52 protein-coding genes (1 of these 52 cut by a window edge) are annotated in these 57,193 nt (G+C 73.2%); 21 read left to right on the top strand and 31 right to left on the bottom strand.

All coding sequences use genetic code 11. From position 1 onward, the window contains the following. Positions 1–280 carry the beginning of a CynX/NimT family MFS transporter gene (locus ACWDBB_RS26105; RefSeq protein WP_449791907.1) on the bottom strand. 1,007 nt of this gene lie to the left of the window's left edge, so the window shows 280 of its 1,287 coding nt (coding positions 1–280); it begins with the start codon at positions 278–280; its stop codon lies beyond the left edge, outside the window. A 123-nt stretch (positions 281–403) separates the two neighbouring features. On the opposite strand from ACWDBB_RS26105, the gene ACWDBB_RS26100 reads away from it, so the two are divergent. After that, on the top strand, positions 404–1,081 hold the full coding sequence (locus tag ACWDBB_RS26100) for a FadR/GntR family transcriptional regulator (RefSeq protein WP_449791906.1): 678 nt from the start codon (positions 404–406) through the stop codon (positions 1,079–1,081). A gap of 181 nt (positions 1,082–1,262) precedes the next feature. Here the strand turns inward: ACWDBB_RS26100 and fabI are convergent, their stop codons facing one another. Together fabI and fabG are read right to left on the bottom strand one after the other, a co-directional pair. Further along, positions 1,263–2,030 carry an enoyl-ACP reductase FabI gene (gene fabI, locus ACWDBB_RS26095; RefSeq protein WP_449791905.1) on the bottom strand — a complete coding sequence of 256 codons (768 nt, stop codon included), beginning with the start codon at positions 2,028–2,030 and terminating at the stop codon, positions 1,263–1,265. A 2-nt stretch (positions 2,031–2,032) separates the two neighbouring features. After that, positions 2,033–2,752 (bottom strand): 3-oxoacyl-[acyl-carrier-protein] reductase, encoded by a 720-nt coding sequence (gene fabG, locus ACWDBB_RS26090; protein ID WP_449791904.1) that lies wholly within the window; start codon positions 2,750–2,752, stop codon positions 2,033–2,035. A gap of 312 nt (positions 2,753–3,064) precedes the next feature. On the opposite strand from fabG, the gene ACWDBB_RS26085 reads away from it, so the two are divergent. The 6 genes from ACWDBB_RS26085 (at position 3,065) to ACWDBB_RS26060 (ending at position 9,136) form a co-directional block, all read left to right on the top strand. Then, positions 3,065–4,210, top strand: a complete 1,146-nt coding sequence (locus ACWDBB_RS26085) for an MBL fold metallo-hydrolase (RefSeq protein WP_449791903.1) — start codon at positions 3,065–3,067, stop codon at positions 4,208–4,210. A gap of 263 nt (positions 4,211–4,473) precedes the next feature. Continuing rightward, positions 4,474–6,027, top strand: coding sequence for a TldD/PmbA family protein (locus ACWDBB_RS26080; RefSeq protein ID WP_449791922.1), 1,554 nt, complete (start codon positions 4,474–4,476; stop codon positions 6,025–6,027). Next, positions 6,027–7,424, top strand: coding sequence for a metallopeptidase TldD-related protein (locus ACWDBB_RS26075; protein ID WP_449791902.1), 1,398 nt, complete (start codon positions 6,027–6,029; stop codon positions 7,422–7,424). Before ACWDBB_RS26080 ends, ACWDBB_RS26075 begins: the two co-directional genes overlap by 1 nt. A gap of 31 nt (positions 7,425–7,455) precedes the next feature. Next, positions 7,456–8,004: an RNA 2'-phosphotransferase gene (locus ACWDBB_RS26070; protein WP_449791921.1), complete on the top strand. Its 549-nt coding sequence runs from the start codon at positions 7,456–7,458 to the stop codon at positions 8,002–8,004. Between the two features lie 186 nt (positions 8,005–8,190). Next, entirely contained in the window at positions 8,191–8,592 is a 402-nt protein-coding gene (locus ACWDBB_RS26065; RefSeq protein WP_449791901.1) for a DUF3099 domain-containing protein, read from the top strand. 268 nt (positions 8,593–8,860) lie between these two features. Continuing rightward, positions 8,861–9,136 (top strand): hypothetical protein, encoded by a 276-nt coding sequence (locus tag ACWDBB_RS26060; RefSeq protein ID WP_449791900.1) that lies wholly within the window; start codon positions 8,861–8,863, stop codon positions 9,134–9,136. On the opposite strand, the gene moaA is transcribed toward ACWDBB_RS26060, so the two are convergent. The 4 genes from moaA to ACWDBB_RS26040 form a co-directional block, all read right to left on the bottom strand. Then, positions 9,133–10,122: a GTP 3',8-cyclase MoaA gene (gene moaA, locus ACWDBB_RS26055; RefSeq protein ID WP_449791920.1), complete on the bottom strand. Its 990-nt coding sequence runs from the start codon at positions 10,120–10,122 to the stop codon at positions 9,133–9,135. The two genes, ACWDBB_RS26060 and moaA, sit on opposite strands and share 4 nt — an antisense overlap. A gap of 76 nt (positions 10,123–10,198) precedes the next feature. Next, positions 10,199–11,806, bottom strand: coding sequence for a solute symporter family protein (locus ACWDBB_RS26050; RefSeq protein ID WP_449791899.1), 1,608 nt, complete (start codon positions 11,804–11,806; stop codon positions 10,199–10,201). After that, positions 11,803–12,165 carry a DUF485 domain-containing protein gene (locus tag ACWDBB_RS26045; protein WP_449791898.1) on the bottom strand — a complete coding sequence of 121 codons (363 nt, stop codon included), beginning with the start codon at positions 12,163–12,165 and terminating at the stop codon, positions 11,803–11,805. Before ACWDBB_RS26045 ends, ACWDBB_RS26050 begins: the two co-directional genes overlap by 4 nt. Before the next feature lie 283 nt (positions 12,166–12,448). Beyond that, positions 12,449–13,492, bottom strand: a complete 1,044-nt coding sequence (locus ACWDBB_RS26040; protein WP_449791897.1) for a zinc-dependent alcohol dehydrogenase family protein — start codon at positions 13,490–13,492, stop codon at positions 12,449–12,451. A gap of 125 nt (positions 13,493–13,617) precedes the next feature. On the opposite strand from ACWDBB_RS26040, the gene ACWDBB_RS26035 reads away from it, so the two are divergent. Both ACWDBB_RS26035 and ACWDBB_RS26030 read left to right on the top strand, forming a co-directional pair. Then, positions 13,618–14,613: a DEDDh family exonuclease gene (locus ACWDBB_RS26035; protein ID WP_449791896.1), complete on the top strand. Its 996-nt coding sequence runs from the start codon at positions 13,618–13,620 to the stop codon at positions 14,611–14,613. Between the two features lie 31 nt (positions 14,614–14,644). After that, positions 14,645–15,442, top strand: a complete 798-nt coding sequence (locus tag ACWDBB_RS26030) for an SURF1 family cytochrome oxidase biogenesis protein (protein WP_449791895.1) — start codon at positions 14,645–14,647, stop codon at positions 15,440–15,442. Between the two features lie 17 nt (positions 15,443–15,459). Here ACWDBB_RS26030 and trxA read toward each other — a convergent pair whose 3' ends face one another. Then, entirely contained in the window at positions 15,460–15,792 is a 333-nt protein-coding gene (trxA, locus tag ACWDBB_RS26025) for a thioredoxin (protein ID WP_449791894.1), read from the bottom strand. Positions 15,793–15,795: 3 nt separating this feature from the next. Next, on the bottom strand, positions 15,796–16,203 hold the full coding sequence (locus ACWDBB_RS26020; protein WP_449791919.1) for a MerR family transcriptional regulator: 408 nt from the start codon (positions 16,201–16,203) through the stop codon (positions 15,796–15,798). 200 nt (positions 16,204–16,403) lie between these two features. Between ACWDBB_RS26020 and ACWDBB_RS26015 the strand changes: the two genes are divergently transcribed. Next, complete coding sequence (locus ACWDBB_RS26015) at positions 16,404–17,165, top strand: SDR family oxidoreductase (protein ID WP_449791893.1); 762 nt, start codon at positions 16,404–16,406, stop codon at positions 17,163–17,165. Between the two features lie 74 nt (positions 17,166–17,239). On the opposite strand, the gene ACWDBB_RS26010 is transcribed toward ACWDBB_RS26015, so the two are convergent. The 9 genes from ACWDBB_RS26010 to ACWDBB_RS25970 form a co-directional block, all read right to left on the bottom strand. Continuing rightward, positions 17,240–17,905: an alkaline shock response membrane anchor protein AmaP gene (locus tag ACWDBB_RS26010; protein WP_449791892.1), complete on the bottom strand. Its 666-nt coding sequence runs from the start codon at positions 17,903–17,905 to the stop codon at positions 17,240–17,242. Then, a complete protein-coding gene (locus ACWDBB_RS26005) occupies positions 17,902–18,498 on the bottom strand; it encodes a DUF6286 domain-containing protein (protein WP_449791891.1) in 597 nt (198 codons plus the stop codon). Before ACWDBB_RS26005 ends, ACWDBB_RS26010 begins: the two co-directional genes overlap by 4 nt. A 62-nt stretch (positions 18,499–18,560) precedes the next feature. Continuing rightward, positions 18,561–18,893: a hypothetical protein gene (locus ACWDBB_RS26000; RefSeq protein WP_449791890.1), complete on the bottom strand. Its 333-nt coding sequence runs from the start codon at positions 18,891–18,893 to the stop codon at positions 18,561–18,563. Positions 18,894–18,988: 95 nt separating this feature from the next. Next, positions 18,989–19,180 (bottom strand): hypothetical protein, encoded by a 192-nt coding sequence (locus ACWDBB_RS25995; protein ID WP_449791889.1) that lies wholly within the window; start codon positions 19,178–19,180, stop codon positions 18,989–18,991. A gap of 125 nt (positions 19,181–19,305) precedes the next feature. Next, complete coding sequence (locus ACWDBB_RS25990) at positions 19,306–19,824, bottom strand: Asp23/Gls24 family envelope stress response protein (protein ID WP_449791888.1); 519 nt, start codon at positions 19,822–19,824, stop codon at positions 19,306–19,308. 187 nt (positions 19,825–20,011) lie between these two features. Further along, entirely contained in the window at positions 20,012–20,818 is an 807-nt protein-coding gene (locus tag ACWDBB_RS25985) for an enoyl-CoA hydratase/isomerase family protein (protein WP_449791887.1), read from the bottom strand. A gap of 308 nt (positions 20,819–21,126) precedes the next feature. Further along, entirely contained in the window at positions 21,127–21,360 is a 234-nt protein-coding gene (locus tag ACWDBB_RS25980) for a helix-turn-helix domain-containing protein (RefSeq protein WP_030059940.1), read from the bottom strand. A 327-nt stretch (positions 21,361–21,687) separates the two neighbouring features. After that, positions 21,688–23,286: an ABC-F family ATP-binding cassette domain-containing protein gene (locus tag ACWDBB_RS25975; RefSeq protein ID WP_355262816.1), complete on the bottom strand. Its 1,599-nt coding sequence runs from the start codon at positions 23,284–23,286 to the stop codon at positions 21,688–21,690. A gap of 363 nt (positions 23,287–23,649) precedes the next feature. Beyond that, positions 23,650–24,675 carry a hypothetical protein gene (locus ACWDBB_RS25970; protein ID WP_449791886.1) on the bottom strand — a complete coding sequence of 342 codons (1,026 nt, stop codon included), beginning with the start codon at positions 24,673–24,675 and terminating at the stop codon, positions 23,650–23,652. A gap of 369 nt (positions 24,676–25,044) precedes the next feature. Between ACWDBB_RS25970 and ACWDBB_RS25965 the strand changes: the two genes are divergently transcribed. Next, on the top strand, positions 25,045–26,268 hold the full coding sequence (locus ACWDBB_RS25965; RefSeq protein WP_449791885.1) for a glycoside hydrolase family 26 protein: 1,224 nt from the start codon (positions 25,045–25,047) through the stop codon (positions 26,266–26,268). 4 nt (positions 26,269–26,272) lie between these two features. Here ACWDBB_RS25965 and ACWDBB_RS25960 read toward each other — a convergent pair whose 3' ends face one another. From ACWDBB_RS25960 to ACWDBB_RS25920, 9 genes are all read right to left on the bottom strand, one after another. Then, positions 26,273–27,433 carry a GNAT family N-acetyltransferase gene (locus tag ACWDBB_RS25960; protein WP_449791884.1) on the bottom strand — a complete coding sequence of 387 codons (1,161 nt, stop codon included), beginning with the start codon at positions 27,431–27,433 and terminating at the stop codon, positions 26,273–26,275. Continuing rightward, the gene (locus ACWDBB_RS25955) at positions 27,430–28,491 is read right to left on the bottom strand and encodes a Wzz/FepE/Etk N-terminal domain-containing protein (protein ID WP_449791883.1); all 1,062 of its coding nucleotides are present in this window, start codon (positions 28,489–28,491) and stop codon (positions 27,430–27,432) included. Before ACWDBB_RS25955 ends, ACWDBB_RS25960 begins: the two co-directional genes overlap by 4 nt. A 49-nt stretch (positions 28,492–28,540) precedes the next feature. After that, positions 28,541–29,656, bottom strand: a complete 1,116-nt coding sequence (locus tag ACWDBB_RS25950; protein ID WP_449791882.1) for a glycosyltransferase — start codon at positions 29,654–29,656, stop codon at positions 28,541–28,543. Next, a complete protein-coding gene (locus ACWDBB_RS25945) occupies positions 29,653–30,504 on the bottom strand; it encodes a polysaccharide deacetylase family protein (protein WP_449791881.1) in 852 nt (283 codons plus the stop codon). Before ACWDBB_RS25945 ends, ACWDBB_RS25950 begins: the two co-directional genes overlap by 4 nt. After that, positions 30,494–32,239: a murein biosynthesis integral membrane protein MurJ gene (gene murJ / locus ACWDBB_RS25940; RefSeq protein ID WP_449791880.1), complete on the bottom strand. Its 1,746-nt coding sequence runs from the start codon at positions 32,237–32,239 to the stop codon at positions 30,494–30,496. Before murJ ends, ACWDBB_RS25945 begins: the two co-directional genes overlap by 11 nt. Continuing rightward, positions 32,236–33,642: an O-antigen ligase family protein gene (locus tag ACWDBB_RS25935; protein WP_449791879.1), complete on the bottom strand. Its 1,407-nt coding sequence runs from the start codon at positions 33,640–33,642 to the stop codon at positions 32,236–32,238. Before ACWDBB_RS25935 ends, murJ begins: the two co-directional genes overlap by 4 nt. A 6-nt stretch (positions 33,643–33,648) precedes the next feature. After that, positions 33,649–35,163, bottom strand: coding sequence for an exopolysaccharide biosynthesis polyprenyl glycosylphosphotransferase (locus ACWDBB_RS25930; RefSeq protein WP_449791878.1), 1,515 nt, complete (start codon positions 35,161–35,163; stop codon positions 33,649–33,651). Positions 35,164–35,559: 396 nt separating this feature from the next. Beyond that, the gene (locus ACWDBB_RS25925; RefSeq protein ID WP_449791877.1) at positions 35,560–36,714 is read right to left on the bottom strand and encodes a glycosyltransferase; all 1,155 of its coding nucleotides are present in this window, start codon (positions 36,712–36,714) and stop codon (positions 35,560–35,562) included. 204 nt (positions 36,715–36,918) lie between these two features. Next, positions 36,919–37,359, bottom strand: a complete 441-nt coding sequence (locus tag ACWDBB_RS25920) for an SRPBCC family protein (protein ID WP_449791876.1) — start codon at positions 37,357–37,359, stop codon at positions 36,919–36,921. 91 nt (positions 37,360–37,450) lie between these two features. Between ACWDBB_RS25920 and ACWDBB_RS25915 the strand changes: the two genes are divergently transcribed. Beyond that, the gene (locus tag ACWDBB_RS25915; RefSeq protein WP_449791875.1) at positions 37,451–38,350 is read left to right on the top strand and encodes a HipA family kinase; all 900 of its coding nucleotides are present in this window, start codon (positions 37,451–37,453) and stop codon (positions 38,348–38,350) included. A gap of 107 nt (positions 38,351–38,457) precedes the next feature. Here the strand turns inward: ACWDBB_RS25915 and ACWDBB_RS25910 are convergent, their stop codons facing one another. The 3 genes from ACWDBB_RS25910 to ACWDBB_RS25900 all read right to left on the bottom strand — a co-directional run bounded on the left by ACWDBB_RS25910 (position 38,458) and on the right by ACWDBB_RS25900 (position 42,781). Next, positions 38,458–39,942, bottom strand: coding sequence for a S8 family peptidase (locus ACWDBB_RS25910; protein ID WP_449791874.1), 1,485 nt, complete (start codon positions 39,940–39,942; stop codon positions 38,458–38,460). A 253-nt stretch (positions 39,943–40,195) separates the two neighbouring features. After that, entirely contained in the window at positions 40,196–41,314 is a 1,119-nt protein-coding gene (locus tag ACWDBB_RS25905) for an amidohydrolase family protein (RefSeq protein ID WP_449791873.1), read from the bottom strand. A gap of 3 nt (positions 41,315–41,317) precedes the next feature. Beyond that, positions 41,318–42,781, bottom strand: coding sequence for a glutamine synthetase (locus ACWDBB_RS25900; RefSeq protein ID WP_449791872.1), 1,464 nt, complete (start codon positions 42,779–42,781; stop codon positions 41,318–41,320). 542 nt (positions 42,782–43,323) lie between these two features. Here ACWDBB_RS25900 and ACWDBB_RS25895 point away from each other — a divergent pair. The 9 genes from ACWDBB_RS25895 to ACWDBB_RS25855 all read left to right on the top strand — a co-directional run bounded on the left by ACWDBB_RS25895 (position 43,324) and on the right by ACWDBB_RS25855 (position 55,023). Beyond that, complete coding sequence (locus ACWDBB_RS25895) at positions 43,324–45,099, top strand: 3-hydroxyacyl-CoA dehydrogenase family protein (protein ID WP_449791871.1); 1,776 nt, start codon at positions 43,324–43,326, stop codon at positions 45,097–45,099. Positions 45,100–45,356: 257 nt separating this feature from the next. Then, a complete protein-coding gene (locus ACWDBB_RS25890; protein WP_449791870.1) occupies positions 45,357–46,280 on the top strand; it encodes a TetR family transcriptional regulator in 924 nt (307 codons plus the stop codon). A 368-nt stretch (positions 46,281–46,648) separates the two neighbouring features. Further along, positions 46,649–47,986: a crotonyl-CoA carboxylase/reductase gene (gene ccrA / locus ACWDBB_RS25885; protein ID WP_449791869.1), complete on the top strand. Its 1,338-nt coding sequence runs from the start codon at positions 46,649–46,651 to the stop codon at positions 47,984–47,986. Continuing rightward, complete coding sequence (locus tag ACWDBB_RS25880; protein WP_449791868.1) at positions 47,986–50,016, top strand: protein meaA; 2,031 nt, start codon at positions 47,986–47,988, stop codon at positions 50,014–50,016. The genes ccrA and ACWDBB_RS25880 overlap by 1 nt, the downstream gene beginning before the upstream one ends. 42 nt (positions 50,017–50,058) lie before the next feature. Continuing rightward, complete coding sequence (locus tag ACWDBB_RS25875; RefSeq protein ID WP_392878332.1) at positions 50,059–51,021, top strand: HpcH/HpaI aldolase/citrate lyase family protein; 963 nt, start codon at positions 50,059–50,061, stop codon at positions 51,019–51,021. An 11-nt stretch (positions 51,022–51,032) separates the two neighbouring features. Then, positions 51,033–51,536, top strand: coding sequence for a MaoC family dehydratase (locus ACWDBB_RS25870; protein ID WP_449791867.1), 504 nt, complete (start codon positions 51,033–51,035; stop codon positions 51,534–51,536). Between the two features lie 238 nt (positions 51,537–51,774). Then, complete coding sequence (locus tag ACWDBB_RS25865; protein WP_392913972.1) at positions 51,775–52,977, top strand: acyl-CoA dehydrogenase family protein; 1,203 nt, start codon at positions 51,775–51,777, stop codon at positions 52,975–52,977. 488 nt (positions 52,978–53,465) lie between these two features. Beyond that, positions 53,466–54,158 (top strand): phosphatidylserine decarboxylase, encoded by a 693-nt coding sequence (locus ACWDBB_RS25860; protein WP_402405705.1) that lies wholly within the window; start codon positions 53,466–53,468, stop codon positions 54,156–54,158. After that, positions 54,145–55,023, top strand: a complete 879-nt coding sequence (locus ACWDBB_RS25855) for a CDP-alcohol phosphatidyltransferase family protein (protein WP_392913973.1) — start codon at positions 54,145–54,147, stop codon at positions 55,021–55,023. Before ACWDBB_RS25860 ends, ACWDBB_RS25855 begins: the two co-directional genes overlap by 14 nt. 210 nt (positions 55,024–55,233) lie before the next feature. Here ACWDBB_RS25855 and ACWDBB_RS25850 read toward each other — a convergent pair whose 3' ends face one another. After that, complete coding sequence (locus ACWDBB_RS25850; RefSeq protein WP_392878342.1) at positions 55,234–56,559, bottom strand: hypothetical protein; 1,326 nt, start codon at positions 56,557–56,559, stop codon at positions 55,234–55,236. Positions 56,560–57,193: the final 634 nt, after the last annotated feature.

Here is a 57,193-nt window from a genome sequence, read left to right as displayed (position 1 = left end):
GGGCCGCGGCCGGTGCGGCGAACCCGAACAGGGCGAAGCACAGCGACGGGACGGCGGTGAGCAGTCCGGCCAGCGTCGGGTTCATCCCGAGATCGTCGCGGACCTGGTCGAGCAGCGGCCCGAGGCTGGTGACCACGGGGCGCAGGTTGAAGGCGGCGGCGGCGATCGCGACGGCGAACAGCCAGCCCAGGTACTTGGCGGAGCCGGAGGTGGCGGGCCGCTCGGCGGCCGGCGTCCGGCTCTCGGTCCGGGCGGAAGCGGTGGTGTCTGCTGCGGGCATGGAGAGCATCATAGAATGATGGGATGAATTGATGCACCCCGTTATTGGCATGATGTGCCGACCGTTCATCCGCCGGCCATCTCCCACCCAGGCCCCACCGAGCCGTAGTCGCAAGGAGTCCCCGTGGCGCTGTCCTCGCCGAGGCGCACCCCGCTGTCCGACCAGGTGATCGCACAGCTGCGTGCCCAGATCACTTCCGGGGAGTGGCCGGTCGGCTCCCGCATCCCCACCGAGGCCGCCCTGGTCGAACAGCTCGGTGTCGCCCGCAACACCGTCCGCGAGGCCGTCCGTGCCCTCGCCCACAACGGGCTGCTCGACATCAGACAGGGCTCCGGAACGTACGTCCTCGCCACCAGCGAGCTGGCCGGCGTGATGCACCGCCGCTTCGCCGACGCCGACCAGGCCCAGGTCGCGGAGCTGCGGGCGGCGCTGGAGACTTCGGCCGCGGCCCTCGCCGCCCGCCGCCGCACCGCGCGCGACCTGGAGCTGCTGGACGGCGCGATGGCCCGCCGGGAGGCCGCCTGGCTCTCCGGCGACGCCGAGGACTTTGTCCAGGCCGACGCCGCCTTCCACCAGGCCGTGGTGGAGGCCGCCCACAACGACGTCCTGCTTGCCGTCTACGCCGACCTCGGCGAAGCCACCCGCGAACTCCTGCGGCACGACATCGGCCCCGAGCTGGTCCCCGAGCGCTACATCGGCCACCAGGCCATCCTGGAGGCCATCAGGGACGGCGACGCCCAGCGCGCGTCCGTCGAGGCCGGCCGCGCCGCCCCCGGCCCCTGCGCCACCATCGAGGCCTGACCGCCCGCACGCCGGCCTCCGACGCCACCCCGGCCCCCGATCCCGGCTGCCCCACCCCTCCACCCTCGGCCAGAACCACCCCGGGGCCCCACCGAACGAGAGCAAAAACGAGATCGAGAACAGGACGCCGCTGCCCGGCGCCCCCACGAGGGGCGCCGGGCAGCGGCGTACGGGCGGAGCGTCAGGCGCCGATGGCGTGCAGACCGCCGTCGACGTGGATGATCTCGCCGGTGGTCTTCGGGAACCAGTCCGACAGCAGCGCGACGATGCCACGTCCGGCCGGCTCCGGGTCGCTCAGGTCCCACTTCAGCGGGGAGCGGTGGTTCCAGGTGTCGGCCAGGTCGCCGAAGCCCGGGATGGACTTGGCGGCCATCGAGCCGATCGGGCCGGCCGAGATCAGGTTGCAGCGGATGTCCCGCTCGCCCAGGTAGCGCGCCAGGTAGCGGTTGGTCGACTCCAGGGCGGCCTTGGCCGGGCCCATCCAGTCGTACTGCGGCCAGGCGAACTGCGCGTCGAAGGTCAGACCGACCACCGAGCCGCCGTCCTGCATCAGCGGCAGCAGCGCCGTGGTCAGCGACTTCAGCGAGTACGCCGAGACGTGCATCGCGGTGGCCACGGACTCCCACGGGGTGTCCAGGAAGTTGCCGCCCAGCGCGTCCTGCGGGGCGAAGCCGATCGAGTGGACGATGCCGTCCAGGGTCGGCAGGTGCTCGCGGACCTGGTCGGCGATGCCGGCCAGCTGCTCCGGGTTCGAGACGTCCAGCTCCAGCACCTTGACCGGGTTCGGCAGCTTCTTGGCGATCCGCTCGGTCAGGCTCGGGCGGGGGAAGGCGGTGAGGATGATCTCCGCGCCCTGCTCCTGCGCGAGCTTGGCGGTGTGGAAGGCGATGGAGGACTCCATCAGCACACCGGTGATCAGGATCCGCTTGCCCTCGAGGATTCCACTCATGTTCAGTGACCCATGCCCAATCCGCCGTCGACGGGAATGACGGCTCCAGTGATGTACGCGGCCTCGTCCGACGCGAGGAACCGCACGGTGGAGGCGACCTCGGCGGGCGCCGCGTAGCGGCCCAGCGGCACGCCCGAGACGATCTCCGCGCGGCGCTCGTCACTGAGCACGGCGGTCATGTCGGTGTCGACGAAGCCGGGGGCGACCACGTTGACGGTGATGTTGCGCGGGCCGAGCTCGCGCGCCAGCGACCGGGCGAAACCGACCAGGCCGGCCTTGGAAGCGGCGTAGTTGGCCTGGCCCGGGGAGCCGGACAGGCCCACCACGGACGAGATGAGCACGACACGGCCCTTCTTGGCACGCATCATCAGCTTGGACGCGCGCTTGACCACCCGGAAGGTGCCGGTCAGGTTGGTGTCCACGACGGAGGTGAAGTCCTCCTCCGACATGCGCAGCAGCAGGGTGTCGTTGGTGATGCCCGCGTTGGCGACCAGCACCTCGACCGCGCCGTGCTTCTGCTCGATCTCGGTGAAGGCGGCGTCGACCTGCGCGGCGTCCGTGATGTCGCAGCGGACCGCGAGGACGTCGTACTTGGCCAGCGCCTCGGGCACCTCGCCCGAGCGGCTGGTGATGGCCACCTTGTCGCCCGCCTCGGCGAAGGCCTGGGCGATCGCGAGGCCGATGCCCCGGTTTCCTCCGGTGACGAGAACCGAGCGGCTCAACGATCCACCTCTCTCCGTGTGTGAGCGCGTACGTCGGAATGCGCACGCAATGTGACGCTATCGGGCGGTCGGCGGCGGCGGCGCATCGGTCTCCCACAGCGCGACCCCGGCGGATCTGTCGCAATCCGACAATCCGCACCCGCCCGCGCCGCCCCGGCGACGGACATCGCCCAGGCCCGGGCGCTGCCCGGATCGGGGCGACTGTACGGGAACCACACGGGCGGGCGCACCCGTTGCCCCCGTGGTGCGGGCCGGCCCGGGACCTGCCGTACCGATCCCCGAGCATCCCGGCGAGCGACGAAGGCAGAGCGGATGACCAAGGCACGGCCCGGGAGCACCCACCGACGCGGACGACTGCTGGCCCTCACCGCCCTGGCGGCCGGCCTGGGGGCGGCCGCCTGGTCTCTGCGCGACCTCCCGGCGGCGTTCGGGCGGCGGCCGGACGGCGAGCGCGAGGAGCGGGTGCGCAACTCCCCGCAGTACCGCGACGGTGTCTTCCACAACGCGCCCTCCGCGCTCGCCCGCACCGCCGGCGCCCCCGGCTTCGACGGCGCCACCGCCCGCCGGATGCTGTTCGAGCGGGCCGGCCGTGTCCCCTCGCGTCCGGTTCCGACGGTCCGCCCCGCCGTCCCGGCCGGGCCGGCCGCCGAGGGCGTGGAGGTCACCTGGTACGGGCACGCCTCCGCGCTGGTGGAGATCGAGGGCTTCCGGGTGCTGTTCGACCCGATCTGGAGCGACCGCTGCTCCCCCGCCGCGCACGTCGGCCCCAAGCGGCTGCACCCGGTGCCGGTCGAGCTGGAGGAGCTGCCGCAGGTCGACGCGGTGCTGATCTCGCACGACCACTACGACCACCTGGACATGGCGACGGTCAAGCGCCTGGTGCGCAGCCAGTCCGCGCCGTTCGCGGTGCCGCTCGGCATCGGCGCCCACCTGCGCCGCTGGGGCGTCCCCGAGCACCGGATCATCGAACTGGACTGGGACGAGACCTGCACCCTGGGCGACCTGGTGCTCACCCTCACCGCGGCGCACCACTTCTCCGGCCGCGGGCTGACCCGCAACACCACCCTGTGGGGTTCCTGGGTGGTCGCCGGCCCGAACCGCAAGGTCTTCTACACCGGCGACTCCGGCTACTTCGAGGGCTACGCCCGGATCGGCGCGCAGCACGGCCCGTTCGACGCCGCGCTGGTCCAGATCGGCGCCTACGACGCGGCCTGGGCGGACATCCACATGACCCCGGAGGACGCCGTCCTCGCGCACCGGGACCTGGCCGCAGGACTGCTGGTGCCCGTCCACTGGTGCACCTTCAACCTGGGCCTGCACCCGTGGTCCGAGCCGGTCGAGCGGCTGGTGAAGGCCGCCAAGGAGCAGGCCGTCCCGCTGGCCGTGCCGCGGCCCGGCGAGCGGGTCGACGTCGACAACCCGCCGGAGCTGGACGGCTGGTGGGAGAGCGTCGACTGACGGCCCGCACCCACAGGCCGGGGGCACCGGCCCCACCGGCCGTCCGGGAACCACCGGCCGGACAGGCCCACCGGCCGGGCGGCCCGCTGGTCAGACGGCACCACCGGTCGGACGGTGCCTGTTTCGGACGGCGCGTCCGAAACCGCGGCGCAGCGGTCGTAATGCGCTGGCCGGAAACCGGGTGGACGGGAAATGATGCGGTGCGGGCGCCCCTGTGGCGCCGCACCGCCACCCTCCGCGACCTGGGAGCCCGATTGCCTCCGATCCCTCCGGCCGATCGCTCCGGCGCCCCGCACGGGCGCGCCGTCGACCCGCTGTTCCTCGCCCTGCCGTTGCGGCCCCTCGCCGACGCCGCCCTCACCCGGGCCCGAGAACTGGGCGTGAGCCACGCCGACTTCCGGCTGGAGCGGATCCGCAGCGCCTCCTGGCGGCTGCGTGACGCGCGTCCCGCCGGCACCTCCGACAGCGTGCAGCTCGGTTACGCCGTCCGGGTGCTGCTGGACGGCGCCTGGGGCTTCGCCGCCGGTGTCGACCTGACCCCCGACGCGGCGGCCCGGGTCGCCGAGCAGGCCGTCGCGGTGGCCCGCCTGTCCGGCGGGATCAGCCGGGCGGCCGGCACCGCCGAGCGGGTCGAGCTGGCCGACGAGCCGGTGTACCGCGACGTCACCTGGGTCTCCGCGTACGAGGTCAACCCCTTCGAGGTGCCGGACGCCGAGAAGACGGCGCTGCTCGCCGAGCGCAGTTCCCGGCTGCTGGCGGCCGAGGGCGTCTCGCACGTCCAAGCGGCCCTGCGCACCGTCCAGGAGAACAAGTTCTACGCGGACACCGCCGGAACGGTGACGACCCAGCAGCGGATCCGGGTGCACTCCGACCTGGAGGCCACCTCGGTCGACGAGCGCACCGGCGCCTTCGACTCGATGCAGACGCTCGCCCCGCCGGTCGGCCGCGGCTACGAGTACGTCACGGGCACCGGCTGGGACTGGGACGCCGAGCTCGCGGAACTACCCGTCCTGCTGGGCGAGAAGATGCGGGCCCCGAGCGTCGAGGCGGGCCGCTACGACCTGGTCATCGACCCGACCAACCTCTGGCTGACCATCCACGAGTCGATCGGCCACGCCACCGAGCTGGACCGCGCGCTCGGGTACGAGGCCGCCTACGCCGGCACCTCCTTCGCCACCTTCGACCAGCTCGGCTCGCTGAAGTACGGGTCCGAGCTGATGCACGTCACCGGCGACCGCACCGCCGAGCACGGCCTGTCCACCATCGGCTACGACGACGAGGGCGTGGCCACCCAGTCCTGGGACCTGGTCAAGGACGGCGTCCTGGTCGGCTACCAGCTGGACCGCGGCATCGCCAGGCTGAAGGGCTTCGAGCGCTCCAACGGCTGCGCGTTCGCCGACTCCCCTTCGCACGTTCCGGTGCAGCGGATGGCCAACGTCTCGCTGCAGCCCGCCGCCGACGGCCCGGACACCGAGGGCCTGTTCGCCCAGGTCGAGAACGGCCTCTACATCGTCGGCGACCGTTCGTGGTCGATCGACCAGCAGAGGTACAACTTCCAGTTCACCGGGCAGCGCGCCTACGCGATCAAGGACGGCGAGCTCGCCGGCCAGGTCAAGGACTTCGCCTACCAGGCCACCACCACCGACTTCTGGGGCTCGATGGCGGCGGTCGGCGGCCCGCAGACCTACCTCCTCGGCGGTGCCTTCAACTGCGGAAAGGCGCAGCCCGGTCAGATCGCGGCGGTCAGCCACGGCTGCCCGTCGGCGCTGTTCCGCAACGTCAACGTGCTCAACACCCAGCAGGAGGCGGGTCACTGATGACCGCGAAGCAGCCCCACGAACTCGTCGAGCTGGCGCTCGGCCTCTCCCGCGCCGACGGCTGCGTGGTGATCGCCGACGAGGAGTCCACCGCCAACCTGCGCTGGGCCGGCAACGCGCTGACCACCAACGGCGTCACCCGCGGCCGCCGCCTCACCGTGATCGCCACCGTGGCGGGCGCCGAGGGCACCGCCTCCGGCGTGGTCTCCCGCGAGGCCGTCACCGCGGAGGAGGTGGAGGGCCTGGTGCGGGCCGCCGAGGACGCCGCCCGCGCGGCCGGACCGGCCGAGGACGCCCAGCCGCTGATCGCCGACCAGCCCTCCTCGCCGGACTTCACGGAGCCGCCGGCGCTCACCTCCATCGAGGTGTTCGACGCCTTCGGCCCGGCCCTCGGCGAGGCCTTCGCCCGCGCCGCCGCCCAGGGCGAACTGCTGTACGGCTTCGCCCGGCACGAGATGACCTCCAGCTACCTGGGCAGCTCCACCGGCCTGCGGCTGCGCCACGACCAGCCCACCGGCATGGTCGAGATCAACGCCAAGACCGCCGACCTCTCCGGCTCGGCCTGGGTGGGCGCCGCCACCCGGGACTTCGCCGACGTCGACCTCACCGCCCTGCACACCGAGCTGACCAGGCGGCTCGGCTGGGGCGCCCGCAAGGTGGACCTGCCGGCCGGCCGGTACGAGACGCTGCTGCCGCCCTCGGCCGTCGCCGACCTGCTGGTCGTCCTCAACTGGAACGCCGGCGGCCGGGACGCCCAGGAGGGCCGGACGGTCTTCTCCAAGCCCGGCGGCGGCACCCGGCTCGGCGACAAGCTCAGCTCCCTGCCGCTGACGCTGCGCTCGGACCCGCGAGAGCCCGGCCTGGAGGCCGCGCCGTTCGTGCTGACCCACTCCACCGGCGGGGACTTCTCGGTCTTCGACAACGGCCAGCCGATCGCCGCCACCGAGTGGATCCGCAACGGTGTGCTGAACGACCTGATCACCAGTCGCCACGCGGCCGCCCTCACCGGCCTGCCGCTGCGCCCGGCGATCGACAACCTGGTGCTGGAGACGGCCGACCAGGAGTCGGCGCCGACGCTGGACGAGATGATCGCCCGCACCGAGCGCGGCCTGCTGCTCACCTGCCTCTGGTACATCCGCGAGGTGGACCCGGCGACGCTGCTGCTCACCGGCCTCACCCGGGACGGCGTCTACCTGGTGGAGAACGGCGAGGTCGTCGGCGAGGTCAACAACTTCCGGTTCAACGAGTCCCCCGTGGACCTGCTGGACCGGATCACCGAGGTGGGCCGCACCGAACGCTGCCTGCCCCGCGAGTGGAGCGACGTCGTCACCCGCACCGCGATGCCACCCGTGCGTGTCACGGACTTCAACATGAGTTCGGTCAGCCAGGCCTCTTAGCCACTGACCTACGGGGGATACGAGAGACATGATGGACGAGAAGCGCCTGGTCAGGTCGAGCAAGATGCTGTCGCGCATCCTGCGGCACGAGCCCGGGTTGGTGGGGATCACGCTGGACGGGGCCGGCTGGGTCCGGGTCGACGAGCTGCTCACCGCGCTCGCGGCCCGGGGCAGGCCGCTCACCCGGGCCGAGCTGGACCACGTCGTGGCGACCAACAACAAGCGCCGCTTCGGCTACTCCTCGGACGGTCTCTCGATCCGCGCCAACCAGGGCCACACGGTGGCGGTCGACCTCGGTCTGGCCGCCACGGTTCCGCCGTCCGTGCTCTACCACGGCACCGCCGACCGGCACCTGGCGGCGATCTTCCACGAGGGGCTGCGCCCGATGGCCCGCCAGGACGTCCACCTCTCGGCGGACACCGAGACGGCGACCAGGGTCGGCGCCCGGCACGGCCGTCCGGTGGTGCTGACCGTGAACGCGGCGGCGATGACGGCGGCCGGCCACGAGTTCCGGCTCAGCGAGAACGGCGTCTGGCTCACCGACGCCGTGCCCCCGCAGTACCTCTCCCGGCGCTCGTAGCCGATCGGGCCGCGCCGCCTCGCCGACGCCCCGACCGACGGGCCTGTCCGCTCCGCCGGACAGGCCCTTCGCGTACCCGACCGGGTGGGTCCGGCCCACCCGGTCTCGTCGCCGCCCGTGGCCGGGCGTACCGTGAGGAGGCCGCGCGGCCAGGCGCGCGGGTGCGTGACGAAGGCGGTAGGACACATGGGCAAGAGCGCCGACGGCGGGCAGGTCTTCCGGATCACCGGGGCGCGCAGCAGCCTCACCGAGGACGTCCGGGGACGCCAGCGCCGTTACGTCATCTCGATGCTGGTCCGTACGGCCTGCGTGCTGCTCGCCGTGGTGCTGTGGGACGTCCAGCGGATCCTGGCGTTCGCCGCGCTGGCGGGCGCCGTGCTGCTGCCGTACTTCGCGGTGCTGATCGCCAACGCGGGCCGGGAGCGGGCCCCGGGGCTGCCGAGCACCTTCGACATCCCGCTCGACACCCCGCTGATGCTCGGCCCCGGCGGGAGGGGTGGAGCGGGCGGGACGGGTGGAGCGGCCGCGAAGGCCGGTACAGGAGAGGCAAAGGCCGCTCCCACCGATCCTTCACAGGACGTGGACTGACCGTCCGTTTCATGCCGCTTCACCCCCGTCCGGCCCGGAGAAAGCTCAGAAGAAGCTCAGATTAATCATGCAAGACCTCCCCAACCCCGGGTCTTCGCGTGACATACTGCGTACGCGCTCCGCATCCCCCGTCGGAGCGACGGACCGACGCCGGGCGGCTCCCCCCGTGGCTGCCCGGCGTCGTCATGCCCGGACGGATCCGCTCGACCCGGGCGGTCGTGACAGACTGGCGGCGCAGACGTACCCGCCAATCGTTGAGGACGGCCCGATGGAAACCCCGCAGACGCCGATCTGCTCCGCCAAGGGCTGCCGGGCGGACGCCGGCTGGGTGCTGGTGTGGAACAACCCCAAGCTGCACACCCCGGACCGCCGCAAGACCTGGCTCGCCTGTGACGAGCACCGCGAGCACCTGTCCCAGTTCCTCGGGGTGCGCGGCTTCCTCAAGGAGGTCGTCGCCTTCGCCGAGTGGACCCCCGAGGCCTCCGAGAGCACCGAGACGTCCGGGAGCACCGCGAGCACCGAGGGTTCCGGGAAGCCGGCCTAGCCGCCGATCGCTGACATCGGCCGCTCGGGCTGGAGGAACTCCGGGTCGTCGATCCCGGCCCCGGCCTTCTTGCCCCACATCGCCGCCCGCCACAGCGCGGCCAGTTCGGCGTCGTCCGCGCCCGAGCGCAGCGCGGTGCGCAGGTCGGTCTCGCCGGTCGCGAACAGGCAGTTGCGCACCTGGCCGTCGGCGGTCAGCCGGGTGCGGTCGCAGGCCCGGCAGAACGGCCGGGTGACCGAGGCGATCACACCCACCCGGCCCGGGCCGCCGTCCACCAGCCAGCGCTCGGCGGGCGCCGCGCCCCGGCGGGCGGACGGCTCGGGGGTGAGCGTGAAGCGGGCCCGCAGCAGGTTCAGGATCTCCGTCGCGGTGACCATCGACGCGCGGTCCCAGCCGTGCTGGGCGTCCAGCGGCATCTGCTCGATGAAGCGCAGCTCGTAGCCCCGCTCCAGGCACCAGGCCAGCAGGTCGGCCGCCTCGTGGTCGTTGACCCCGCGCATCAGCACCGCGTTGAGCTTCACCGGCGCCAGCCCGGCGGCCTCGGCGGCGGCCAGCCCGTCCAGCACGTCCTGGTGGCGGTGGCGGCGGGTGAGGGTGTGGAACACCTCGGGGTCGAGGGTGTCCAGCGAGACGTTGACCCGGTCGAGGCCGGCCTGGCGCAGCGCCGTCGCGGTGCGGGCCAGCCCGATGCCGTTGGTGGTCAGCGAGAGTTCCGGGCGCGGCTCCAGCTCCGAGCAGGCGGCGACGACGGCGACCAGCCCGGGGCGCAGCAGCGGCTCGCCACCGGTGAAGCGGACCTCGCGCACGCCCAGGTCGCGCACGGCGACGGTGACCAGCCGGACGATCTCCTCGTCGGTCAGCAGGTCCGGCTTGGCCAGCCACTGCAGGCCCTCCTCCGGCATGCAGTAGGTGCAGCGGAGGTTGCACCGGTCCGTGAGGGAGACCCGCAGGTCGACGGCCTGGCGTCCGAAGGTGTCGAGCAGCACGTGCGTCCTTCCCCGAGATGCGGCCGGCCCGGCCACCGTCACGGCGGGCCGGGCCAGCATAGTCATCGCGGGACGATCAGTGGGCGCCCAGCCCGGTCAGTGAGCGGACCTCCAGTTCAGCGTACTTCGCCGGATCGGGGCGCTCCGTGGACAGCAGCGTGCCGAGCCAGCCGGCCAGGAATCCGACCGGGATGGAGACCAGGCCGGGGTTCTCCAGCGCGAACCAGTGGAAGTCGGAGTGCGGGAAGAGCGAGGTCTTCGCGCCGGAGACCACCGGGGAGAAGACCACCAGCACCACCGAGGTGACCAGGCCGGCGTAGACCGAGCTGACGGCGCCGACGGTGGTGAACCGCTTCCAGAACAGCGAGTAGAGCAGGGTGGGCAGGTTCGCCGAGGCGGCGACCGCGAAGGCCAGGGCGACGAGGGCGGCGGTGTTGAGCTTGTCCGCGAAGAGGCTGAGCACGATCGCCACCGCGCCGATCGCGACCGCGGCCCACTTCGCCGACAGCACCTCCTCCCGCTCGCTCGCCTTCCCGCGCCGGATCACGTTGGCGTAGAGGTCGTGGGCGAAGGAGGCCGAGGAGGCGAGCGTGAGCCCGGCGACGACGGCCAGGATGGTGGCGAAGGCGACGGCCGAGATCACCGCGAGGAGGATCGCGCCGCCGGTGGTCCCGACGCCTCCGCCGAGCGCCTCGGCCAGTTGTGGGGCCGCGGTGTTGCCCGCGGCGTTGGCCGCCTTGATCGCCTTGGAGCCGACCAGCGCGGCCGCGCCGAAGCCGAGCGCCAGGGTCATCAGGTAGAAGACGCCGATGATGCCGATCGCCCAGAGCACCGACTTCCGGGCCGCCTTGGCGGTGGGCACGGTGTAGAAGCGGACCAGGATGTGCGGCAGGCCGGCGGTGCCGAGCACCAGCGCGATGCCCAGGCTGATGAAGTCGAGCTTGGCGGTGCCGGTGCCGTACTTCTGTCCCGGTTGGAGGAAGGCCTCGCCCTTGCCGCTCGCGCTCGCCGCCGCGCCGAGCAGTTCGGAGGGGTTGAAGTGGTACTTGGCCAGCACCAGGACGGTCATCAGCGCGGCGCCGGCGATCAGCAGCACCGCCTTGACGATCTGCACCCAGGTGGTGCCCTTCATCCCTCCTATCACCACATAGACGATCATCAGCGCGCCGACCCCGACGATGGTCCAGCGCTTGGCGGCACTCCCCTCGGCCCCCAGCAGCAGGGCCACCAGGGTGCCGGCGCCGACCATCTGGGCGAGCAGGTAGAAGATCGACACCACGATGGTGGAGACGCCCGCCGCGGTGCGCACCGGTCGCTGGCGCATCCGGAACGCGAGCACGTCCGCCATCGTGAAGCGGCCGGAGTTGCGCAGCGGTTCGGCGATCAGCAGCAGGGCGACCAGCCAGGCGACCAGGAAGCCGATCGAGTAGAGGAAGCCGTCGTAGCCGCTGAGCGCGATGGTCCCGGCGATGCCGAGGAAGGAGGCGGCGGACATGTAGTCGCCGGAGATGGCCAAGCCGTTCTGGAAGCCGGTGAAGCCGCGGCCGCCCGCGTAGAAGTCGGAGGCGCTCCTGGTCTGCCGCCCGGCCCAGACGGTGATGCCGAGGGTGGCCAGGACGAACACGCCGAACAGGGCCATCGTCAGGCCGCGGTGCTCGGTGGCGGAGCTGGCGAGCAGAGTCATTCGGCGGACTCCCGGGGGGCGTGGACGACGGCGCCGTGCGCCTCGCGGATCGCCGCGGCGGCGGGGTCGATCCGCCGGTCCGCGTAGCGGGCGTACCAGGCGGCGATGGCGAAGGTGGTCGCGAACTGCAGCAGCCCGAGCACCAGGGCCACGTTGACGTGCCCGAGGACCTTGGTGCGCATCAGTCCCGGGGCGTAGCAGGAGAGCAGGACGTAGAGCAGGTACCAGAGCACGAAGCCGATGGTGACCGGGAAGGCGAAGCTCCGGAACGAGCGCCGCAGGGTGCGGAACTCCTCGCTTTCGTCGATGACTTGGGCTTCCGTGGCGGCGGCGGTGGTGGTGAGCGGCGGCGAATCCACGCTGTCTCCTCACTCCTTCGGCGTATGTGTCACACGGGGGAACGGTCGAGCGTGAGGGGCATCACAGGTCTGGTGCGCGCCGCGCAATGCTAGGAGCGTCCTGCCCACCCCGGAAGGGGTTGACCGCGATCAGTCGACCGTTCACCCCCTCGCACCATCCGATTGGCCGAAAAACAGCCCATCCCAGTGATGCCATGCCCCTCCAGTCCCGCCCGGAACACGGCATCGGCCCGTGCCGCACCCCGTACGGGGCGGCACGGGCCGATGCCGGGAGGCCGAGGACTCAGAACGCGATCCGCACCTTCAGGGCCGAGCGGTCGTCCATCGCGCGGTAGCCGTCCGGAACGTCGTCCAGGCCGACGATGCGGTCGAAGACCAGCCCCGGCTCGATGGCGCCCGAGAGCACGTCCGGCAGCAGTTCGGGGATGTACGCACGGGCCGGGGCGACTCCGCCGTTCAGCGAAACGTTTCGGCCGAACATCTGACCGATGTCGACGCCCGCGCTGCCGCCGTGCGGCACCCCGACGTAGCCCACCGCGCCGCCGTCCCGGGCGATCGAGACGGCCGTCCGCATCGACTCCTCGGTACCGACCGCCTCCAGGACGGCGTGCGCGCCCTGACCGCCGGTCAGCTCCTTCACCGCCTCGACCGCGGCCTCGCCGCGCTCCGCCACCACGTCCGTCGCGCCGAAGCGACGGGCCAGCTCGGTACGGGCCGTGTGCCGGCCCAGCGCGATGATCCGGCCCGCGCCCAGCCTGTGCGCCGCCAGGACGCCGCACAGGCCCACCGCACCGTCGCCGACCACCGCGACCGTCGCGCCGGGCCGCACCCGCGCCGAGACCGCCGCGTGGTGTCCGGTCGACATCACGTCGGACAGCGCCAGCAGCCCGGGCAGCAGCTTCTCGTCGCCCGCCGCCTCCTTCGGCAGCTTCACCAGCGTCCCGTCCGCGAACGGCACCCGCACCGCCTCGCCCTGGCCGCCGTCCGAACCGACCTGCCCCCAGAACCCGCCGTGCGGGCAGGAGGTCTGGAGGCCTTCGAGACAGAAGTCACACGTCCCGTCCGACCAGACGAACGGTGCCACCACCAGGTCGCCCTTGACGAAGCCGCGCACCTCGGCGCCGGCCTCCTCGACCACCCCGAGGAACTCGTGCCCGATCCGCTGCCCGGCCACCCGGTGCGCCACCCCGCGGTAGGCCCACAGATCGCTGCCGCAGATACAGGCGTTCACCACCCGGAGCACCACGTCCGTCGGGTGCTGGATCACCGGGTCCGGGACTTCCTCGATCCGGATGTCCTTGGGGCCGTGAATCACGGTGGCACGCATGCGCTGTTCCTTAGCTGAACGGTTTCGACCAGGTGTACGACACCCCCCGCGACCACTCTATTCCGGCCGGTCCATCGGATCATTCCGGCCGGAACCCCCCGCCCGGCCCCTTATCCTGTTGGACCATGCAACCGATCCAGCCCGAGACGTACGGAGTGCCGCGGACCGCGCCGGTCCCCGCGCAGCGCTCCGCCGACCCCTCCCGGGGCTTCGCGGTCGTCGACGTCGAGACCACCGGGCTCGGCCGCTCCGACCGCGTCATCTCGGCGGGCGTCTACCAGCTGGACCCGGACGGCGACGTCGTCGACCACTGGTACACCCTGGTCAACCCCGGACGGGACCCGGGCCCGGTCTGGATCCACGGTCTCACCGCCGAACTGCTCGCCACCGCCCCGACGTTCCGGCAGATCGCCGACGAGTTCGCCGCGCGTCTGCGCGACCGCGTCCTGGTCGCGCACAACGCGCTGTTCGACTGGAACATGATCTCCCGCGAGTTCTCCCGGGCCGGCCTGCGCGCCCCGGTCGAGCAGCGGCTGTGCACCATGGTCCTCTCCCGCGACCTGCGGCTGCCGCTGCCCAACGGCAAGCTGTCCTCGCTCGCCGCCCACTTCGGCGTCCAGCAGCGCCATGCCCACAACGCCCTGGACGACGCCCGGGTGCTCGCCGAGGCCTTCCGCCCCAGCCTGCACCTCGCCCGTGACGGCGGCGTGCCGCTGCCGCTGCAGAACTGCGTCGCGGTCACCGACCTCGGCGAGGAGGAGCCCGCCGGCCCGAGCCGCGCCGGCTGGACCGGCGCCACGTACCGCCAGGCCAAGAAGCGCCCGCCCTGCCCGTACCCCAACCCGGGGCGTTGGGAGGACGGCAAGCCTCTGGTCCAGGGCATGCGGGTGGCCATCACCGGCGACACCGCCACCGACCGCGAGGTCCTGGAGGACCGCGCGGTCGAGGCCGGGCTGCACATCGCCACCTCCGTGAGCCGCCTCACCAGCCTGCTGGTCACCAACGAACCGGACAGCTGGAGCGGCAAGGCCCGCAAGGCCCGCGAGGTCGGCACCCCCGTCGTCGGCGAGGACGCCTTCCTCCAGCTGCTGCGCGAGGTCGCCCCGCACCCCGGTGCGTGAGCCGGTTGTGAGGTCGGCGTACCGTTCCCATGTGTACCGTTTTCTGCTGACCCGACAGTGGTTGATCACCATGCTGGTCGCACTGCTGCTGATCCCCGCGACGATCAAGCTGGGCTTCTGGCAGCTGCACCGCCACGAGGCACGGGTGGCCAGGAACGAGCTGATCGGCCAGGCCCTCACGGCCGCGCCGGTCCCCTTCGACACCCTGTCGCCGACCCCCGGCTTCGCGGTCCCCAAGGACCTCACCTGGCGCGCGGCGACCGCCACCGGTCAGTACGACCCGGCACACGAGTTCGTGGTCCGCAAGCGGACCGACTCCAGCGGGACCATCGGCTACTTCGTCGTGACCCCGTTCCAGCTCGCCGACGGCAAGGGCACCGTCCTGGTCAACCGCGGCTGGGTCGCCTCCGGCGACGGGGCCACCGAGTACCCGCCCGTCCCGGCCGCCCCCGCCGGCGAGGTCTCCCTCACCGGCCGCCTGCGCGCCGAGGAGACGTACGGCGCCAGCGGCATCAAGGACCGCACCGGCTTGCCGGACCGCCAGTTCAACCTGATCAACACCGACGAGCAGGCCAAGCGGACCGGCGTCCCCCTCCTCGGCGGCTACCTCGAACTCACCGGCACCACCCCGGCCCCGGCCGACCAGCCCCAGCTGATCCCCGAGCCCAACCACTCCGACATCGGCCCGCACATGGCCTACGCGATCCAGTGGTGGCTGTTCACCGCGATGATCCCGGTCGGCGTCTGGGTCCTCGCCCGCCGCGAGGCCAAGGACCGCGCCAAGCAGGCCGCCGAAGCCGAGGTCCCGCTCGAGGCCGTCCCCGCCTAGCTCGGGGCCGTCCCCGCCTAGAGCACGTCGTCCAGCTCCCGCAGCAACCGCGCCTTCGCCCGCGCCCCCACCACCGACCGCACCGGCTGCCCGCCCCGGAACACCATCAGCGTCGGCATCGACAACACCCCGTACGCCGCCTGCGTCCGTGGGTTGCGGTCCACGTCCACGCTCACCACCCGCAACCGGTGCGCTTCCTCCCGCGCGATGTCCGCCAGCACCGGCGCCATCATCCGGCACGGCGGGCACCAGTCCGCCGTGAAGTCCACCAGCACCGGGCCCTCGGCCGCCAGCACCTCCGCGGCGAACGTGTCGTCCGTCACCGCCTGCACACCCGTGATCTCCACCACCGTCTACTCCTTCACCAGTTCACAGCGGGGCGGCTCCCGGACGGCGGCCAACTCGTCCCGTGCCCGCACGGCCCGATCGAACTGCCCCGCCACCTGCGCCCGCACCTCCTGGAGCCGGGCGATGCACTCGTCCAGCTCCCCCAACTTCCGCCGGTACACCTCCAGGGAGGCCGGGCACGAGTCCCCCTCCGGGTGCCCCGCCCGCAGACACTCCACGAACGGCCTGGTCTCCTCCAGCCCGAACCCGAAGTCCTGCAACATCCGGATCTCCCGCAGCAACCGCAGATCCCCCTCGTCGTACGCCCGGTACCCGTTGCCCGCCCGCCGGGCCGGCAACAATCCCAACTGCTCGTAGTACCGCAACGCCCGCGTGGTCGTCCCCGCCCGCTCCGCCAACTCCCCGATCCGCACGCCGAACCACTCCTCCCGCACTTCCGGCAACGACCGTAAACCTTCCCCCCGACGTCAACGCCAGCCCTGCCCCGGCTCCCGATCACCCCTCGCCCGACCCCATCGGACGGCGGCCTCCCCACCCCCCGGAGCCGCCCCCGGCCCAACCATGCCGAGAGCCCACCCCCCGAGCACCAACCCCCACCGGGCACTATGTCCCCATGGATCTCGGACTGAAAGACAAGGCCTACATCGTCACCGGCGCCACCCGAGGCCTCGGCCTCGCCGGCGCCCGCGAACTCGCCGCCGACGGCGCCCGCGTGCTCATCAGCGGCCGGACCCAGCAGGCCGTCGACACCGCTGTCGCCGAACTCGGGACCCTCGGCACCGCCCGGGGCCTCGTCGCCGACAACGCCGACCCCGACACCCCCGAGCGCCTCATCTCCGAGGCTCGGCACCACTTCGGCCGTCTCGACGGCATCCTGATCAGCGTCGGCGGCCCCCAGGCGGGCCCCGTCGAGACCACCCCCGAGGACGCCTGGCGCGACGCCTTCGAGTCCGTCTTCCTCGGTGCCCTCCGGCTCGCCCGCGCCACCGCCGCCGCGCTCCCCGAGGGCGGTGTGATCGCCTTCGTGCTCTCCAGCTCGGTCCGCCAGCCGATCCCGGGCCTCGGCATCTCCAACGGCCTGCGCCCGGGCCTCGCCATGGCCGCCAAGTCCCTCGCCGACGAGCTCGGCCCCCGCGGCATCCGTGTGCTCGGCCTGCTCCCGGGCCGGATCGACACCGACCGGGTCCGCGAGCTCGACGGCCTCACCCCCGACCCCGAGGCCGCTCGCGCCAAGGCCGCCGCCACCATCCCGCTGGGCCGGTACGGCGCCCCCGAGGAGTTCGGCAAGGTCGCCGCCTTCCTGCTCTCCCCCGCCGCCTCCTACCTGACCGGCCTCATGGTCCCCGTCGACGGCGGCGCCCTCCGCACCCTCTGACGCCCTCGCAACTCTCAATCACTCATTCCTGACCAATCGATCCCGATCAGTCAGTCCCGACGACTCCGTCCCGGCTACTCCACCCTCGACTGCCGACGCCCCCAACGCCCCCGCCGACCCCGCCGCCCCCACCCGTGCCGCGGCTCGGCGGGGGCCGCCTGCAGGACCCGGATGCGCAGATCGGCCGGCAGCTCCGCCAGCCGCAGGCTCCCGCACGCATCCGCCCGGGGCCCGTCCTCGAAGTGCTCCACCAGCGCGGCCGGATCCCCGCCCGGCCGCAACCGCACCGCGCCTCGCAACCGCGGATGCCTCGGTGCCCGCACCAGCCGCACCCCGGCCCGCTCGACCTCCGGCAGCACCGCCGTCCCGTTCTCCAGCGCCTCTTCCAGCGCCCGCGCACCGATCCGCAGTCGCAGCCCGCTCACGCCCGGCGTCGGCACCGCGATGCTCGGCAGCCCGCTGCGCCGCAGCTGCGCGACCAGCCACCACGCCATCCCGGCCACCAGCACGGCCAACCCGCCGATCACCGTCGGCCACCACCACGTCGACGCCACCCACTGCCTCCGCGAACGCGCGCTCACCACCGGCTGGTCGGGCGAGGTGAGCGGCCACCAGTCCGGCGGATGTACGCCCAGCCGCCGGTACAGGTCGAGCCCGCCCGCCAACACCAGCACCCCGACGCCCAAGAGCACCGCGCCCACCAGCGCCAGCAGCGCCCGGTTGACGACCGTCCTCCTCACCCCGCCACCCCCTCACCGCGACCCGCGCCGCCGCCCGTCCCCGCGCCGGTCCCCGAGCCGAAGTCCTCCCCCACCGCGCCGGCGGCCCCTCGTGCCATCCGCACGTCCAGCCGCAACGGCCGCCCCAGCCCCACCCGCTCCAGCTCGTCCCGCAGCTGCCGCTGCACCAACGCCGGATCCGCCACCCCCGCCAGCGAGATCCGGACCCGCCGCCGACCGACCTGGATCCGCAGGTGGTCGATCCCGTCCAGGCCCGCCGCCCGGTCCGCCAACAGGTGCCCGACCCCGGCCCGGTCGATGGCCGCCGACGTCCCTCCGTACGGACGCAGCACGAGCCACCGCCGCAGCCCTGGCGCGACGGCCAGCCACAGCAACCACCCACCGAGCACGGTCGCCACTCCGGCCCCCACCAGCACTCCAAGGTCGTCGAGGTGGCGTGTCGCCAGCTCGTCCGCGATCTGTGCCCGCCACCGCCGCGCCGGCTGCCCCACCCGCACCGCGATCACGTCGTACAGCAGCGCCCCCGCCACCACCAGCACCCCGGTCGCCACCAGCGCCGCCGCGGCCGTACGCGGAGCCCGCAGCCGTCTCACCCTCCGCGGCCGGGCTTCCGGCGCCGCCCCTTCCACGCCGGCCGTCGCGGAATCCTCCGCGTTCACGCCCACGAGGCGCCCCCCGTCACCAACTTCTCGACCACGACGACCACTTCCGACACCCTCGTCCCGGTCAACCCCACCACCCGCTCGGCGATCCGCTGCCGCGCCGCCCCGGCCAGCGCCGCGATGTCCGAGGGGAACGGCAGCTCGAGCTCCACCCGGACCATCACCGTGCTGCCCGGTACGGTCACCGAGACATGCGGCGGCGCCCCCTTCGCCCGCCCGGCGGGCCAGGCCTCGGCGAGCACCTCCCGGGCGGCCCGGGCCGCGATCCGGGCGTACACCCGGTCGGCGACCCGGAGCCGCCCCCGACGGCCCGGCACGGATCCCACGGCGGAACCCGACCCGGGGACCGCCGAGGAATCCGGACCGGAGCCCGAACGGGAAGGGACCGCAACCCGCCCCGGACCGGACGCAACGCCCGCCATCAGTGACGCCGGTCGCGGCCGCGGAGCAGGTCCCCGAGGTCGCCCAGCTCGATGTCTCCCTCCAGCAGGCGCCCGACCACGAAGCCGACCAGCCCGAGCGCGCCCACCAGCAGGAAGGCCGCGAATCCGCCGAAGTACCCGGCGAAGCCGAGGGCCATACCCGCCGCCAGGCCGATGATGGCCAGGTTCATCCGCTACTCCCTCGTCTCCAGCTACCTCGTCCGGCCCTGATCCGACCGCCGCCAACCCGCCACCGACCCACCGCCGAGCCACCGACAACCCGCCCCCGCCCCGCCCGGCCCCGCCGCCGAACGCGCTACTTGAGCTTCGGCCGCTGCCCGGGCGCCGTCTCCGGCACCTCTTCCTCCTCGAACTCCGGTTCGTCCGGGAGGTGGACGTCGTTGACCGCGATGTTGACCTCGACGACCTCCAGGCCGGTCATCCGTTCGACCGCGTTGATGATGTTCTCCCGCACCTGGCGGGCGAGTTCGGGAATGACCACGCCGTACTCGACCACCAGGGCGATGTCGATCGCGGTCTGTTTCTCGCCGACCTCGGCCTTGATGCCCCGCCCGACGCTGGGCTTGCCGCCGGGCACCCGGTCCCGCATCGCGCCGAAGGTACGGGCGAGCCCGGAGCCGAGCGCGTGGATCCCGGCGACCTCACGGGCGGCCATCCCGGCGATCTTCTCCACCACGCCGACGGCCAGCGCGGTGCGGCCGCGCTCGCCGGCCGGCTTGGCACCGCCGCCGGCCCCCGGCGGCGGGCCACCGGTCGCGGCGCTGCCGCCGCCGGTGTGCTTGTGCATGGTCGCGGGCGTCGGAGTGTCAGACATGGCGCTTCTCCCGTCGTGCGGCTCCAGCTATATCGCAAGCCTCCACAACTCTGGCATTTCGCCACGAACCCCGCCCGCCGAGCGCCGACGGCCGGATCCCCGCACGGAAGCTCCCGCCCCGCACAAGGGACAGGGCCCGGCCCCGGGAGATCCTCCCGGGGCCGGGCCCTGCGCCGTCACCGCGCGGTCAGTCGCCGATCCCGGCGAGTTCCCGCAGTCGGCGGGCCTGCGCCGCCCGTTCGGCCGAACGCTGCTCGTCGAAGGAGCGCCCGGCGGCCCCCTGCAGCAGGGCCTTGGTCTCGATCACGGCCCCGCGCGGAGCGGCCAGCAGGGCCGCCGCGAGGTCGCGGGCGGCGGCGTCCAGTTCCTCGCCCGGCACCGCCAGGTTGGCCAGCCCGATCGCGGCGGCCTCCTCGGCACCCACCCAGCGGCCGGTCGCGCAGATCTCCAGTGCCCGCGCGTAGCCGACGAGGTCGGTGAGCGGCTTGGTGCCGGCCAGGTCCGGGACGAGGCCCAGCGAGGTCTCCTTCATCGCGAACCGGACGTCCTCGGCGACCACCCGCAGGTCGCAGCCGAGGGCCAGCTGGAAGCCCGCGCCGACGGCGTGGCCCTGGACCGCCGCGATGGAGATCAGGTCCGGGCGGCGCCACCAGGTGAAGGCCTCCTGATAGGAGGCGATGGCGTCGTCCAGCTCCTGGTCGCTGGAGGCGGCGAGCTGGAGGAAGGTGGGCTCGCCCGGGATGCCCTCGGGGGTGAACATGGCCCGGTCCAGCCCGGCGGAGAAGGAGACGCCCTCCGCGCGCAGCAGCACCACCCGGACGCTTCCGGGCAGCTCGCGGCCGGCCGCGGTGAGGGCGCGCCAGAGCGCGGGCGACTGGGCGTTGCGCCGCTTGGGCAGGCACAGGGTGACGACGGCGAGTTCACCGTCGATCTCCAGGCGGACGCCGTCGCGCTCCCAGCTCGGGGCCTGCGGGTCGGTGGCGGGAGCGGTCATGCGGGAACCTCCGGTGGCGAGGGACTTGGCTACCGGAGAGTAACAAAACTCGAGACGCGAGGGCAGGGGCCCCGACCCGAAAAGATCGACGGGGCCCACGGCGCTCGACGAAACGCTAAAGCGGAGCGGAGCGAAGCTCGAAAGGAAAACGAACGGACATGAAGAACCGGGGGGCGGACGACATCCCGGACATGACGATCGGCGGCCGGTTCACACGGCCCGAGGGCGGACGCCCAGCTGGTGGTCAGCTGCCGTCTCCTCGGCCGGCGCCCTGCCGCCGCGTCATCCAGCCGGTGGCTGACCAACCGTCAGGACCCGGCCCCGGCAGTTGCCTTGTTCTTGCCCCGCGTGGCACCGCCGCGGCCCCGGAGAATGACTCCGGATTCGCTCAGCATCCGGTGCACGAAGCCGTACGAACGACCGGTCTCCTCCGCGAGAGCGCGAATGCTCGCCCCGGAGTCGTACTTCTTCTTGAGATCGGCCGCGAGCTTCTCACGCGCGGCACCGGTCACCCGGCTGCCCTTTTTCAGAGTCTCGGCCACCCGTGCCTCCTCGTAGCGTTGCTCGGTCAGATTCCCATGATCACCCATCCATCGCGTCCTGGCCACCCATTCGACAAGGTCGATGTCGGAAATGCGTGGTCCTACGGTGGTGATCCGAGCGCATCAGGGCGCTCACAGAGAGTGCACGCCCCCGGGTGGAAGTCGCCGTTCGCCGAGAAATAGCTGATCAGCAGCGTCGGCCCGACCACGATCGAGTGGCGGGCCGACGGAAAGTCCTTAAACGGAATCCGGGTCTACTTCATTCCCGGACACGCCGAAAGGACTAGATATTCTCATCCGAAAAGCGGATCTCGCGTCTACTTCCGGTCAGGCCAAGGAGACCAGATCGGCGTAGGACGGGTTCCAGAGGTCCTCCACGCCGTCCGGCAGCAGGATGATCCGCTCCGGGTCGAGCGCCTCGACCGCGCCCTCGTCGTGGGTGACCAGGACGACCGCCCCGGAGAACTCGCGCAGCGCGCCCAGGATCTCCTCGCGGCTGGCCGGGTCGAGGTTGTTGGTGGGCTCGTCGAGCAGCAGCACGTTGGCGGAGGAGACCACCAGGGTGGCCAGCGCCAGACGGGTCTTCTCACCACCGGAGAGCACCCCGGCCGGCTTGTCGACGTCGTCGCCGGAGAACAGGAAGGAGCCGAGGATCTTGCGGATCTGCACCAGGTCGGTGTCCGGCGCGGCCGAGCGCATGTTCTCCAGCACGCTGCGGTCCGGGTCGAGCGTCTCGTGCTCCTGGGCGTAGTAGCCGATCTTCAGGCCGTGGCCCGGGATCACCTCGCCGGTGTCCGGCTGCTCCACCCCGGCCAGCATCCGCAGCAGGGTGGTCTTGCCGGCGCCGTTGAAGCCGAGCACGACGACCCGCGAACCGCGGTCGATCGCCAGGTCGACGTCGGTGAAGATCTCCAGCGAGCCGTAGGACTTGGACAGGCCGCTGGCGGTCAGCGGGGTCTTGCCGCACGGGGCCGGCTCCGGGAAGCGCAGCTTGGCGACCTTGTCGCTCTGGCGCACCTGCTCCAGGCCGGAGAGCAGCTTGTCGGCACGGCGGGCCATGTTCTGCGCGGCCACCGTCTTGGTCGCCTTGGCGCGCATCTTGTCGGCCTGGGCGTTGAGGGTCGCGGCCTTCTTCTCGGCGTTGGCCCGCTCGCGCTTGCGGCGCTTCTCGTCGTCCTCGCGCTGCTGCTGGTACTGCTTCCAGCCCATGTTGTAGACGTCGATGCAGGAGCGGTTGGCGTCCAGGTAGAACACCTTGTTGACGACCGTCTCGACCAGGTCGACGTCGTGCGAGATGACGATGAAGCCGCCCTTGTACGTCTTCAGGAAGTCCCGCAGCCAGACGATCGAGTCGGCGTCAAGGTGGTTGGTGGGCTCGTCGAGCAGCAGCACGTCGGAGTCCGAGAAGAGGATCCTGGCCAGCTCGACCCGGCGGCGCTGACCGCCGGAGAGGGTGTGCAACGGCTGGCCGAGGATGCGGTCCGGCAGGCCCAGCGCGGCGGCGATGGTGGCGGCCTCGGCCTCGGCGGCGTACCCGCCCTTGGTGAGGAACTCGGTCTCCAGCCGGGCGTACTTCTTCATCGCGTTGTCCCGGGTGGCGCCCTTGCCGTTGGCCATCCGGTCCTCGTTCTCGCGCATCTTCTTCAGCACGGTGTCGAGGCCGCGGGCGGACAGGATCCGGTCCTTTGCGAGGACGTCCAGGTCACCGGTGCGCGGGTCCTGCGGGAGGTAGCCGACCTCGCCCGACCGGGTGACGGTGCCGGCGGCGGGCAGGCCCTCGCCGGCCAGCACCTTGGTGAGCGTGGTCTTGCCGGCGCCGTTGCGGCCGACCAGGCCGATCCGGTCGCCGGCGGCGACCTTGAAACTCGCGGACTCGATCAGGATCCGGGCACCGGCACGCAGTTCGAGGGCGTTGGCGGAAATCATGGCTGAGGACTACTCCTGGGACGTGGGCGGGCGGCCGGGTACGACGGACCCGGGGCCGGGTTGGCGTGAGGGGGACTTCAACGGCGGTCGGCGCGGCCCTCGTGGCGCCGCCACCCGCTATTGCCCGGAGAAGATAGCCATGGCGGCAAGTCTACCGGGCCCCGCGTGTCGCCTCCGGAGAAGTACCGGCCTGGGGTACCCACCGGGCACCGGGCCCGCCGGTCCCGGCCGAGGGCCGCCCGGACCGGGGCCACCACCTCGGACCGAAGCCTCGTCCCGGGCCGAGGCCGTCGCCCCGGGCCGACCCGGTAGCCGCGACCGGAGACGACCGCGGCCCGCGACCGACCGCGACGGCCGCGACTACTACGGCTGTCCGGCCGGCTGGTCCCCCGCAGGCGCCGCGGAGTCCGCCGCCGGGGCGTCCGGGGCGGTGCCGGCGGCCGCCGACTCGCCCGCGGCCGGGAGGAGCGCCGACGGGTCCGCCGCGCAGCCGCCCTGCGGACGGACCGCGGCGAACGGCGCGTCCACGCTGCCGCAGGGCGTCTCGGGCGCCGCCGCCTTGGTGTCGAACACCCTGGGCGGGACGATCGGGCCGTCGGTGATCTCCACCCGGCTGCGGTCCAGCACCTTGACCGTGGCGTTCGGGCCGGTGCTCGTCGCCCAGCCGTTGCTGTCCAGCCGGTAGCCGGTGATGCCGCCGGACACGGCCTGCCCGCTGCTGTTGGTGCAGGTGCGCGGAATGAGCACGGCGTAGTCGGTGTGGACGGCGCGCAGCGGGTCGTAGACGCAGCCGCCTGAGGGCTTGTCGTTGTAGCGCAGGTCGCCGTCGGCGTCGCGCAGGCCCATGGTCAGGTTCGGCGTGACCAGGGCCAGCCAGGGCGAGCCGTCCCGCTGGACGGTGTGCAGCGCGCCCGCGGCCCGCTGCGTGGCCAGCGCCTTGCGCTGGGCCTCGGTCCGCTTGTCGGCGCCGGGTTCGCCGTCGCCGCGCAGCCAGTCGGCCAGGCCGGGCACCGCGCGGTGCCAGCGCACCTCGTGGTCGCCGGGCCGCACCGAGGTCACCATGCCGTCGTCCCAGACCACGATGGCGTTGTCGCCGGCCATCGCCAGGTAGAGCGCCTCGGCGCCCTCGCGGCGGTAGGACCAGGCGTGCTCGCCGGTCTGCTTGTGGAAGGCCTCCAGGCCCGGGCCCACCCGCAGGTCGAGGTCGGCCGAGCTGAGCGACTCGGAGTTGACCGGAGTCGCCCCCGCGTCACCCGGTCCCGCCACCCGGTCGCCGAACGGCACCGGCTTGTTCGCGTGTGCCGCCGCTCCGGCCGCAAGGACCAGCACCACCGCCGAGGCAGGCAGGATCGAGCGGGGGGTCAGTACACGCAGCGGCTTCCAGGACACGGCCGCAGGGTACCTTTCACCGGGCCCGCGAGTCAGGCCGGTTCCGCCGCCGACACCTCCCGCCCGGCGTCCGCCCGGCCCCGCACGCCCTCCCCGCACGTCCGCCCGCCCACCTGCGCCGTCGGGGCCGCGGCCGCTCCGGCGGGCGCGCCGGAGCGGGCCGCAGCGGCCCGGCGGGACCGTTACAGAGTTGATACATGGCCGCCGGTCGTCGGCCGCCGTGGCAGCCGACGTTCGATCGGCGCCCACTTTGGGGTGACATTCGGCCCCTTCGTCCCCCTTCGGGCCTACTGTCAGCGAGCGGGGCGCCACGGTCCGTCCACGCCGTGACCGTGGCTCCCCGCCCACGAGACTCCGGAGGAGAGCACCATGCGAATCGGCCGCCTGACGCTGGCCGCCGCCACCCTGCTGCTGATGGCCACGGCCAGCGTCCCGGCCGGGACGCCGTTCAGCCAGACCGAACGGCACACCCTCTCCTCGGACGCCGTCGAGCCGCGCGGTCCGGCCCCGCGCCCGCCGGTCCAGCGGCCGAGCCACGAGCCGCCGTTCGGCGCGTTCGTCGGCTCCTGGGACGACTACATCCCGCAGATCGGCCGGTACGCGCAGTGGCTGGGCGACGCGAACATCCAGGTCGGCCACACCTACCTGGCGGGCAACGGCTGGAGCGACATCGAGGGCGAGCCGATGGTGCTCGGCCTCTGGTCGCAGTGGCGGCAGGCCGACCCGTCGCGGCTGCTGGTGCTCGGTGTGCCGATGCTGGTGCCCAGCGAGGCGAAGGTGTCGGACGACGAGGTCGCCGAACTGCTCGCCCAGGGGGCGCGCGGGGACTTCGACGGGCACTTCCTCAAGCTCGCGCGCCGACTGGTCGCGCTGGGCAGTCCGGACACCGTGCTCACGCTCGGCTGGGAGATGAACGGCACCACCTACGCCCACCGCTGCAAGCCCGACCCGTCGGCGTGGAAGACGTACTGGCGGCGGATCGTCGAGGTGATGCGCTCGGTGCCCGGGCAGCGCTTCCGCTTCGACTTCGCCCCCAGCCGCGGCCTGGACGCCATCCCCTGGACCAAGTGCTACCCCGGCGACGACGTGGTCGACATCATCGGCATGGACAACTACGACCAGCCCGCCGGCGGCACCTTCGACGACTACGTGCGCGAGCCGTACGGCCTCCAGGACCAGGTGGAGTTCGCCGCCAAACGCGGCAAGCCGGTCTCGTACCCGGAGTGGGGGCTGTTCCGCAACGGCGACAACCCCGAGTTCGTGCAGCGGATGGTCGACTGGATCCGCACCCACGACACCGCCTACCAGACCGTCACCGACTACTGTCCGCACGGCTTCTTCCAGTGCGAGCGCAATCCGCGCTCGGCGGCGATGTTCAAGGGGTTGATGGCCGGGTCGAAGGGGGCGCCCTCGCCGACGCCCACCGCGGCGGCCCCCGGCGTGCCCGCGGCGCCGGGCCCGGCCGGCCCCGTGGACTCGCCGGCCGCGCCCGGGGGCCGCGCCGCGCCGAGTGCGACGCCGCACCCGGCGGCCCGTCCGACGACCGCCAAGGCGACGGCCGCTCCGACGGGCACGAAGCACGCCCGGCACTGAGCGGTCAGCTGCGGCGGCGGGCCAGCAGCGCCTCCTTGAGCCGGGGGAAGCGGGTGCGCAGCTGGTGCGCCGCCGCCTGCCGGGCGAGCACCGCCCCGGCCCGGAGGGCGGCCGCCGGTGCCGCCCCGGCCGGGCCGAGCAGCAGCCGGTGGTTGGACAGCTGGTCCGGCCGCCAGCGCTGCTTGTACGGTTCCTGCCCGCGCAGCAGGCCGAGCACCGGGACGCCCGCGCCGACGGTCTCGTCCAGGGCCGCGCTGAACAGCAGCCCGGCGATGTCCAGGCGCTCGCGCAGCACCGGGTGGGCGCCGTACATGTACAGCCCCCCGAAGTTCGGGCAGAGCAGCAGCAGGTTCACCGCGACCAGCTGGCCGTCCAGGTGGAACTGGTGGACGACGGCACTGCCCGCGGCGACCAGTCCGGTGGTGGACTCGGTCAGGTGCCGGGCGAACCGGTCGGTGCGGTGCTCCGGCGTGACGCCGCGCGCCTGCCACTGCAGGAAGTGCAGCCGCAGCAGCCCGTCCAGCGCCTGCGGCACCTCGGCCACCGGGGTCGTACGGACCTTCACGCCGGCCTCGGCGATCTTGCGGAGCTTCACCCGGCTGCGCTGGGCGGTCTTGCCGGGCACCCGTTTGAGCAGCCGGTCCATCGGGACGGCCGGCAGGTACTGGCAGAGCGAGTCGCGGTAGCGGCGGCGGCTGCCGCGCCAGTGCCCGTACACCCGGTGCACCGCCGCGTCGGGGTGGACCTCGCGCAGCTCCAGCCAGTGCCACGGGCGGGTGAGCGGGAGGGCGGCGGCGAGTTCGACGGCGGCCCGGTCGGCGTACTCGTCGTCGAGCAGGACGTCGGTGTAGTCGGCCAGCCCGACGCCGAGACCGGTCAGGCCGCCGAACGGTGCGCCGCGGCGCACGAAGGCGCCCGCGCCGACCAGCCGGCCCTCGCGGCGGACCAGCACCACGAGCAGGGCGCCGGGACGGCCGTAGTGGCGCCACCAGGAGCGCTGCCAGTCGGCGGCCTGGAAGAAGGTGGCGGTCCGGCAGCGGGCGGCCAGGTCGTCCCACTCCTCCGCGAGGACGTCCAGGGCGTCGTCCTCGCGGCGCAGCTCGGTGGTCCAGGCCGGCGCCGTCGCCTGGGCGGGCAGGCTGCTCCCGCGGGTGCGGGTGCTCACCGGCCGCTCCCGGCCGGGGCCTTCTTCCGGGCAGGAGTCTGGTTCCCGGTGGCGGGAGCCTGCTCCTCGGCGGCCGCGGGGCCTTCCCCCGCGGTGGCGGGGGCCTGCTCCTCGGCGGGGGCCTGGTCCTCGGCCGGGGGCTGCTCCGTCGCGGGCTGCTCCGCCGTCACGGGCGCGGTGCCGGCCTGCTTGTCGGCCTTGTCGTCGGCCTTGCCGTCGGTCTTCTTCTCGGCCTTCGGGCTCTCCTTCTTCACTCTCGTGGTCCTGGCGCTCTCCTTCTTCGGGCTCGCGGCCTTCGCCCCTCCGGTCTCGGGAGCGGTGACCGCCCCGGGCTCGGCCTCGGCCGGCTCCTCGCGACGCGGCCGCGGCTGCGTCGGGACCGCCACCGACACGACGGCGGCGGGGGCGGGGGCGGAGGCAGCGGGGGCGGGGGCGGGGACCTCCGGTGCCCGTGCGGCCCGCGGCGCTTCGCGGCTCGCGTCGGCCTCGGACGTTCCCGCGCCGCCCCGGCGGCGGGTCATCATCACCAGCGCGCCCAGCAGCAGCCCGGCCGAGCCGCCGACCGCGACGTCCAGCTTCCCGGAGGGCGTGGTCGGCTTGTCCGGCGCGGCGGCCGGGGCCAGCGTCACCAGCCGGACGTTGGTGTCCTTGCTGCTGGTGTTGGCGAAGGCGACCAGCGAGCGGGCCACCGCGTCGGCGGTCCCGGCCGCGTCCTGGGGGCGCCGCCCGGTCCCGGTGATCTCGATCATCGGGGCGTCCGGCGAGGTCGTCCCGTGCACCAGGGTCTGCAGCTCGGTCCGGGTGTGGCCGGTCTCGTCGGCCGCCACGGCGAGCACCTGCGGCTGGCCGGCCAGCCGGCCGTACGCCTGGGCGAAGTTGGTCGCGATCGCGGCCTCCCCGGGGTTCTGCGCGACCACGAGGACGTAGGCGTTCGCGGCGTACGACGGGTGCGCGACGACGGCGTACCCGGCGCCGGCCGCGGCGCCCAGCGGAACCGCGAGCACCACCGGCCACCAGCGGTGGACCAGGCGGCGGGCGCTTCGGCGCGGTGTGGTCATGGGTGTTGCTCCTTGGGTCTGGTACGGCGGTTCCGGCGGTGGCGGGCGGTCAGACGCGGGCCAGCCGGTCGTAGAGGGCACCCAGGTCGGAGGCGACCCGGGCGATGTCGTAGTGGCCGATGGCCGGGGGGTGCGGCAGCGGGTCGGCGATGTGCCCGCTGAGCGGCCGCAGGTCGCGCAGCGCGGCGGCGTAGGCGGCCGGCTCGGAGGGGATGCGGCGGGCCTGCGGGGCGGCGCTGGGCGGAAGTTCGTCGAGTGCCGGGCAGGCGCTGTGCCGCACCGGCAGCCCGGCCGCGAGGCCCTCCAGGACGCCGAGGCCGAAGGTCTCCGCGGTCGAGGGGGCGGCCAACACGTCCAGGGCGGCCAGCAGTTCGGGCACGTCGTCGCGCTCCCCGGCGAGCACCAGCCGGTCCCGCACGCCGGCCTCGTCGGCCCGGCGCTCCAGCGCGGCGCGCTCCGGGCCCTCGCCGACCAGCACCAGCCGGGTGGCCGGGTCGAGCTCGGCGAGCGCCTCGACCAGCACCTCGAAGCGCTTGCCCGGCACCAGCCGGCCCACCCCGCCGACCACCCAACTCCCGTGCGGCAGCCCGAGCTCGGCCCGCAGCCGGCGGCGGACGGCAGCCCGTTCGGCGGGTGGGAGGCGGTAGCGGGAGGCGTCGATGCCGTTCGGGATCAGCTCGATCCGGGCCGGCGGGACGCCCCAGGAGCACAGCGTCTGGGCGACCTGTCGGGAGACGGCGACGGTGGTGCTGCCGAGCCGTTCGGCCGCCAGGTAGAGACTCTTGACGCCCCGGGTGACCGGGCGGCCCTCGATCACCCCGGCGTGCAGCGAGTGCTCGGTGGAGACCACCGCGCGCACCCCGGCCAGCCGGGCGGCCAGCCGGCCGTACAGCTGCGCCCGGTAGAGGTGGGTGTGCACCAGGTCGTAACGGCCGGCCCGGACCAGCCGGACCAGTCGGGGCAGCGCGCGCAGGTCCCGGTTGCCGCGCATGCCGAGGTGGTGGACGGTGACGCCGTCGGCGCGCAGCGCGGCGGCGACCGTGCCGGGCTCGGTCAGGGCGAGCACCTCGCACTGCTGGTGCGCCGGCAGGTGCCGTAGCAGCAGCTGGAGTTGGCGCTCGGCACCGCCGGCGGCCAGTCCGGTGACGATGTGCAGCACCCTCATGGCCGCGGCTCCCTGCGGGCGCGGCGCAGCTCGGTGACGGCGTCGCGCAGCCGCTGCCGTCCCCTCTTGGCGCGCAGCCGCCAGGCGCCGTCGCGGGCACCGACGTAGCAGCGGGGCAGGGCGAAGCGGCCGGTGAGCGGGGAGTGCCCGATGGCGCAGGCGTAGTCGTACCCGGCGTCGCGCACGGCCAGGGCGGCGGGCAGGTCGACGGCGCCGTACGGGTAGCAGAAGCCGGTGACCGGTCCGCCGACGGCCTCCTCCAGCAGGCGCCGGCTCCCCCGGGCCTGGACGGCGAGGGCCTCGGCGGGCAGGCCGGGCAGCGCCTGGTGGCCCAGGCCGTGCGAGCCGATCTCCCAGCCGGCGGCGGCGAGTTCGGTGACCTCCTGGACGGTGAGCAGCTGTTTGCGCGGGCCCTCGGTGTCCCAGTCGTTGTCCCGGCCGAGCAGGTCGGCGACCACGTACGCGGTGGCGGTGAAGCCGTACGCCCGGAGGATCGGCACCGCGTACCGGGCGAAGTCGGCGTAGCCGTCGTCGAAGGTCAGGCCGACCAGTCCGTCGTCCCGGCCGAGGGCCCGGGCCCGCATCAGCTCGCGGACACTGACGCCGCGCAGGTCGCGCCGGTGCAGCCAGGCGATCTGTTCGGCGAACCGCTCGGGGCTGACGGTAAGCCGATAGGGGTCCTCCTTCTCGACCGCCACCGAGTGGTACATCAGGATCCACGGCGAGGCGGAGCCGGGGACCGGTGGTTCACCGAGCGGGGGGCGGCTCCTGGGCAGTGGTGCCCGGTGCGGCGGGGCGCTGCTGACGCCCGCCCGGGCCGAACGGACGGCTCCCCGTTCATCGTCCATGGGGACGCTTCCCTTCTTCGGCGACGGTTGGCGGGGTCCGCCCGGGCCCCAGGGCCCGGGCGGCGGCGAGGACCGGGCCGCGCACCTCGCGGGCGCCGAGCCCGGTGCCGAGGGCGGCGAAGGCCAGCGCCACGGTGAGGCCTCCGAGGAGGGTCGAGAGCAGTGGGTCGGCGGCCAGGGCGGCGGCGGCGGTGCCGAGCACGGTGGCCCCGGCGGCGGCGGCCACCAGCCGGCCGTGTCCGCCGAGCACCCGGTGCAGCCGCAGCGGGATGCCGCGCAGCACCAGGCCGTGCAGCAGCAGCGCGGCGGTGGTGGTGATGCCAGCCGCGTTGCCGGCGGCCAGCCCCAGGGCACCGAAGCGGGGCGTGGCGAGCAGGCCGGTGGTGACGGTGACGCCGAGGCCGAGCAGCATGGCGGCGACCGGGTACCAGTCCAGGAGCCGGCTGCGCCCGTCCTCGGTGCCTGGGTCGTCGGCCCGGCGGACCACCGGGCACAGCGAGAAGTACGGGCGGATCATCACACCGATCAGTGCCTGGGCGGGCAGGCCGAAGCTGTAGACCCGGATGACGTCCGCGGTGGCGGCCGTGTCGTGCGGGCCGAAGGCGCCGCGTTCGAACAGCAGCGAGACCACCGAGGGGGCGCAGGCCATCAGGAAGGCGGTGCCGAGCAGGACGACGGCCGCCGCTTGGCCGAGGTCCTTCTCCACCCGGTCGCGGGCGGCGGTGAGGTCCCCGGCGGCGAGGGCCCGGGCGACCAGCGGGAAGGTGACGGTGCAGATCAGGATGCCCGCCGTCATGGCGAGCTGGGAGACCTTGGCGGCGTAGTTGAGGTGCGAGATGGTGCCGGGCGGCAGGGCCGAGCCGAGGTAGCGCTCGACGAAGACCTGGGACTGGCGGGTGAGGGTGAAGGCGGCCACCGGCAGCAGGGCGAGCGGCATCAGCACCAGGGTGCGGCGCGAGCGGCGGCCGCGGCCGGTGCCGGGCGGGCCCTGGCGCAGTCGGCTCAGGAACGGGCCGACCAGCAGGCCGGCCATCAGCAGGCTGCCGGCCGCGACGCCGAGGGCGGCGGAGCGCACCCCGAGGTGGGAGTGGAGGCAGAGCAGGACGGCGAGGATGCCGAGGTTGTGGGCGACGTAGATGCCGGCCGGGGCGGTGAAGCGGTGGTGGGCGCGCAGCGCGGCGGCCAGGTAGCCGGCCACCCCGAAGGGCAGCACGGTGATCGCGGTGATCCGGGTGCAGGTGACGGCCAGGCCGGGGTCGGTGAGGCCGGGGGCGAGCAGTGCGACCAGTTCCGGGGCGCCGAGCGCGGCGGACAGGGCGAGGCCGCCGAGCGCGAGCAGCAGCCAGGGCAGGGAGGCGCGGACGAGTTGGCGGACCGGGTCGGGGGCGTCCGGGTCCTCCTCGCGCAGCACCAGGGCGAGGGCGAAGGCGGGCACCATGAGGAAGGACATGGCGTCCTCGATCAGCAGCGGTGCGGCGGTCTCGGGGACGGTCCAGGCGACCAGGAAGGCGTCGGTTCCCTGGTTGGCGCCGAAGTAGCGGGCCAGCAGGAGGTCGCGCAGCAGGCCGAGGCCGGAGCCGGCGGCGCTGAGGACGGCGGTGATGCCGAAGGCCTTGGCGAGGAAGCCGCGCCGGGGGCCCGGGTGGGGCTCGGCGGCGGGGTCCTCGCCGGTGGCGCCGCGGGGGGCCGGGAGGGCGGCGGGGCCGACGGCGGCGGCCGGTTGGTCGGTGGTCACCGGGCCGCTCCGGCGGCGGGGCGGTCGGTGGCGGGGAGCCCTGGGCGGTGGGTGGCCGCGTGGGCGGCGAGGCCGAGGACGACGGAGGTCAGCACGGTGGTGGTGCCGCCGATGTCGGCGTACAGGAAGTCGACCAGGACCCAGGTGAGCAGGGCGAGTGCGGCGAGCCCGGGGCCGTGGCGGTGGCGCAGGCAGCCGAGCAGCAGGGCGAGGAAGAGCGCGGCGTAGGCGGTGATGCCGATCAGGCCCTGCTCGCTGAGCACCAGGAAGTACATGTTGTGCGGGGAGAGCAGCGGTTCGCGCTGGAAGCCGATGGTGGCGTCGGCGGCGTCGCTGCCGGAGGACAGCCGCAACGGGGCCTGGCTGTCGCGCAGTTGCTGGAAGGCCTTGGGCCCGGCGCCGTGCACGGGGTGGTCCTGCCAGATCAGTCCGGCGGTGGACCACAGGTCGTACCGGTCGGAGACGGACTGGTCGGGGGCGGCCGAGACCGAGCCGATCGAGCTGAGCCGCTGGGTGACGCCGGAGCCGCCGAGGCCGAGGCCGCCGACCAGGATGACGACGGCGGCCAGGCCGACGACGGCGCCGCGCACCAGTAGCCGGGCGTCGGCGCGCAGCAGCAGCACGGTGGCGGCGAGGCCGGTGGCGATCCAGCTGCCGCGGCTGAAGGAGACGGCCAGCGGGAAGACGAGGAAGGCGGCGGCGGCGAACATCGCGCGGCGCAGGCGGGGGTTGCCGTCGGGGCACGGCGCCGGACTGCCGTCCACCGCCCGGCGGGCGGGGGTGCGCCGCCCGGCCCCTCGTCCGCGCTCGGCGAGGGCCAGTGCGAGGGCGGCGAGCAGGCCGTAGCTGACCACGCTGGACATCGCCATGACGTCGAGTGCGCCGAAGGTGCCGACGGCCCGGATCGGCTGGCCGGTGTAGGAGGCGCCGGTGTGGGTGAGGTACTGCTTGGCGCCGACCGCGCCCTGGATCAGCGCGGCGAGCACGAAGGAGCCGAGGACCAGGCGCTGGTCGGTGCGGTCGCGCAGTGAGCAGAGGACGGCGACGGGGACCAGGACGAACACCTGGGTGAGCCGGACGAAGCCGGTGACGCCGGCGGCCGGGTCGATCGAACCGATGGTGGCGACGGCGGCGGCCACGACGATCCCGCCGAACAGCGCGCAGGTGGTGCGGCTGATCGCGGGCAGCCGTCCGCGCAGCAGCTCGAGCGCGGTGAGGGCGACCAGGGCCAGCGAGGCGAGGTCGGCGGCGGTGATGTGGACGGCGGCGGCGACGTCCTTCTGCCCGGTGGGCACGCAGACCAGCAGGACGGTGGCCGCGGCCAGCGGGCTGGTGCGCTCCGTGAGTGCGGGCAGGGCCCTCCGTAAGACGGGGTGGGGGAAGGCGGGGAGGGTCAGGGCCACGCGGGGTCAGCTCCCGTCCGGGTGGAGCATCAGGGCCGCGGTGCGGCACAGGATCTTGACGTCCTGCCAGAGGCTCCAGCTCTCGATGTAGCGGTTGTCGAAGCGGGCCCGGTCCTCGATGGAGGTGTCCCCGCGCAGGCCGTTGACCTGGGCCAGGCCGGTGAGGCCGACCGGGACCCGGTGGCGGTCGGCGTACTCGGGGTAGGCCTGGCCGAACCTCATGACGAAGTACGGCCGTTCGGGGCGCGGGCCGACCAGGCTCATGTCTCCGCGCAGGACGTTCCACAGCTGGGGCAGCTCGTCCAGCGAGCTCTTGCGCAGCAGCCGGCCGACGGCGCCCATCCGGTGGTCCTGGGCGATGTTCCAGCGGGTGGCGGACTCGTGCTCGTTGCTCGGGCGCAGGGTGCGGAACTTGAGGAGGGTGAAGGCCCGGCCGTCGAGGCCGGTGCGCTGCTGGCGGAAGAGCACGCCGGGGCCGGTGTCGAAGCGGACGGCGAGGGCGCAGAGCGCCAGGACGGGGGCGAGCAGCAGCAGGCCGACCGCGGCGGCGGTGAGGTCCAGGGTGCGCTTGGCGATCCAGCCGGGGCGGCGGCGCGCGGGGCGGCCGACCCGCAGGCAGGGGAAGCCCCACAGGTGGTCGCCGCCGGTGACCGGGGTGACGGGCAGCGAGCCGTACTCGCGCAGGGCGGGCACCAGCCAGGCCTGGCACCCGAGCCGCGTGGCCTCGCGCAGGGCGGCGGCGGTCTCGGCCTCGTCGGCGCCGCCGGCGGTGGCGATCACGTGCTGGACGCCGTGCCGGCGCACCTCGCGCTCCAGCGCCTCGCGGCCGCCGAGCACGGGCAGGTCGGTGTCGCCGGGCAGCAGCGGCGGGTCGGCGTCGAGGAAGCCGACCGGGCGCATCCCGTACTCGCCGTGCTCGCGCAGGACGGCGGCGACCCGGTGGCCGAGCCGGCCGGCGCCGAGCACCAGCACGGGGCTGGGGCGACTGCGGCGGATCCGCCGGGCCAGGTGGTAGAGGACGGCGCGGCCGGCGGCGGCGATCAGCAGCTGGGCGCCGAGCAGGAGGGTGAGCCGGGCCGGGCCGCAGTCGGGCCAGCGGCCGCCGAGGCAGCCGGACAGGGTGACGGCGAGCGCGGTGGCGACCACGGCCCGGGCGGCCAGTGCTGGCAGTTCGTCCAGGACGGAGAGGGTGAGGCGGGAGCGGTAGAGGCCGCCGGTGAGGTTGAGCAGGAGCAGCAGGGGCAGGACGGCGGGGACGCCGAGCAGCGGGTCGAGCGGGCCGGCCGGGTCGATGACGCGGCTGGCGATGCCGCCGGCGGAGCAGAGCGCGAGGATGTCGGCCTGGACCAGGGCGAGCGACAGGGCCGGCCGGGATCGGACCGTGCCACGGGACCGGCGCGGCGAGGGGACCGACCGGGGATGTGCCGCTCCCGCCGGACGGTCGAGCAGCCCGGTGCCGGGCCGACGGGGGCCGGACAGGGGTCCGGCGTATCGCGGCACACTGTCGTGGTCAATGGTCATCAGCGCACGATCTCCCCTGCTGTGTGCCCGGGGTGACGGTGCCCCGGCACCGGCTGGCGCGGGGCGGCCGTCCCGGCCCGGTGGGCGCGGTCCTGACAGCGCCTGCTGCCGCTGACGGCTTTCGGACGTCCGGTGGCGGGGCCGATCACCGAGGGACCAATCACGAGGGAATCGGTCACGCGGGGCTCTGCCGTGAATTCCCGGCATGAAATCTGAACGAAGCAGGCAAAATCCGACAATACAGAACCAGGCCGTACCGGACGGAAGTTGACTTGCCGTTTCATTCCAGCCGCCCAGTAATAGGTATTTCGGATTTGACTCCTCGCCTCGATATCCGGTCGAGGGTGCGAATACGACAACGCCGGAAACGGCGGGCATTCACGGCATGTGAAACGATCAGATCCGCTCTGGGACACGGGCCCGACGCCACCCCGACGCCGGACCCGCACCCAGCAGGTGGCGGTAGAGGACGTCCACCTGTTCGACCACGGTGCGCACGTCGTGCCGGCCGGCCACGTGGTCGCGCAGCCGCGCACCGCGCCGCTCGCACTCGATCGGATCCGACAGCGCGTCCCCCATTCGGGTGGCGAGGGCCCGCACGTCCTCGGACGGGACCACCGCGTGCGCGAGCTCGGACGGCGGCAGGCACTCCCGGGCCCCGGACACGTCGGTCAGCAGCACCGGACGGCCGGCCGCCATCGCCTCCAGCGGGGCCAGCGCCATCCCCTCCCAGCGCGAGGGCAGCACCACCAGGTCGGCCGCCGCCAGCCACGGGCGGGGGTCCGGCACGTCCCCGACCAGCCGGACCCGGGCCGGCTCGGCGGTCCGCCTGACCAACTCCGCGACCCGCTGCTCCTCCGGCCCGCCGCCGACCAGTGCCAACCGGGCCCGCGGCACCCGGCGCAGCACCTCCGGCCAGGCGGCCAGTAGCACGTCCTGGCCCTTCTGCCGGCACAGCCGCCCCACGCACACCGCCAGCGGGGCGTCCAGGTCCAGGCCGAGCGCGATCCGGGCGGCGCGGCGGTCGGCGGGCACGAAGTGGCGCACGTCGACACCGTTGGGCACCACCGCCCAGTCGGCGTGCACCCCGGCCGCCACGCCGTCGGCCCGCTCCTGGACGCTGACGCACAGCAGCCGGTGCGACCAGCGGGCCGCGAAGCGCTCCCAGCGCAGGGTGGCGGCGGCGAGCGCGCCGTCGACAGCGGCGAAGGACCAGGCGTGCGGCTGGAAGACGGTCGGCACCGTGCCGCGCACCGCGAGCCGCCCGGCCAGTCCGGCCTTGGCGCTATGCAGGTGGACCACGTCGGGCGCGGCCGCCCGGACGATCCGGCGCAGCCGCCAGGCCTCGGCGGCGGTGCCCGGGCCGGGCGAGCGCCGGGCGGGCCAGTCCTGGACCAGCGCGCCCACCGCGCCGGCCTCCTCGGCCAGCCGGCCACCGCGCGGACAGGCGACCATGACCCGGTGCCCGGCCTCCCGCTGACCCCGGACCAGATCGGCGACGACGCGGGCGACCCCGCCGTCCACCGGTTGCGAAATGTGAAGGATCGTCATATGCACGGCGGCGAGCCTAGGGTGGCTCCCCGGCGCCGGGCGGCCGTCGTCACCCGCAGGTGGTGGTTCGGCCACCCGTACGGCTTTCGGCTCGTACGGGAGACCGAGCCGCTCGAATTCCCGGGCGATTCGAGCGGTTCGATGGATCTACGCGCGCGAATCGCGCGGTGGGCGATTCCGCGGCCTCGGCGGGCCGTGGAGGCTTCAGCGGACCTCGGCAGCGAGGTTGGCGAGCACCTGGTCGTGGATCCGGTTCAGGCCCTTCGGCGCGAAGGTGCGCTCGAAGAAGCCGCCGATGCCGGTCGCGCCCTGCCAGGTGGCGGTCACGGTGACCTTGGAGCGGCCCTCGCCGACGGCCGAGACAGTCCAGGTGATCACCATGCTGGAGTTGGCGTCCTTCTCCACCAGCTGGTCCGGCGAGGGCGCGGAGACGGTGAACAGGCAGTCGCGCACCCGCTTCTCGGTGGCCTGGAGCTTCCAGTGCACCTGGGTGCCGGCACCGGTGCCGCCGACCCGCACCTCGTACTCGCTGTACTGCGCGGGCAGCAGCTTCGGGCGGGTCACCTGGTAGTCGGCCAAGGCCTCGTACACCCGCTCGGGGGCCGCGTCGTAGACCCGCTCGGTGGTGGCCTGCACCTGTCCCATGACCTTGCTCTCCTCGTGTTGCGGGAACCGCTCTGTCCGGCAAGCCAATCACAGGCTCACGCCCGCGACGCGGCGGGATAGGGTGGCCGGTGTGCTCGATCTGGTGACTGCTGTGCGCTACGTCGACCCGCTACGGGCCGGTGGCTCCGTCCCCGGCGTGGTGGAGACCGACGACCTGGGAACGTACGTGGTGAAGTTCACCGGGGCCGCACAGGGCCGCAAGGCGCTGATCGCCGAGGTGATCGTCGGCGAGTTGGCGCGGCGGCTGGGCCTGCGGGTGCCGGAGCTGCGGCTGGTGGACTTCGATCCGGCCGTCGCCGCGGACGAGCCGGACACCGAGATCCAGGACATGCTCAAGGCCAGCGCCGGCCTCAACCTCGGGATGGACCTGCTGCCCGGCGCGCGGGACTTCCGGCCGGGGATGATCGCGGTGGACTCCGCCGAGGCCGGCCGGGTGGTCTGGCTGGACGCGCTGACCGGCAACGTCGACCGCACCGTCCACAACCCCAACCTGGTGGTCTGGCACGGACGGCTCTGGCTGATCGACAACGGCGCCGCGCTGATCTTCCACCACCGCTGGGCCGGGGCCGAGGCGGCGGTCGGCAAGCGGTACGACCTCAGCGCGCACGCGCTGGGCGGCTCGGCCCCGGACGTCCGGCTGGCCGACGAGGAGCTCGGGCCGCTGGTCACCGTGCCGCTGCTGGAGGAGGTCGTGGCGCTGGTCCCGGACGAGTGGCTGGCCGGCGAGCCCGGCTTCGACTCGGTGGACGCCGTCCGGCACGCCTACGTCACCCATCTGGCCGCCCGGGTGGTGCTCTCCGGGGAGTGGCTGCCGGAGGGCTTCGCCACGCCCGAGCAACTGCTCGAGGCGGAGCGGCGGCGGGCGGCCCGGACCAGGGCGGGGCGGCCGGCCTGGCTGCAGGAGGTACCGGACCTGCACGGCAAGCCGTCGGTGGAGACCGTCTGGGAGCACCACTTCGACGAGGGGTAGCCGGGCGCGGCGCGGTTGGCGCGGGAACACGACCGGGGAGCGGGACCGTGTGGTCCCGCTCCCCGGCTCTACTGTTCGGAGGTGTCCGCGATCAGCGTGTCAGCGCGTCAGCGCCACCACTGGACCGCCTTCTCGGCGTTGATCAGGCCCGCGCCGTAGAAGCCGTTGTCGTCCGCGCCGCCCTCGCAGGTGGCCTTCCAGGTGCCGGCGCCGCCCGGGTTGAACTCGCCGGTCGGGCACGGGACGGACTCGGCGTGGGTGGTCAGCAGCTCGGTCAGCTCGTCCGGGCTGGCCCACGGGAAGGTGCTGGCGAGCAGCGCGACCACGCCGGCGACGTGCGGGGTGGCCATCGAGGTGCCCTGCATGTAGCCGTACTTGCCACCGGGGATGGTGGACAGGATGCGGCCGTCCTTGTCCGGGGTGTTCGGGAGCTGGAAGCGGCGGTCGCCACCCGGCGCGGTGACGGAGACGACGCCCTTGCCGTAGCTGGAGTAGTACGACTTGACGCCGTCGGAGCCCACCGCGGAGACGGCGATGACGCCGGGCAACTCGGTCGGCAGCGACAGGCAGTCGTTGGTGACCGGGCGGGAGCCGGGGGTGGTGTCGTCCGGGCTGGCCACGTCGACGGTCTTGTGCGCCAGGTCGATGTTCTCGTTGCCCGCGGCGGCGACATTGAGGACGCCCTTGCGCTGCGAGAAGGCGACGGCCTTGCGGACGGCCTCGGAGATCGCGGCCTGGTCCTTGTCCGTCTTGCAGTTGAACATCCACGGGTCGACGAAGTAGCTGTTGTTCGTCACCTTGAAGCCGTGCTCGCCGGCCCAGACGAAGCCGCAGACCGCGTTCTCCGGGTAGATGAACCCGCCGTCGTCGACGACCTTAACGGCGGCCAGCTTCACGTTCGGCGCGACGCCGACGACGCCCTTGCCGTTCTTGGCGGCGGCGATGGTGCCGGCCACGTGGGTGCCGTGGTCGCTGGTGGTCGGCTGCCAGGCCTTCCAGTCGGTGTTGGTCTTGCCGTCGATGCAGGAGACCGACTGCGAGGCGTCCACGTTGGCGGCCAGGTCCTCGTGGGTGGCGTCGATGCCGGAGTCCAGCACGCCGACGGTGACGTTGCGGCTGCCCAGCGAGATCTTGTGGGCCTTGTCGGCACCGATCTGACGCATGTCCCACTGGTAGGCGTCGTAGGGCTCCTGGCCCGGGGCGGCCGCGGCGGCCGGCTCGGCGGCGACGTCGGCCTTGCCCTGGTCGGCGGCCTGGATGCCCTTGGTGCGGCTGGCGCCGACCGAGTCGACGCCCTTGGCCAGGCGCAGCTTCTCGGCGAACTTGGTGTCGTTCGAGCGGGCGACGACGACGCCGACCTGCTCGTACGACTGGACCACGGTGCCGCCGAGACCGGTGATGGCCTTCTCGACCTTCTGCACCTGGCCGTGGTTGGCCTTGGTGTTGACGACGTAGCTCATCAGCGGACCGGTCGTCGAGTCGGCCGTGGGGGCCGCGACGGCGGTGCCGGCCGGCAGCGCGAGGGCGCCGGCGGTGGCGAGCACGACGCCCACCGCCGCGTGCCGGGTACGGCTGATCCGAGGAACACGCATGAGGGTTGGCCTCCCGAGTCGTCAGGCGGCAGCTGCGATGGGCAGGTGCGCTTGGGAATGACCGGGACGCTAATGAATATTTGGTTATAAGCGCAAGAGGTAGTCATCTAATCGTCACATCTTGACCAGGGACCGGGGTTAAGGGCACCGGCGATCAACACAGGCAACAGAGGTCAAGAGTGTTAAAAAGTGATGGTTCGCCGACGTGCCGCCACACCCTCCGCGACCTCGGCCACCAGCACGGATCGCACCCCTACAACGCGTACAACCGACGCGCGTTGCCGGACGCGACAGCCCGCGCCAGCCGCTCGGCGTCGGCCGCGGAGCAGGCGCCGTCGGCCCGCCACTCCCCGAGCACCGCGGCCAGTCCGTACCGGAACTGACAGGTGCCCACCAAATAGAGTTCGGGCAGCCCGTACGCGTCGGTGGAGAACAGCAATTTTCCGAACGGGGCCAGTTCCAGCATCTCGCCCAGCACCGCGGCCACCCGCGGCCCGGCGTACGAGGCCGTCAACCCGAGGTCGGTGTACACCGTCGGGAAGGCCTGGGCCAGCCAGGCGGCCTGCCGGTGGTACGGGTACCCGTGCAGCAGCACCAGCGGGACACCGCTGGGCTCGGCGGCCCGCACGAAGTCCGTCAGCAGGGACGGGTCGGCCCGGTGCAGGGTGAGGTCGGGATCGCCGAAGCCGGTGTGGAGTTGGAGCGGCAGGCCGAGCTCGGCACAGACGTCCACCGCCGTCCAGAGCAGGTGGTGCAGCAGCACCCGGTCCGTCAGCCGGCCTCCCCCGCCGCGCAGGTGGGCGCCGGCCGCGGCCACCACGGCCGCGGTGGCGGGGCGTTCGGCGGGGGCGGCCAGGCCGTGCCGGTACGCGAGCACCGACTTGACCGCGACGGCCCCGGCGGCGGCCGACGCGAGCGCCCCCGCGACGGCCCGCGGCCAGTCCTCGGCACCGGCCGCCACCGTCTCGGCGACCGACTCCAGCCGGACCACCTCGCGCACCGACGCCCCGGTGGCCGCAGCGAGTTCGGGCAGCGGCAGCAACGCGTGGCCCGCCGCGGTGGCCAGCCCGGTGTCCACCAGGCAGGCGTCCAGGCCGGCCGCCGCGAGCAGTCGCCCGGTGGCCTCGGCCGCACCCAACTCCCGCCGCCGGGCCAGGTAGTCGGCGGCCGGGGCGTGCGCCGGCAGGCCGAGGGCGGGCGGGCACCAGCGTCGCACCGCGAGGCCCAGCGCGCTGTCGAAGGGCGAACAGCCGGGCGCGGGAGGGCGGTCCGACTCGGTGAGCAGCCCGGCCAGGGCGTCGTCGGTGAGCTCGGCCGCCACCACGCTGTGGCAGTGGTGGTCGACCAGCGCGGGCCGCTCCGGCCGGGGCACCCCTCAGTACCGCCAGCGGGTGGCCGCGACCAGTTCCTCCGGCGTGGCGGCCGCGTACTGCTCCCGCTCCGCCCGGCGCACCGCCAGCACCGCCTGGTAGAGCGGCTCGCCGAGCGCCTCGCGCAGCACCGCGGAGTGCTCGTAGGCGGCGATCGCCTCGGCCGGGCTCGTCGGCAGCCTCGGCACCATGCCGGGCTCGGCGGCCGCCGGGTCCCCGGTGAACTCCGGTGGCAGCGCGCGGCGCTGGTCCAGCCCGGCGAGGCCGGCCGCGATCACCCCGCCGACCGCCAGGTACGGGTTGGCGCTCGCGTCGAAGCACTTGACCTCGGCGTTCGCGGCGGCGGACCGCTCTCCGGCGGAGCCCGTCACCAGGCGCAGCGCGGCCTCCCGGTTCTCCAGGCCCCAGCACTGGTAGGCGCCGGCCCAGTGCGAGGGCACCAGCCGCAGGTACCCGGCGGGGCTGGAGCAGCCCAGCACCAGCAGTTCGGGCAGCGCGTCGAGCACCCCGGCGAGGAAGCCCTCGGCCTCGGCGGTCAGGCCGTGCGGGCCGGGGCCGCCGTGGCCGAGGTTGTGCCCGTCGCGCCAGATGCTGAGGTGCAGGTGCCCGCCGTTGCCGACGCCGCCGGTCTCGACCACCGGGGCGAAGGAGGCCCGCAGCCCGTGCCTGGCGGAGACGGCCCGGACGGTGTGCCGGACCAGGACGGAGGTGTCGGCGGCGGCGACCGGGTCCTCGGGGGCGACCGAGACCTCGAACTGGCCCGGGGAGTACTCGGGGTGGATCTGGAGGACGCTCAGCCCCTGCCGGCCGAGGGCGCGCAGCACGTCGCGCAGGTAGTCGGAGAGGTCGGTGAGGCGGTGCATCCCGTACGCCGGGCCGTGCGTCGGGTACTGCGGGTCCTCCTGCGGGGTGCCGGCCAGGGCGACCGTCCACTCCACCTCGATCCCCGCCTTGAGGCTCAGGCCGCGCGCGGCCGCCACGGCCCTGGCCCGGCGGGCGAACAGCCGCTGGCAACCGGGGTGCGGGGTGCCGGCCTGGGTGTACCTGTCCCCCGGGGCCCAGGCCCAGCCGGGCTGGGCGGCCAGCGGGACGATCCGGTCGAGGTCCGGGTAGAGCCTGAGGTCCCCGGTGGGGCCGCCGATGATCGGACTGGTGGTGATCGTGTCGTCGGCGAGGAACACGTCGAAGCAGGGCGCGGTGCCGACGCCCCACTGCGCGGCGTGCACCAGGCCGCCGAGGGGCACGGCCTTGACCCGGGTGATGCCGGCGTTGTCCACCCAGGTGACGGCCACCGCCTCGACGGCGTCGGTGCGCAGCCGGTCGGCGGCCGCCTCGGCGTGCTCCGCCCGCTCGTCGCGCGGCGGCAGCGCGACGGCCGCCGCGGCGGCGGCAGCGAGCCGTTCGGCCGTGGCGGGCGGCTCGGCGGGGCCGGGCGCGGTGGGGCCGGCGGCGGCGGTTCGGGCGGTCATGTCCTCATGCTGCCCCGCCGACCGGGGTCCGGTAACTCCCCTATCGGGTGGTCCCGTTGGCAGCCGTGTTCACCCGTTCACCCGTTCGGGGCGAGCCTGGCAGCCGGTTCCCCCACGGCTCCGGCGGGTTTGGCGACTCCGACGGGTTTTCCGCCCACACCCCCTTCCTACTCACGAGTAGCTTCGCTACAGTGGCCGGACACGCACCACCGCCGGGCTTCGGGAGCCGCACCGGCGGCAGGTTGTGGTCGCCGCTTCTCCGGCGCCCGCGCGGTGCGCTTTCACCGGCCGGTGCCGCGGACCGCGGCAGGCCGGGTTCTCCTCGTATTCAGAGCCGCTTCCTTCACCTTCGAGCGCCTGAGCACCACGGCACATCCGCAGTTCGGCCGGAGCGGACCGGCCGCTGCCCCGATGCGCCGCCCCCGTCATCTCCCCAGCCCCGCGCGTGGACCCTCCTCCGGCGGCGGCCGCCCCGGCGTACCGGCCCGGCGGCGTGCCCGTCGGAGCACGCGCGCGCCCTTCATGACTAGGAGTCAGGACAGATGGAGCGTCCCTTCCCCACTGTCGCCGTCGTCGGCCTCGGCACGATGGGTGCCGGCGTCGCGGTGGCGGTCGCCAAGAGCGGCCGCCGGGTGATCGGCATCGAGGCCACCGAGGATTCGGCCGCCCGGGCGCTGGCCCGGATCGAGGAGGCCACCGCGCACGCGGTGGCCCGGGAGCGGCTGACCGCCGAGGAGCGCGCCGGGCTGCTGGCCCGGATCTCGGTCGGCCACGAGCTGGCGGCCGCCGCCGGGGCGGACCTGGTGATCGAGGAGGTACCCGAGCAACTGGAGCTGAAGCGGGAGGTCTTCGCCGAGCTGGACCGGATCTGCCCCGAGGACACGGTGCTGGCCACCGGCACCACCGCGCTGTCGGTGACCAGGATCGCCGCGGCGACCGCCCGTCCCGAGCGGGTGCTCGGCCTGCACTTCTTCAACCCGGTGCACGGGATGAAGCTGGTCGAGGTGGTCCGTACGGTGCTGACCTCCCCGCGGACCGCCGAGGACGCCGCCGAGTTCGCCCGCGACCTCGGCAAGGAGCCGGTGGCAGCCGGCGACCGGGCCGGCTTCGTGGTGAACGGCCTGCTGTTCGCCTACCTGAACCAGGCCGCCGCGATGTTCGAGTCCAAGTACGCCTCGCGGGAGGACATCGACGCCGCGATGCGGCTCGGCTGCGGCCTGCCAATGGGCCCGCTGGCGCTGCTCGACCTGATCGGCATCGACACCGCGCGCACCGTGCTGGAGGCGATGTACGAGCAGTCCAGGGACCGTCTGCACGCGCCCGCCCCGATCCTCGGCCAGCTGGTCGCGGCCGGGTTGCTGGGTCGCAAGACAGGCCGCGGCTTCTACACCTACGAGGCGCCGGGCTCCTCCCGGGCGGTGGACGCGGCGACCGGGCCGGCCAGGCCCGGGGTGCCGGGGCGGCAGGTGCGCACCGTCGGCGTCTGCGGCTCGGGGACGATGGCCACCGGGATCGCCGAGGTGTTCGCCAAGGCCGGGCACCCGGTGCTGCTGGCGGCGCGCAGCCAGGAGAAGGCCGAGGCGGCCAAGGCGCAGCTGGCGAAGTCGCTGGAGCGTTCGGTGGCCAAGGGCCGGCTGTCCGCCGAGGCGCGGGACGCCGCGCTGGCGCTGGTCACCCCGGTCGGGCAGTACGCGGAGCTGGCCGAGGTGGACCTGGTGGTCGAGGCGGTCGCCGAGGACCTGGCGGTCAAGCGGGAGCTGTTCGCCACCCTGGACAAGATCGTCAGGCCGGGCGCGGTGCTCGCCACCACCACCTCCTCGCTGCCGGTGATCAGCTGCGCGACCGCCACCTCGCGGCCGCAGGACGTGATCGGCATGCACTTCTTCAACCCGGCCCCGGCGATGAAGCTGGTCGAGGTGGTCTCCACCGTGCTGACCGCGCCGGACGTCACCGCGACCGTGCTGGAGCTGACCGCCGGGGTCCGCAAGCACCCGGTGGAGTGCGGCGACCGGGCCGGCTTCATCGTCAACGCGCTGCTCTTCCCCTACCTGAACGACGCGGTGCGGATGCTCCAGGAGCACTACGCGACGGTGGACGACATCGACACCGCGATGAAGCTCGGCTGCGGCTACCCGATGGGCCCGTTCGAGCTGCTGGACGTGGTGGGCCTGGACGTCTCGCTGACCATCGAGCGGGTGCTGCACCAGGAGTTCCGCGAACCCGGCCTGGCCGCCGCGCCCCTGCTGGAGCACCTGGTCGCGGCGGGCTGCCTGGGCCGCAAGACCGGCCGCGGCTTCCGCGACCACGCGCGCCGGTGACCACGCCGCAGGCCGGGGGCGGCCCGTACGAGACGCCGTACGGGGCCCCGCCGGCCGGACCGCTCGCCGCGCAGCCGTACGGGGCGCAGCCGCACGCATCCGCGGCCGCCACGCCCTCCGCGGCGTCCGCGCGCCCCGGTTGGAGCCCCGGGACGGTGTCCTCGCGCTGGCCCCGCCCGGCCGTGACCGGCCCGGTCGCACCGGTGCGACGGGGAAGGGCCGCGGCCGCGCCGTCCGGGCCGTGTAGCGTTCCGGACATGGATCGGGTTCAGTCAACCTCCCCGCAGCACCCCACCGGGCCGCACGGCGGCACCGACCGGACCGCTCCCTCGACCGGGGGCACCGGACCGGAGGGCGGGCCGGGCAGCCGCCGGGCGGCGGCGCAGCGCCAGCAGATGCGCCAGGACCTGGCCACGGCGGCGATGGAGCTGTTCGCCTCGCAGGGCTACGAGGAGACCACGGTCGACCAGATCGCGGCCGCCGCCGGGGTGGCCCGGCGCACCTTCTTCCGGTACTTCCGGTCCAAGGAGGAGGCGATCTTCCCGGACCACGACGACACCCTGGTCCGGGTCGCCGACCTGCTGGCCAGCGCGGAGCCGGAGGAGCACCCGCTGGACGTGGTCTGCCGCGGCATCAAGGAGGTGCTGCGGATGTACGCCTCCACCCCGGGGGTGTCGGTGGCGCGGTACCAGCTGATCCGTCAGGTCCCGGCGCTGCGCGAGCGGGAGATCGCCGTGGTGGCCCGCTACGAGCGGCTGTTCACCCGCTACCTGCTGGGGCGCTTCGACACCGGTGAGTCCATCCCGACCGGCTGGCAGCGGGGCGGCGAGGACGACTCGATGCTGGCCGAGGTCTCGGCGGCGGCAGTGGTCGCGGCGCACAACCACGTGCTGCGGCGCTGGCTGCGGGCCGGCGGCCGGGGCGACGTGGAGGCGCAGCTGGACCACTCCTTCGAGGTGATCCGGCGGACCTTCTGGGCCTCCAGCGCACCGGGTGCCAGACGCCGGGGCTCGCTGGTGGCACCGGGTGCCAATGGGACCCCCGGGGACGCCGGGGCACAGAGCGCACTGAGTGCCAGCCCCGGGGGTGAGGTACTCATCACAGTCGCCCGGACGGACGCTCCACTGGACGTCGTGGTGGACAGCATCCGGGCCGCACTGAGTGGCGCCCAGGAGTCGTAGACGCAGTATTCACGCAGGTCAGAGCTCTACATCGGGCCCGCGCCGACCGATCGGCGCGGGCCCTTCGCATGCCCGCTCAACGCGCGTCACGCAGCCCCGAAGGCCGCCCGAATTCGTGACACCCGGTGTCTTTACGAGTGGCACAGGGTGCCACTACCTTGTTACTCACCGGTCGCGGCGCCGCGGCTCCCCACCTCGGCGCGCCGTCGTCCGGCGTTCCCACACCCCGGGAGCAGAGCCAGCACGGCCCGGTCCACCCGGGCGCCCAGCCTGACCCGCCCACCACCCACCTCAGCGAAGCCGGTGTCCGCTCCCGGCTCCCCCAGACGCCCTGTGCCCCTCACACAGGTACGCCTTCGGAGGCAGCCATGCAGGAAATCCTCGACGCGATCCTCAGCACCGACAGCACGTCGGCGGACTTCGCGGCGATCAAGCTCCCCGAGTCCTACCGAGCGGTGACGCTCCACAAGGACGAGGAGCAGATGTTCGCGGGCCTCGAAAGCCGCGACAAGGACCCCCGCAAGTCCCTTCACCTCGACGAGGTGGCCCTGCCCGAGCTGGGCCCCGGCGAGGCGCTGGTCGCCGTCATGGCCAGCGCGGTGAACTACAACACCGTCTGGAGCTCGATCTTCGAACCGGTCTCCACCTTCGGCTTCCTGGAGCGCTACGGCCGGCTGTCGCCGCTGACGAAGCGCCACGACCTGCCGTACCACGTCGTCGGCTCCGACCTCGCCGGCGTGGTGCTGCGCACCGGCGCCGGGGTCAACGCCTGGAAGCCGGGCGACGAGGTCGTCGCGCACTGCCTCTCGGTCGAGCTGGAGTCCGCGGACGGCCACAACGACACGATGATGGACCCGGAACAGCGCATCTGGGGCTTCGAGACCAACTTCGGCGGCCTGGCCCAGCTGGCCCTGGTGAAGACCAACCAGCTGCTGCCCAAGCCCAGGCACCTCACCTGGGAGGAGGCCGCCTCCCCGGGCCTGGTCAACTCCACCGCCTACCGCCAGCTGGTCTCGCGCAACGGCGCCGGCATGAAGCAGGGCGACAACGTGCTGATCTGGGGCGCCAGCGGCGGCCTCGGCTCGTACGCCACCCAGTACGCGCTGGCCGGCGGCGCCACCCCGATCTGCGTGGTCTCCAGCGACCAGAAGGCCGAGATCTGCCGCGCCATGGGCGCTGAGGCGATCATCGACCGCTCCGCCGAGGGCTACCGGTTCTGGAAGGACGAGAACACCCAGGACCCGCGCGAGTGGAAGCGCCTGGGCTCGAAGATCCGCGAGTTCACCGGCGGCGAGGACGTGGACATCGTCTTCGAGCACCCGGGCCGGGAGACCTTCGGCGCCTCGGTGTACGTCACCCGCAAGGGTGGCACCATCGTCACCTGCGCCTCCACCTCCGGCTACATGCACCAGTACGACAACCGGTACCTGTGGATGTCGCTCAAGCGGATCGTCGGCTCGCACTTCGCCAACTACCGCGAGGCCTTCGAGGCCAACCGCCTGATCGCCAAGGGCAGGATCCACCCGACCCTCTCCAAGGTCTACTCCCTGGAGGAGACCGGCCAGGCCGCCCTGGACGTGCACCACAACAAGCACCAGGGCAAGGTCGGCGTGCTCTGCCTGTCCCCCGAGGAGGGCCTGGGCGTGACCGACCACGAGCTGCGGGAGAAGCACCTGCCCGCCATCAACCGCTTCAGGAACGTCTGATGACCGAGCCCCAGAAGCGCGACCGCCCCTGGCTGATGCGCACCTACGCCGGCCACTCCACCGCGAGCGACTCCAACGCCCTCTACCGGCGGAACCTGGCGAAGGGCCAGACCGGCCTGTCCGTCGCCTTCGACCTGCCGACCCAGACCGGCTACGACTCCGACCACGTCCTCGCCCGCGGCGAGGTCGGCCGGGTCGGCGTCCCGGTGGGCCACGTCGGCGACATGCGCACCCTGTTCGACGGCATCCCGCTCGAACGGACCAACACGTCCATGACGATCAACGCCACCGCGATGTGGCTGCTGGCGCTCTACCAGGTGGTCGCCGAGGAGCAGGGCGCGGACATCGCCACGCTCACCGGCACCACCCAGAACGACATCGTCAAGGAGTACCTGTCGCGCGGGACGCACGTCTTCCCGCCCGGCCCGTCGGTGCGGCTGATCACCGACATGATCGCCTACACGGTCGGCAACATCCCCAAGTGGAACCCGATCAACATCTGCAGCTACCACCTGCAGGAGGCCGGCGCCACGCCCGTCCAGGAGATCGCCTACGCGATGTGCACCGCCATCTCGGTGCTCGACGCGGTGCGCGACTCCGGCCAGGTGCCGGCCGAGCGGATGGGCGAGGTGGTCGCCCGGATCTCCTTCTTCGTGAACGCCGGGGTGCGCTTCGTCGAGGAGATGTGCAAGATGCGCGCCTTCGCCCGGCTGTGGGAGAAGGTCACCCTGGAACGCTACGGCGTCACCGACCCCAAGCAGCGCCGCTTCCGCTACGGCGTCCAGGTCAACTCGCTCGGTCTGACCGAGGCCCAGCCGGAGAACAACGTCCAGCGGATCGTCCTGGAGATGCTGGCCGTCACCCTCTCCAAGGACGCCCGCGCCCGGGCCGTCCAGCTGCCCGCCTGGAACGAGGCGCTCGGCCTGCCCAGGCCCTGGGACCAGCAGTGGTCGCTGCGCATCCAGCAGGTGCTGGCGTACGAGTCGGACCTCCTGGAGTACGGCGACATCTTCAACGGCTCCGAGGTGGTCGAGGCCAAGACCGAGGAGCTGCTGGCCGGCGCCGAGGCCGAGATCGCCAAGGTGCTGGAGATGGGCGGGGTGATTCCCGCCGTCGAGTCCGGCTACCTGAAGTCCAACCTGGTCGCCTCGCACGCCGCCCGCCGGGCCCGGATCGAGTCCGGCGAGGACAAGATCGTCGGGGTGAACTGCTTCGACACCACCGAGCCGAGCCCGCTCACCGCCGACCTCGACAGCGCGATCATGGTGGTCGACCCGGCCTCCGAGCAGTCCGTGCTCGCCGCCCTGGAGGCCTGGCGCGCCGAGCGCGACGAGGCCGCCGTCCAGGAGTCGCTGGCCGAGCTCAAGACCGTCGCCGCCACCGAGGCCAACCTGATGCCGGCCACGCTCTCCTGCGCCCGGGCCGGCGTCACCACCGGCGAGTGGGCCTTCGCCCTGCGCGAGGTGTTCGGCGAGTACCGCGCGCCCACCGGCGTCGGCGGCGCCCCCGTCGCGGTGGCCGCCGAGCCGGGCGGCGAGCTGGAGCAGGTCCGCGCCGCGGTCGCCGCGACCGCCGCGGAACTGGGCGCCGGCAAGCTGCGCCTGCTGGTCGGCAAGCCCGGCCTGGACGGGCACTCCAACGGCGCCGAGCAGATCGCCGTCCGGGCCCGCGACGCCGGGTTCGAGGTGGTCTACCAGGGCATCCGGCTGACCCCGGAGCAGATCGTCTCCGCCGCCGTCGCGGAGGACGTGCACTGCGTGGGCCTGTCCATCCTCTCCGGCGCGCACAGCGAGCTGGTGCCCGACGTGCTGACGCGGCTGCGCCGCGCCGGGGTGGAGGATGTCCCGGTGATCGTGGGTGGCATCATCCCGGCAGCGGACGGCGAGGCCCTCAAGGCCGCCGGCGTCGCCGCCGTGTTCACCCCGAAGGACTTCGGCATCACGACCATCATCGGCCGGATCGTGGACGAGATCCGGCTGGCCAACAAGCTCCAGCCGTGGACGCCCGCACCGACCGCGGCCACGAACTGACCAGCTGACCAGCTGACCACTGGGAAGGAACCCTCGATTCTTATGACTGCAGTCAACCGTCTGCGCCCGCGCCGCTCCTGCCTCGCGGTGCCCGGCAGCAACCCGCGCTTCCTGGAGAAGGCCCAGGGCCTGCCGGCCGACCAGGTCTTCCTCGACCTGGAGGACGCCTGCGCCCCCCTGGTCAAGGAGAGCGCGCGCCACAACATCGTCGACGCACTCAACAACGGCGACTGGGGCGGCAAGACCCGCGTCGTGCGGGTGAACGACTGGACCACGCACTGGACCTACCGCGACGTGATCACCGTCGTCGAGGGTGCCGGCACCAACCTCGACTGCATCATGCTGCCCAAGGTGCAGGACGCCGAGCAGGTCAAGGCGCTCGACCTGCTGCTCACCCAGATCGAGAAGACCATGGGCTTCGAGGTCGGCCGCATCGGCATCGAGGCGCAGATCGAGAACGCCAAGGGCCTGATCAACGTCGACGCCATCGCCGAGGCCTCGCCCCGGCTGGAGACCATCATCTTCGGCCCCGCCGACTTCATGGCCTCCATCAACATGAAGTCGCTGGTCGTCGGCGAGCAGCCGCCCGGCTACGGTGCCGACGCCTACCACTACATCCTGATGCGCATCCTGATGGCCGCCCGCGCCAACGACCTCCAGGCGATCGACGGCCCGTACCTCCAGATCCGCAACCAGGAGGGTTACCGCGAGGTCGCCCGCCGCTCGGCCGCCCTCGGCTTCGACGGCAAGTGGGTGCTCCACCCGGACCAGGTCTCCGCCGCGAACGAGATCTACTCGCCCGCCCAGGAGGACTACGACCACGCCGAGCTGATCCTCGACGCGTACGACTACTGCACCTCCGAGGCGGGCGGCGCCAAGGGCTCCGCGATGCTCGGCGACGAGATGATCGACGAGGCCAGCCGCAAGATGGCGCTCGTCATCGCCGGCAAGGGCCGCGCCGCGGGCATGCAGCGCACCACCAAGTTCGAGATCCCGGAAAGCTGAGGGCCCACGCCATGCAGTTCGGACGCACCTACGAGGAGTTCGAGGTCGGCGCGGTCTACAAGCACTGGCCCGGCAAGACGGTCACCGAGTACGACGACCACCTCTTCTGCCTGCTCACCATGAACCACCACCCGCTCCACATGGACACCAACTATGCGGAGAAGACGACGGACTTCGGCAAGAACGTCGTGGTGGGCAACTACATCTACTCGCTGCTGCTCGGCATGTCCGTCCCGGACGTCTCAGGCAAGGCGATCGCCAACCTGGAGATCGAGTCGCTGCGCCACGTCGCGCCGACCTTCCACGGCGACACCATCTACGGCGAGACCACCGTGCTCGACAAGTGGCCGTCCAAGTCCAAGGACGACCGCGGCATCGTGTACGTCGAGACCAAGGGGTACAAGCAGGACGGCACGGTCGTCTGCATCTTCCGCCGCAAGGTGATGGTGCCGACCGAGACGTACGCCAAGGAGCGCGGCGGCGAGCAGCCCGGCCGTCCGACCCCGCTCGCCTGAGCCGCTCGCCCTTCCCAGGTCCACCTCTCCCCTTTGGTCCCCCTCTCCCCTTTATAGGGAGCCCTCCTTCCGGGGCGGGCCCCTCGAGAGACCCCGGACGGGCAGGCCGCCGTCATCGGCCGCGCCCCACCCGGTACGGGGGCCCTGCTGCCGCAGCCACGCCGGCAGGGCCCCCGCAATCCCCCCCCCCGGGATTCCCCGACTTTCCGCAGACCCTCAGACCTTTCGGAGCCGCACGATGGGACGCCTCGCACAGACCGACGGCCTCACCGAGATCCAGCGGGACATCCTCGCCACCGTGCGGGATTTCGTCGACAAGGAGATCATTCCGGTCGCGACCGAGCTGGAGCACAAGGACGAGTACCCGACCGCCATCGTCGAGGGGATGAAGCAGCTCGGCCTGTTCGGCCTCACCATCCCCGAGGAGTACGGCGGCCTCGGCGAGTCGCTGCTCACCTACGCCCTGGTGGTCGAGGAGATCGCCCGCGGCTGGATGTCCGTCTCCGGCATCGTGAACACCCACTTCATCGTGGCGCACATGATCAACGCCCACGGCACCCAGGAGCAGAAGGACTACTTCCTGCCGAAGATGGCGGCCGGCGAGATCCGGGGCGCCTTCTCGATGTCCGAGCCGGGCCTCGGCTCCGACGTTTCGGCCATCTCCACCAAGGGCGTCAAGGACGGGGACTTCTACGTCCTCAACGGCCAGAAGATGTGGCTCACCAACGGCGGCACCTCCACCCTCGTCGCGGTCCTCTGCAAGACCGACGAGGGCGGCAACACCCCGTACAAGAACATGACCACCTTCCTGATCGAGAAGGAGGCCGGTTTCGGGCCGAACCCCAAGGTTCCTGGCCTGACCGTGCCCGGCAAGATCGAGAAGATGGGCTACAAGGGCGTCGACACCACCGAGCTGGTCCTCCAGGACGTCCGCATCCCGGCCGACCGCATCCTCGGCGGCGTCCCGGGCCGCGGCTTCTACCAGATGATGGACGGCGTCGAGGTCGGCCGCGTCAACGTCGCCGCCCGCGGCTGCGGCGTCGCCCGCCGCGCCTTCGAACTCGGCATCTCCTACGCCCAGCAGCGCTCCACCTTCGGCAAGAAGATCGCCGAGCACCAGGCGATCCAGTTCAAGCTCGCCGAGATGGCCACCAAGGTCGAGGCCGCCCACCAGATGATGGTCATGGCCGCCCGAAAGAAGGACAGCGGCGAGCGCAACGACCTCGAGGCCGGCATGGCCAAGTACCTCGCCTCCGAGTACTGCAAGGAGGTCGTCGAGGACGCCTTCCGCATCCACGGCGGCTACGGCTTCTCCAAGGAGTACGAGATCGAGCGCCTCTACCGCGAGGCCCCGATGCTGCTCATCGGTGAAGGTACTGCGGAGATCCAGAAGATGATCGTCGGACGCCGGCTCCTCGAGGAGTACCGGATCGCCGACTGATCCCCGGGCCGCCCGCCCGACGGACCACGTCGCCGGGCGGTCCCTCGAGCCGCCGGTCGACGGGCGTGCGGGCCCGTCCCGGCGGAGCGCCGTGCCCCGTCACGGGCCCGGCCTGGTCCGCCTGGGTCCGGCACGGCCCTCCCGAAGCGGCCGCAGGGCGTACAGCTGCAACGACACGCCCTGCGGCCGCTTCCGCACACCCGCTTCCGGCCGCTACGGCCGTTTCGCCCGACGGGTTCCGTCGGCGTACCCGTTGAGACAAGAGTCACCAGCCCCGTCGGGTCCCTTGGGAACCGGACCGGGTCGAGCTACGGTCGTAGGGGTGGACGCGCATACGCGCCGCCACCGGACACATGAACGAGCAGGCGGGTTGCCCACCCACCGTGTGCTCCCGATAGCATCCACCGGGACAGCAAGCCGTCCCTCTATTACCGATCCCGCGGTGGCCCCCGTCCAGCGGCCATGATCCCCCGCGACAAAGGTCTTCGATGCCCATCAGCCCGTCCCCTCACACCTCCGTCACGGACCGCGATGCCCTCGCAGCCCCGACGGCCGGTCGGCGACCCCGCGTGACCATCGCGCGCGGAGCCACCCCCTGGTTCGTCCCCACCCTCGCCACGGCCGCCGTGACCACCGCCCTCACCCGGCGCAGCGGCAAGTGGGCCCTGGCGGCGGTACCCGCCTGCGCGCTCAGCGCGGGCATGCTGTGGTTCTTCCGCGACCCCGAGCGTGAGGTCGGCACGGGCAGAGTGATCTCCCCCGCCGACGGCGTGGTGCAGAGCATCGACGCCTGGCCGGACGGTCGCACCCGGGTCGCGATCTTCATGAGCCCGCTGAACGTCCACGTCAACCGCGCGCCCCTGCCGGGCACGGTGACGTCGGTCGAGCACGTCGCGGGCGGCTTCGTCCCCGCGTTCAACAAGGACAGCGACCAGAACGAGCGGGTCGTCTGGCACTTCGACACCGAGCTCGGCGACATCGAGATGGTCCAGATCGCGGGGGCCGTGGCCCGCCGCATCGTGCCGTACGTGGACGCCGGAACCAAGGTCGAGCAGGGCGACCGGATCGGCCTGATCCGGTTCGGGTCCCGGGTCGACACCTACCTGCCGGCCGGCGTCGAGGTCGGCGTCGAGGTCGGCCAGAAGACCACAGCCGGGGTGACGCGCCTTGACCGTGACTGATCCTGAAACAATCGTCGGCCTGGACGACGAGGAGACGGCCCTGCGGCGCCGCCGCTGGGCGCGCGACCGCGAGCTGCGCGCCCCGCGCTCTCCTCAGCACCTGTCCACCGCCGACTTCCTGACCCTGGGGAACGCCGTCTGCGGCTTCCTGGCGATCTACTCGATCACCACCGGGGTCCTGGTCCCCCACATCACCAACCCGGACGCCGCTCCGGACCGGCACAGCGCCGCCACCGCGGTGACGCTGCTGCTGATCGGCTCGATGTGCGACCTCTTCGACGGCCTGGTGGCGCGCAAGCTGCGCTCCTCCGCCCTCGGAGCGGAACTGGACAACCTGGCGGACCTGATCAGCTTCGGCATCGCGCCGGCCTACTTCGTCGCGGTCTGGGGCATGGTCTCCCAGGGGTCCAACACCAAGCTGTCGGCGCTCATCGCGATCACGGTGCTGCTCGCGGTGGTCCTGCGGCTGGCCCGCTTCTCGGCCGTCAAGATGCGGCCAGGGGTGTTCCAGGGCATGCCCTGCCCGATGGGCGCGATGACGGTGATCGCCATCGTGCTGCTCGACCCGCCGTTCCTGCCCGGTCTGCTCGCCATCTTCGGCGCCGCGTACCTGATGGTCAGCCGGATCGAGTACCCGAAGCCGCAGGGGCTGCTGGCCACCGCCACGCTCTGCTGGATCGTGGTCTCCATCGGCTGCCTGGCCGCCTGGGCCACCGGGCTGCCCGGTGGCGACAACCTGATGCACGTCGGGGCGTTCGCCCAGATCACGCTCGCCGCGATGGCGCCGCTGCTGGTCATCCGCCGCAAGGTGGGGCAGAAGGTCGGCGACGTCCGCGCTCGGCGGGCTGAGTCTCGGATCGGCTGATTCCCCGCAAAAGTCATAAGAGTCAGGGCCCGGAACCAACAGGTTCCGGGCCCTGACTCTTATGACTTTTCACGACACTCGACCGCCTCGGGTGCGGGCGCCCAACACACGGTCGGTACTGACGGCGACGTGAACGACGGAGGCGCGGTCAGTGCACGACGGAGCCGCCGTCGCCGGGGACGACGAACTCCATCTCAAATGTCATAAAAATCAGGCGCCACCGGTGTGCACGCTGAACGCCGAACGACGGGCCGCCCGGGCCACGCCCGGGTCCGGGTGCACGCCCGAGACCGCCGTCAGCACCGAGGCCGCCCGCGGATGCCCGGACTGCCGGGCCCGGGCGAACAGCCGCACCGGGTCGCCCGCCGAGGCGCCCTCGACGTGGCCCACCAGCAACTCGGTCTCCCCGTGGTCGAGCACCGCGGCCGCGGTGTCCACCCAGAGCCAGGCCGCGTCCTCCGCGCCCAGCACATCCGCCGGGGAGACGCCCTCGTCCGCGCGCTCCGCCAGCCACAGCAGCGCGTAGGGGCGCAGCACCGGCGCGTCCACGGCCGCACGCACCGCCTGCTCGGCCGGCCCTCCGGCCACCCGCAGCGCCTCGAAGGCCAGGCCGCGCACCAGCGCGTCGTCGCCCCGGGCGGCCTCCAGCAGCTCGCCCACCGCGCGGTCCGCCGGACGGGCCGCGACCCAGGCGCGGAACTCGGCGCGGGCCGGGCCCGGCGAGTAGTCGGCGCAGGCGTTCAGCAGTTCGAAGGCGCTCTGCTCGATGTGCCCGGCCGCGGTCTGGGCGACCGTGCAGATCTCCTCCAGCTTGGCCCGCACCGCCCAGTGGCCGAGCGGCGACAGCTCCGCGGCATCGTTCCTGCGCACCAGGGCGCCGACCGCCGCCAGGCCGTCCAGCATCCAGTCCAGGACGGCGGCCACGTCCGAGGGCGCGGCCGGGGTGTCGATCTGCGGCGCGCGGCAGGTGCCGCGGACGGCGGAGACGGCCGAGGCCGCGTGCGGCACCGGCGACAGGCCCGGCCCGCCGAGGCCCGCGCCGACCCGGCGCTCGTCCAGCCCGCGGCGCAGCAGCTCCAGCAGCTCGCTCTCGGCGACCGGGCCGTCCACCAGGTGCAGGAAGGAGAGCAGCTGCGGAGCCTGGTCCACGGCCTGCCCGGCGAGTACGGCGAACACGCCGCGCAGCGCGGCGGGCGGCACCGGGGCGAGCAGGGTCCAGGCGTCGAACAGCGCCGACCAGCCGCGCACCACGGCCTCGTCGTCGTGCTCCCAGGCGTGCAGGCGCCAGCCGGGGCCGGCTCCGCCGTCCCGGGCCTCGACCAGACCCACCAGCAGCGCCTGCCCCCATGCCTTGGCGGCGGCGCCGACCGTCATGGCCAGCGCCCGGCCCGCCGCACGGGCATCCTCGGGGAGCAGCTCGCCGCGCTTGTCGACCTCGGCCAGCTCGCCGGCCCAGCGGGCGACCCGAACGGCGTCCACCAGCATCCGGCGGGCCAGCGGCGCCAGCTCGGCGGGTGCCGGGAAGCCCTCCGGCACGGGAACCCGACCCCGCCCGGGAGCCGGAGCCGGCCCCCGTCGCCGGGGTACTCCGTTACGGGGGACACCCGCCCCACCCGGCCTGCCACCGGCGGGCCGTTGGGCCGTTCCGGGGAGACGGGTCACCGTCGCACCGGTACCGATCGTCGGCGGGAGCGGGGCATCACGGTCGCGCGGGTTCCGAGACGTCACGTCGAGCAGTCTTCCCCTTGTACCGGCCTTCTGTCACATCCGGTTGTCCGTACGACAGGGCGAGCGGCGGCGGCACCTCCGCAAGATCGGGCAACAGCGGCAAACCGCCTGGCCGGAAACGTATGGCCTGCCCATGCCATCCCAGGCGCCTCGGTTGCCGGGAATACTCGGCCGGTCACCGTGCGTACGGGTGGGGGGTAAGGGATCGGACCAACTATTGCCCCTGACGACGTGCCGGATTTCGCACCGGCAATCCCCTCCCCCCGACTTCCGGCCGGGCTGTCCAGCCCGAATCCGGACGGATGGCTGGCGGGGGTTGGGGGATCGTGCTGCACGAGAAGTCGGACGGGCGACTCTGCTGGCGAAGTATTTGATCTGGTCAGGCCGCCGCTGGGATGGCGTGTTGGGTGCAGAGTGTGTGGATGCGGGTGGGGCGGCGGTT

The organism is Kitasatospora sp. NPDC001095 (assembly GCF_053598615.1).
This window is presented reverse-complemented; position numbering and strand designations above follow the sequence as displayed.

Coding starts and splice junctions, on each gene's coding strand:
- ACWDBB_RS25900 (WP_449791872.1), bottom strand. CDS start 42,781: ATGACCGCCCGAACCGCCGCCGCCGGCCCCACCGCGCCCGGCCCCGCC.
- ACWDBB_RS25865 (WP_392913972.1), top strand. CDS start 51,775: ATGGGACGCCTCGCACAGACCGACGGCCTCACCGAGATCCAGCGGGAC.
- ACWDBB_RS25890 (WP_449791870.1), top strand. CDS start 45,357: ATGGATCGGGTTCAGTCAACCTCCCCGCAGCACCCCACCGGGCCGCAC.
- ACWDBB_RS26050 (WP_449791899.1), bottom strand. CDS start 11,806: ATGACTCTGCTCGCCAGCTCCGCCACCGAGCACCGCGGCCTGACGATG.
- ACWDBB_RS25920 (WP_449791876.1), bottom strand. CDS start 37,359: ATGGGACAGGTGCAGGCCACCACCGAGCGGGTCTACGACGCGGCCCCC.
- ACWDBB_RS25895 (WP_449791871.1), top strand. CDS start 43,324: ATGGAGCGTCCCTTCCCCACTGTCGCCGTCGTCGGCCTCGGCACGATG.
- ACWDBB_RS25990 (WP_449791888.1), bottom strand. CDS start 19,824: ATGTCTGACACTCCGACGCCCGCGACCATGCACAAGCACACCGGCGGC.
- ACWDBB_RS25975 (WP_355262816.1), bottom strand. CDS start 23,286: ATGATTTCCGCCAACGCCCTCGAACTGCGTGCCGGTGCCCGGATCCTG.
- ACWDBB_RS25880 (WP_449791868.1), top strand. CDS start 47,986: ATGACCGAGCCCCAGAAGCGCGACCGCCCCTGGCTGATGCGCACCTAC.
- ACWDBB_RS25985 (WP_449791887.1), bottom strand. CDS start 20,818: ATGACCGCTCCCGCCACCGACCCGCAGGCCCCGAGCTGGGAGCGCGAC.
- ACWDBB_RS26060 (WP_449791900.1), top strand. CDS start 8,861: ATGGAAACCCCGCAGACGCCGATCTGCTCCGCCAAGGGCTGCCGGGCG.
- ACWDBB_RS26065 (WP_449791901.1), top strand. CDS start 8,191: ATGGGCAAGAGCGCCGACGGCGGGCAGGTCTTCCGGATCACCGGGGCG.
- ACWDBB_RS25965 (WP_449791885.1), top strand. CDS start 25,045: ATGCGAATCGGCCGCCTGACGCTGGCCGCCGCCACCCTGCTGCTGATG.
- ACWDBB_RS25875 (WP_392878332.1), top strand. CDS start 50,059: ATGACTGCAGTCAACCGTCTGCGCCCGCGCCGCTCCTGCCTCGCGGTG.
- ACWDBB_RS26040 (WP_449791897.1), bottom strand. CDS start 13,492: ATGCGTGCCACCGTGATTCACGGCCCCAAGGACATCCGGATCGAGGAA.
- ACWDBB_RS25955 (WP_449791883.1), bottom strand. CDS start 28,491: ATGACCACACCGCGCCGAAGCGCCCGCCGCCTGGTCCACCGCTGGTGG.
- fabI (WP_449791905.1), bottom strand. CDS start 2,030: ATGAGTGGAATCCTCGAGGGCAAGCGGATCCTGATCACCGGTGTGCTG.
- ACWDBB_RS25870 (WP_449791867.1), top strand. CDS start 51,033: ATGCAGTTCGGACGCACCTACGAGGAGTTCGAGGTCGGCGCGGTCTAC.
- ACWDBB_RS26075 (WP_449791902.1), top strand. CDS start 6,027: ATGACCGCGAAGCAGCCCCACGAACTCGTCGAGCTGGCGCTCGGCCTC.
- ACWDBB_RS25910 (WP_449791874.1), bottom strand. CDS start 39,942: ATGCGTGTTCCTCGGATCAGCCGTACCCGGCACGCGGCGGTGGGCGTC.
- ACWDBB_RS25995 (WP_449791889.1), bottom strand. CDS start 19,180: ATGAACCTGGCCATCATCGGCCTGGCGGCGGGTATGGCCCTCGGCTTC.
- ccrA (WP_449791869.1), top strand. CDS start 46,649: ATGCAGGAAATCCTCGACGCGATCCTCAGCACCGACAGCACGTCGGCG.
- ACWDBB_RS25950 (WP_449791882.1), bottom strand. CDS start 29,656: ATGAGGGTGCTGCACATCGTCACCGGACTGGCCGCCGGCGGTGCCGAG.
- ACWDBB_RS25945 (WP_449791881.1), bottom strand. CDS start 30,504: ATGGACGATGAACGGGGAGCCGTCCGTTCGGCCCGGGCGGGCGTCAGC.
- ACWDBB_RS25860 (WP_402405705.1), top strand. CDS start 53,466: ATGCCCATCAGCCCGTCCCCTCACACCTCCGTCACGGACCGCGATGCC.
- ACWDBB_RS25925 (WP_449791877.1), bottom strand. CDS start 36,714: ATGACGATCCTTCACATTTCGCAACCGGTGGACGGCGGGGTCGCCCGC.
- ACWDBB_RS26085 (WP_449791903.1), top strand. CDS start 3,065: ATGACCAAGGCACGGCCCGGGAGCACCCACCGACGCGGACGACTGCTG.
- ACWDBB_RS26035 (WP_449791896.1), top strand. CDS start 13,618: ATGCAACCGATCCAGCCCGAGACGTACGGAGTGCCGCGGACCGCGCCG.
- ACWDBB_RS26015 (WP_449791893.1), top strand. CDS start 16,404: ATGGATCTCGGACTGAAAGACAAGGCCTACATCGTCACCGGCGCCACC.
- ACWDBB_RS26070 (WP_449791921.1), top strand. CDS start 7,456: ATGGACGAGAAGCGCCTGGTCAGGTCGAGCAAGATGCTGTCGCGCATC.
- ACWDBB_RS25930 (WP_449791878.1), bottom strand. CDS start 35,163: ATGACCATTGACCACGACAGTGTGCCGCGATACGCCGGACCCCTGTCC.